Source organism: Halomonas sp. KAO, assembly GCF_015595025.1.
Taxonomy (GTDB): domain Bacteria; phylum Pseudomonadota; class Gammaproteobacteria; order Pseudomonadales; family Halomonadaceae; genus Halomonas.
The window spans coordinates 1-55718 of record NZ_JADNRL010000005.1; the positions used below are offsets into that span (position 1 = coordinate 1).

58 protein-coding genes (1 of these 58 running past the window's edge) are annotated in these 55718 nt (G+C 64.3%); 21 read left to right on the forward strand and 37 right to left on the reverse strand.

Annotated elements, in window-relative coordinates:
- The 3 genes from IOC61_RS01165 to IOC61_RS01175 all read right to left on the reverse strand — a co-directional run.
- Positions 1-553, reverse strand: a 553-nt coding sequence (locus IOC61_RS01165) for a YebC/PmpR family DNA-binding transcriptional regulator (RefSeq protein ID WP_195687062.1), incomplete at its 3' end; no start/stop codon positions are given.
- Between the two features lie 75 nt (positions 554-628).
- On the reverse strand, positions 629-2410 hold the full coding sequence (aspS, locus tag IOC61_RS01170) for an aspartate--tRNA ligase (protein ID WP_195687063.1): 1782 nt from the start codon (positions 2408-2410) through the stop codon (positions 629-631).
- A 101-nt stretch (positions 2411-2511) separates the two neighbouring features.
- Positions 2512-2751 (reverse strand): FmdB family zinc ribbon protein, encoded by a 240-nt coding sequence (locus tag IOC61_RS01175; RefSeq protein WP_195687064.1) that lies wholly within the window; start codon positions 2749-2751, stop codon positions 2512-2514.
- Positions 2752-2924: 173 nt separating this feature from the next.
- On the opposite strand from IOC61_RS01175, the gene IOC61_RS01180 reads away from it, so the two are divergent.
- From IOC61_RS01180 to IOC61_RS01190, 3 genes are read left to right on the forward strand one after another with little or no spacing between them, the layout of a single operon-like run.
- Positions 2925-3863 (forward strand): D-2-hydroxyacid dehydrogenase, encoded by a 939-nt coding sequence (locus IOC61_RS01180; protein WP_195687065.1) that lies wholly within the window; start codon positions 2925-2927, stop codon positions 3861-3863.
- A 2-nt stretch (positions 3864-3865) separates the two neighbouring features.
- The gene (locus IOC61_RS01185) at positions 3866-4858 is read left to right on the forward strand and encodes a ribokinase (protein ID WP_195687066.1); all 993 of its coding nucleotides are present in this window, start codon (positions 3866-3868) and stop codon (positions 4856-4858) included.
- A gap of 14 nt (positions 4859-4872) precedes the next feature.
- Positions 4873-5814, forward strand: a complete 942-nt coding sequence (locus IOC61_RS01190) for a nucleoside hydrolase (RefSeq protein WP_195687067.1) — start codon at positions 4873-4875, stop codon at positions 5812-5814.
- Positions 5815-5830: 16 nt separating this feature from the next.
- On the opposite strand, the gene IOC61_RS01195 is transcribed toward IOC61_RS01190, so the two are convergent.
- Together IOC61_RS01195 and IOC61_RS01200 are read right to left on the reverse strand one after the other, a co-directional pair.
- Positions 5831-6103: an acylphosphatase gene (locus IOC61_RS01195; RefSeq protein WP_195687068.1), complete on the reverse strand. Its 273-nt coding sequence runs from the start codon at positions 6101-6103 to the stop codon at positions 5831-5833.
- Between the two features lie 120 nt (positions 6104-6223).
- On the reverse strand, positions 6224-7234 hold the full coding sequence (locus IOC61_RS01200; RefSeq protein WP_195687069.1) for a YihY/virulence factor BrkB family protein: 1011 nt from the start codon (positions 7232-7234) through the stop codon (positions 6224-6226).
- A 135-nt stretch (positions 7235-7369) separates the two neighbouring features.
- Here IOC61_RS01200 and IOC61_RS01205 point away from each other — a divergent pair, with 135 nt between their 5' ends.
- Positions 7370-8464 carry a bifunctional nicotinamide-nucleotide adenylyltransferase/Nudix hydroxylase gene (locus IOC61_RS01205; protein WP_195687070.1) on the forward strand — a complete coding sequence of 365 codons (1095 nt, stop codon included), beginning with the start codon at positions 7370-7372 and terminating at the stop codon, positions 8462-8464.
- 45 nt (positions 8465-8509) lie between these two features.
- Here the strand turns inward: IOC61_RS01205 and IOC61_RS01210 are convergent, their stop codons facing one another.
- The 6 genes from IOC61_RS01210 to IOC61_RS01235 form a co-directional block, all read right to left on the reverse strand.
- Complete coding sequence (locus tag IOC61_RS01210) at positions 8510-9427, reverse strand: LysR substrate-binding domain-containing protein (protein WP_195687071.1); 918 nt, start codon at positions 9425-9427, stop codon at positions 8510-8512.
- Between the two features lie 65 nt (positions 9428-9492).
- Positions 9493-10911, reverse strand: coding sequence for a cardiolipin synthase (gene cls / locus IOC61_RS01215; RefSeq protein WP_195687072.1), 1419 nt, complete (start codon positions 10909-10911; stop codon positions 9493-9495).
- A gap of 163 nt (positions 10912-11074) precedes the next feature.
- Positions 11075-12580, reverse strand: a complete 1506-nt coding sequence (locus tag IOC61_RS01220) for a fumarate hydratase (protein WP_195687073.1) — start codon at positions 12578-12580, stop codon at positions 11075-11077.
- Positions 12581-12794: 214 nt separating this feature from the next.
- Complete coding sequence (gene uvrB / locus IOC61_RS01225; protein ID WP_195687074.1) at positions 12795-14816, reverse strand: excinuclease ABC subunit UvrB; 2022 nt, start codon at positions 14814-14816, stop codon at positions 12795-12797.
- Positions 14817-14873: 57 nt separating this feature from the next.
- Complete coding sequence (locus tag IOC61_RS01230) at positions 14874-15290, reverse strand: OsmC family protein (protein ID WP_195687075.1); 417 nt, start codon at positions 15288-15290, stop codon at positions 14874-14876.
- A 16-nt stretch (positions 15291-15306) separates the two neighbouring features.
- Complete coding sequence (locus IOC61_RS01235) at positions 15307-15504, reverse strand: hypothetical protein (protein ID WP_195687076.1); 198 nt, start codon at positions 15502-15504, stop codon at positions 15307-15309.
- A gap of 140 nt (positions 15505-15644) precedes the next feature.
- Between IOC61_RS01235 and IOC61_RS01240 the strand changes: the two genes are divergently transcribed.
- Complete coding sequence (locus IOC61_RS01240) at positions 15645-16679, forward strand: YgfZ/GcvT domain-containing protein (RefSeq protein WP_195687077.1); 1035 nt, start codon at positions 15645-15647, stop codon at positions 16677-16679.
- On the opposite strand, the gene IOC61_RS01245 is transcribed toward IOC61_RS01240, so the two are convergent.
- On the reverse strand, positions 16674-17432 hold the full coding sequence (locus IOC61_RS01245) for a TatD family hydrolase (protein ID WP_195687078.1): 759 nt from the start codon (positions 17430-17432) through the stop codon (positions 16674-16676). The genes IOC61_RS01240 and IOC61_RS01245 overlap by 6 nt on opposite strands.
- A gap of 369 nt (positions 17433-17801) precedes the next feature.
- Here IOC61_RS01245 and IOC61_RS01250 point away from each other — a divergent pair, with 369 nt between their 5' ends.
- Complete coding sequence (locus IOC61_RS01250; RefSeq protein WP_195687079.1) at positions 17802-18122, forward strand: hypothetical protein; 321 nt, start codon at positions 17802-17804, stop codon at positions 18120-18122.
- A 139-nt stretch (positions 18123-18261) separates the two neighbouring features.
- Here the strand turns inward: IOC61_RS01250 and IOC61_RS01255 are convergent, their stop codons facing one another.
- Positions 18262-19851 carry a peptide chain release factor 3 gene (locus IOC61_RS01255; protein ID WP_195687080.1) on the reverse strand — a complete coding sequence of 530 codons (1590 nt, stop codon included), beginning with the start codon at positions 19849-19851 and terminating at the stop codon, positions 18262-18264.
- 168 nt (positions 19852-20019) lie between these two features.
- On the opposite strand from IOC61_RS01255, the gene IOC61_RS01260 reads away from it, so the two are divergent.
- Together IOC61_RS01260 and IOC61_RS01265 are read left to right on the forward strand one after the other, a co-directional pair.
- Entirely contained in the window at positions 20020-21300 is a 1281-nt protein-coding gene (locus tag IOC61_RS01260; protein WP_195687081.1) for an ATP-binding protein, read from the forward strand.
- A gap of 28 nt (positions 21301-21328) precedes the next feature.
- Entirely contained in the window at positions 21329-21868 is a 540-nt protein-coding gene (locus IOC61_RS01265; RefSeq protein WP_195687082.1) for a response regulator transcription factor, read from the forward strand.
- A gap of 25 nt (positions 21869-21893) precedes the next feature.
- Here the strand turns inward: IOC61_RS01265 and IOC61_RS01270 are convergent, their stop codons facing one another.
- Together IOC61_RS01270 and hybE are read right to left on the reverse strand one after the other, a co-directional pair.
- Complete coding sequence (locus tag IOC61_RS01270; RefSeq protein ID WP_195687083.1) at positions 21894-22661, reverse strand: 3-hydroxybutyrate dehydrogenase; 768 nt, start codon at positions 22659-22661, stop codon at positions 21894-21896.
- A gap of 131 nt (positions 22662-22792) precedes the next feature.
- A complete protein-coding gene (gene hybE / locus IOC61_RS01275) occupies positions 22793-23251 on the reverse strand; it encodes a [NiFe]-hydrogenase assembly chaperone HybE (protein ID WP_195687084.1) in 459 nt (152 codons plus the stop codon).
- Between the two features lie 152 nt (positions 23252-23403).
- Here hybE and IOC61_RS01280 point away from each other — a divergent pair, with 152 nt between their 5' ends.
- The 3 genes from IOC61_RS01280 to IOC61_RS01290 all read left to right on the forward strand — a co-directional run bounded on the left by IOC61_RS01280 (position 23404) and on the right by IOC61_RS01290 (position 25537).
- Positions 23404-24225 (forward strand): inositol monophosphatase family protein, encoded by an 822-nt coding sequence (locus IOC61_RS01280; protein ID WP_195687085.1) that lies wholly within the window; start codon positions 23404-23406, stop codon positions 24223-24225.
- Positions 24226-24394: 169 nt separating this feature from the next.
- Complete coding sequence (locus IOC61_RS01285; protein WP_195687086.1) at positions 24395-24670, forward strand: GrxA family glutaredoxin; 276 nt, start codon at positions 24395-24397, stop codon at positions 24668-24670.
- A 99-nt stretch (positions 24671-24769) separates the two neighbouring features.
- Positions 24770-25537: a DUF1338 family protein gene (locus IOC61_RS01290; protein ID WP_195687087.1), complete on the forward strand. Its 768-nt coding sequence runs from the start codon at positions 24770-24772 to the stop codon at positions 25535-25537.
- Between the two features lie 159 nt (positions 25538-25696).
- Here IOC61_RS01290 and IOC61_RS01295 read toward each other — a convergent pair whose 3' ends face one another.
- The gene (locus IOC61_RS01295) at positions 25697-26356 is read right to left on the reverse strand and encodes a CoA transferase subunit B (protein WP_195687088.1); all 660 of its coding nucleotides are present in this window, start codon (positions 26354-26356) and stop codon (positions 25697-25699) included.
- 58 nt (positions 26357-26414) lie between these two features.
- On the reverse strand, positions 26415-27116 hold the full coding sequence (locus IOC61_RS01300) for a CoA transferase subunit A (protein ID WP_195687089.1): 702 nt from the start codon (positions 27114-27116) through the stop codon (positions 26415-26417).
- A gap of 177 nt (positions 27117-27293) precedes the next feature.
- Between IOC61_RS01300 and IOC61_RS01305 the strand changes: the two genes are divergently transcribed.
- The 4 genes from IOC61_RS01305 (at position 27294) to IOC61_RS01320 (ending at position 30625) form a co-directional block, all read left to right on the forward strand.
- Positions 27294-28196 carry a LysR family transcriptional regulator gene (locus IOC61_RS01305; RefSeq protein WP_195687090.1) on the forward strand — a complete coding sequence of 301 codons (903 nt, stop codon included), beginning with the start codon at positions 27294-27296 and terminating at the stop codon, positions 28194-28196.
- An 88-nt stretch (positions 28197-28284) separates the two neighbouring features.
- The gene (locus tag IOC61_RS01310; protein WP_195687091.1) at positions 28285-29154 is read left to right on the forward strand and encodes an acyltransferase; all 870 of its coding nucleotides are present in this window, start codon (positions 28285-28287) and stop codon (positions 29152-29154) included.
- Positions 29103-30032 (forward strand): M23 family metallopeptidase, encoded by a 930-nt coding sequence (locus IOC61_RS01315; protein ID WP_195687092.1) that lies wholly within the window; start codon positions 29103-29105, stop codon positions 30030-30032. Before IOC61_RS01310 ends, IOC61_RS01315 begins: the two co-directional genes overlap by 52 nt.
- A gap of 41 nt (positions 30033-30073) precedes the next feature.
- Complete coding sequence (locus IOC61_RS01320) at positions 30074-30625, forward strand: alpha-ketoglutarate-dependent dioxygenase AlkB (RefSeq protein ID WP_324254668.1); 552 nt, start codon at positions 30074-30076, stop codon at positions 30623-30625.
- 129 nt (positions 30626-30754) lie between these two features.
- Here the strand turns inward: IOC61_RS01320 and IOC61_RS01325 are convergent, their stop codons facing one another.
- Together IOC61_RS01325 and IOC61_RS01330 are read right to left on the reverse strand one after the other, a co-directional pair.
- Complete coding sequence (locus tag IOC61_RS01325) at positions 30755-31195, reverse strand: hemerythrin domain-containing protein (RefSeq protein WP_195687094.1); 441 nt, start codon at positions 31193-31195, stop codon at positions 30755-30757.
- Between the two features lie 184 nt (positions 31196-31379).
- On the reverse strand, positions 31380-32786 hold the full coding sequence (locus IOC61_RS01330) for an alanine/glycine:cation symporter family protein (protein ID WP_195687095.1): 1407 nt from the start codon (positions 32784-32786) through the stop codon (positions 31380-31382).
- A 445-nt stretch (positions 32787-33231) separates the two neighbouring features.
- Between IOC61_RS01330 and gcvH the strand changes: the two genes are divergently transcribed.
- Together gcvH and gcvP are read left to right on the forward strand one after the other, a co-directional pair.
- Positions 33232-33624, forward strand: coding sequence for a glycine cleavage system protein GcvH (gene gcvH / locus IOC61_RS01335; RefSeq protein WP_195687096.1), 393 nt, complete (start codon positions 33232-33234; stop codon positions 33622-33624).
- A 106-nt stretch (positions 33625-33730) separates the two neighbouring features.
- On the forward strand, positions 33731-36625 hold the full coding sequence (gene gcvP, locus IOC61_RS01340) for an aminomethyl-transferring glycine dehydrogenase (protein WP_195687097.1): 2895 nt from the start codon (positions 33731-33733) through the stop codon (positions 36623-36625).
- A gap of 113 nt (positions 36626-36738) precedes the next feature.
- Here the strand turns inward: gcvP and IOC61_RS01345 are convergent, their stop codons facing one another.
- On the reverse strand, positions 36739-37662 hold the full coding sequence (locus IOC61_RS01345; protein ID WP_195687098.1) for a LysR family transcriptional regulator: 924 nt from the start codon (positions 37660-37662) through the stop codon (positions 36739-36741).
- 100 nt (positions 37663-37762) lie between these two features.
- On the opposite strand from IOC61_RS01345, the gene ppnN reads away from it, so the two are divergent.
- The gene (gene ppnN / locus IOC61_RS01350) at positions 37763-39124 is read left to right on the forward strand and encodes a nucleotide 5'-monophosphate nucleosidase PpnN (RefSeq protein WP_229332850.1); all 1362 of its coding nucleotides are present in this window, start codon (positions 37763-37765) and stop codon (positions 39122-39124) included.
- Between the two features lie 45 nt (positions 39125-39169).
- On the opposite strand, the gene IOC61_RS01355 is transcribed toward ppnN, so the two are convergent.
- Both IOC61_RS01355 and IOC61_RS01360 read right to left on the reverse strand, forming a co-directional pair.
- Positions 39170-39541, reverse strand: coding sequence for a hypothetical protein (locus IOC61_RS01355; protein ID WP_195687099.1), 372 nt, complete (start codon positions 39539-39541; stop codon positions 39170-39172).
- A gap of 1 nt (position 39542) precedes the next feature.
- Positions 39543-40007: a flavodoxin gene (locus IOC61_RS01360; RefSeq protein WP_195687100.1), complete on the reverse strand. Its 465-nt coding sequence runs from the start codon at positions 40005-40007 to the stop codon at positions 39543-39545.
- A gap of 192 nt (positions 40008-40199) precedes the next feature.
- Here IOC61_RS01360 and IOC61_RS01365 point away from each other — a divergent pair, with 192 nt between their 5' ends.
- The gene (locus IOC61_RS01365) at positions 40200-40409 is read left to right on the forward strand and encodes a DUF2788 domain-containing protein (RefSeq protein ID WP_195687101.1); all 210 of its coding nucleotides are present in this window, start codon (positions 40200-40202) and stop codon (positions 40407-40409) included.
- A gap of 121 nt (positions 40410-40530) precedes the next feature.
- Here IOC61_RS01365 and ihfA read toward each other — a convergent pair whose 3' ends face one another.
- The 9 genes from ihfA to IOC61_RS01410 all read right to left on the reverse strand — a co-directional run bounded on the left by ihfA (position 40531) and on the right by IOC61_RS01410 (position 49306).
- Positions 40531-40833 carry an integration host factor subunit alpha gene (ihfA, locus tag IOC61_RS01370; RefSeq protein WP_132041108.1) on the reverse strand — a complete coding sequence of 101 codons (303 nt, stop codon included), beginning with the start codon at positions 40831-40833 and terminating at the stop codon, positions 40531-40533.
- Positions 40834-40911: 78 nt separating this feature from the next.
- Positions 40912-43308, reverse strand: a complete 2397-nt coding sequence (gene pheT / locus IOC61_RS01375) for a phenylalanine--tRNA ligase subunit beta (protein ID WP_195687102.1) — start codon at positions 43306-43308, stop codon at positions 40912-40914.
- A 40-nt stretch (positions 43309-43348) separates the two neighbouring features.
- Entirely contained in the window at positions 43349-44368 is a 1020-nt protein-coding gene (pheS, locus tag IOC61_RS01380; protein ID WP_195687103.1) for a phenylalanine--tRNA ligase subunit alpha, read from the reverse strand.
- A gap of 126 nt (positions 44369-44494) precedes the next feature.
- Positions 44495-44848, reverse strand: coding sequence for a 50S ribosomal protein L20 (gene rplT / locus IOC61_RS01385; RefSeq protein ID WP_013332273.1), 354 nt, complete (start codon positions 44846-44848; stop codon positions 44495-44497).
- Positions 44849-44885: 37 nt separating this feature from the next.
- Positions 44886-45080: a 50S ribosomal protein L35 gene (rpmI, locus tag IOC61_RS01390; protein WP_132041111.1), complete on the reverse strand. Its 195-nt coding sequence runs from the start codon at positions 45078-45080 to the stop codon at positions 44886-44888.
- Between the two features lie 113 nt (positions 45081-45193).
- Positions 45194-45736, reverse strand: a complete 543-nt coding sequence (infC, locus tag IOC61_RS01395) for a translation initiation factor IF-3 (RefSeq protein ID WP_299233204.1) — start codon at positions 45734-45736, stop codon at positions 45194-45196.
- Between the two features lie 11 nt (positions 45737-45747).
- A complete protein-coding gene (gene thrS / locus IOC61_RS01400; RefSeq protein ID WP_195687105.1) occupies positions 45748-47667 on the reverse strand; it encodes a threonine--tRNA ligase in 1920 nt (639 codons plus the stop codon).
- A gap of 259 nt (positions 47668-47926) precedes the next feature.
- A complete protein-coding gene (locus IOC61_RS01405; RefSeq protein WP_195687106.1) occupies positions 47927-48580 on the reverse strand; it encodes an OmpA family protein in 654 nt (217 codons plus the stop codon).
- A gap of 258 nt (positions 48581-48838) precedes the next feature.
- Positions 48839-49306 (reverse strand): DUF2489 domain-containing protein, encoded by a 468-nt coding sequence (locus tag IOC61_RS01410; protein ID WP_195687107.1) that lies wholly within the window; start codon positions 49304-49306, stop codon positions 48839-48841.
- Positions 49307-49500: 194 nt separating this feature from the next.
- Here IOC61_RS01410 and IOC61_RS01415 point away from each other — a divergent pair, with 194 nt between their 5' ends.
- Positions 49501-50958, forward strand: a complete 1458-nt coding sequence (locus IOC61_RS01415) for an SLC13 family permease (protein WP_195687108.1) — start codon at positions 49501-49503, stop codon at positions 50956-50958.
- Positions 50959-51105: 147 nt separating this feature from the next.
- On the opposite strand, the gene cyoE is transcribed toward IOC61_RS01415, so the two are convergent.
- The 4 genes from cyoE to IOC61_RS01435 are packed head-to-tail and all read right to left on the reverse strand — an operon-like array spanning position 51106 to position 54422.
- A complete protein-coding gene (gene cyoE, locus IOC61_RS01420; protein WP_195687109.1) occupies positions 51106-52062 on the reverse strand; it encodes a heme o synthase in 957 nt (318 codons plus the stop codon).
- The gene (locus IOC61_RS01425) at positions 52055-53122 is read right to left on the reverse strand and encodes a COX15/CtaA family protein (RefSeq protein WP_195687110.1); all 1068 of its coding nucleotides are present in this window, start codon (positions 53120-53122) and stop codon (positions 52055-52057) included. Before IOC61_RS01425 ends, cyoE begins: the two co-directional genes overlap by 8 nt.
- Before the next feature lie 26 nt (positions 53123-53148).
- Positions 53149-53697 (reverse strand): hypothetical protein, encoded by a 549-nt coding sequence (locus IOC61_RS01430; RefSeq protein WP_229332851.1) that lies wholly within the window; start codon positions 53695-53697, stop codon positions 53149-53151.
- The gene (locus IOC61_RS01435; protein ID WP_195687111.1) at positions 53694-54422 is read right to left on the reverse strand and encodes an SURF1 family protein; all 729 of its coding nucleotides are present in this window, start codon (positions 54420-54422) and stop codon (positions 53694-53696) included. The genes IOC61_RS01430 and IOC61_RS01435 overlap by 4 nt, the downstream gene beginning before the upstream one ends.
- On the opposite strand from IOC61_RS01435, the gene IOC61_RS01440 reads away from it, so the two are divergent.
- Positions 54421-54612, forward strand: coding sequence for a DUF2909 family protein (locus IOC61_RS01440; RefSeq protein ID WP_195687112.1), 192 nt, complete (start codon positions 54421-54423; stop codon positions 54610-54612). The genes IOC61_RS01435 and IOC61_RS01440 overlap by 2 nt on opposite strands.
- 44 nt (positions 54613-54656) lie before the next feature.
- On the opposite strand, the gene IOC61_RS01445 is transcribed toward IOC61_RS01440, so the two are convergent.
- The gene (locus tag IOC61_RS01445; protein ID WP_195687113.1) at positions 54657-55514 is read right to left on the reverse strand and encodes a cytochrome c oxidase subunit 3; all 858 of its coding nucleotides are present in this window, start codon (positions 55512-55514) and stop codon (positions 54657-54659) included.
- A protein-coding gene (locus IOC61_RS01450) for a cytochrome c oxidase assembly protein (RefSeq protein WP_195687114.1) crosses the window boundary here: on the reverse strand, positions 55511-55718 show its 3' end. The gene runs 392 nt beyond the window's last position; 208 of the gene's 600 nt are visible here — the last part of the coding sequence; the start codon falls outside the window, past its right edge — the gene reads right to left on this strand; its stop codon occupies positions 55511-55513. The genes IOC61_RS01445 and IOC61_RS01450 overlap by 4 nt, the downstream gene beginning before the upstream one ends.

Below are 55718 nucleotides of genomic sequence, written 5' to 3' on the forward strand. Positions count from 1 at the left end.
CCTTGACCTCATGGTACGCATCGGGGCTGGTGACCACCTCCAGGCTGTCGTCCTCCAGGGTCACGATATCCTCGGGCTCGGCCTCCAGGGTGGCCTCGATCACCGCCTCTTCCGAGAGGCCCGCGGGGAGCGCCAGGCGCCCCTGCTTGTGAAACATGAAGGCCACCGAGCCGCTGGTGCCGAGGTTGCCACCACTCTTGTTGAAGGCGTGTCGCACCTCGGAGACGGTACGGTTGCGGTTATCGGTGAGGCACTCGACCATCACCGCCACCCCCTCCGGTCCATAGCCTTCGTAGATGCACTCCTCCATGGCGTCGCCGTCGATATTGCCCGCGCCACGATCGATGGCGCGCTGCACGGTGTCCTTGGCCATATTGCTGGAGAGCGCCTTGTCGACGGCGGCGCGCAGGCGCGGGTTATCCGCCGGGTCAGGGCCACCCTGGCGCGCGGCCACGGTCAGTTCACGAATCAGCTTATTGAAGATCTTGCCGCGCTTGGCGTCCTGAGCCGCCTTGCGGTGCTTGATGTTGGACCACTTGCTGTGCCCAGCCATGCTCTTCTCCTTAGCTTCAACATGACACCGGCGCCCCTCGGGCGCCGGTGTGATCACTTCGGGTCGCAGCCGCCGTTACTCGCCGGCGGTCTCCGCCCTCGCCTTCTGCCGCAGGCGGATATTGAGCTCCTTGAGCTGGTCGCCACTGACCTCACCCGGGGCGTCGGTCATCAGGCAGGCCGCGCTCTGGGTCTTGGGGAAGGCGATCACCTCGCGGATGGTACGTCCGCCGGTCATCAGCATCACCAGCCGGTCGAGACCGAAGGCCAGGCCGCCGTGGGGCGGAGCACCGTACTGGAGGGCGTCGAGCAGGAAGCCGAACTTCTCGCGAGCCTCCTCTTCGCCGATGCCGAGGATCTCGAAGACCTGGCGCTGCATCGCCTGATCATGGATACGAATGGAGCCGCCGCCCAGCTCGGTGCCGTTGAGCACCATGTCATAGGCCCGCGAGAGCGCCCCGGCGGGGTTCTCCTTGAGCTCCTCGGGGCTGCAGGCCGGTGAGGTGAAGGGGTGGTGCAGCGGGCTCAGGCGGCCATTGTCGTCGGCCTCGAACATGGGGAAATCCACCACCCACAGCGGCGACCACTCCTGGGTATAGAGGTCGAGGTCCTCACCCAGCTTGACCCGCAGCGCGCCGATCGCCTCGTTGACGATGCGTGTCTTGTCGGCACCGAAGAAGATGATGTCGCCATCCTCGGCACTCACCCGCTCGAGCAGCTCCTCGACCACGTTCTCCATGAACTTGACGATGGGCGACTGCAGTCCCTCGAGGCCCTTGGCACGCTCGTTGACCTTGATCCAGGCCAGCCCCTTGGCGCCGTAGATGCCGACGAACTTGGTGTACTCGTCGATCTCCTTGCGGGAAAGCTTGGCTCCGCCCGGCACCCGCAGGGCGGCCACGCGACCGTCGTCGGCACTGGCCGGGCCGGAGAAGACCTTGAAGTCGACCTGCTTCATCAGGTCGTCGACGTCGGTAAGCTCGAGCGGAATACGCAGATCGGGCTTGTCGGAGCCGTAGCGGTTCATCGCCTCCTGCCAGGTCATCCGCGGGAAGTCGGGAAGCTCCACGCCGAGCACGTCCTGGAAGAGTTGGCGAATCATCGCCTCGGTGATGCCCATGATGTCCTCTTCCTCCACGAAGGAGGCCTCGAGGTCGATCTGGGTGAACTCCGGCTGACGGTCGGCGCGCAGGTCCTCGTCGCGGAAGCACTTGGCGATCTGGTAGTAGCGATCGAAACCCGCCACCATCAGCAGCTGCTTGAAGAGCTGCGGCGACTGGGGCAGCGCGAAGAAGCTGCCCGCATGGGTACGGCTCGGCACCAGATAGTCACGGGCACCCTCGGGGGTGGCGCGGGTCAGGATCGGGGTCTCGATATCGAGGAAGCCCTGCCCCTCGAGGTAGGCCCGCACGCTGTGAGAGATGCGTGAGCGCAGACGCAGCTTGTCGATCATCTCGGGGCGACGCAGGTCGATATAGCGGTGCTTGAGACGCACCTCCTCGCCCACCTTGCCGTGCTCGTCGAGCTGGAACGGCGGCGTGGCGGCGGTATTGAGCACCTCCACCTGCTTGGCCAGCACCTCGATCATGCCGGTGGGCATGTTGGGGTTCTGCGTGCCCTCGGGGCGCAGCCTCACGCGGCCCTGGATGCGCAGCACGAACTCGCTGCGGGCGCGGTCGGCATTGGCGAAGGCCTCGGCGGTGTCGGGGTCGACCACGACCTGGGCGATACCATCACGATCGCGCATGTCGAGGAAGATCACGCCCCCGTGGTCACGGCGGCGGTGAACCCAGCCGCACAGGGTGACCGTCTGGTCCACCAGGGTCTCGTTGAGCTGGCCGCAATAATGGCTGCGCATGTCGTGTCCTGTTCTGTTGCGTGGTGTAAGTCAAATAGTGTTCGAGTTAGGGGGTCGAACCGCTAGGGGGTGGCGGGCCCGAGGGCCGCCACCCCATCCTGCTAGTCTGGCGTGGCGCCCGAGGAGGCGCCGCCATCATCGGCAAGGTTCTTCTTGTTGCCGGACTTGAAGTCGGTCTCGTACCAACCGTCACCGGCCAGGCGGAAGCCGGCAGCGGAGACCAGGCGGATCAGCGCCGAGGTCGTGCAGGCGGGACAGTCGGTCAACGGCTCGGCGCTCAACTTCTGAAGCTTTTCGAGGCGATGGCCGCAAGCCTTGCACTCGTATTCGTAGATGGGCATGGTTTGATCACTCCAAATCGTCACTACCCAGTTCAGGACGCGGTCGGGCCCGGCCCGACCCCAATGGATATGGGGCCGAGTGTGGCGACTTCCAAGCCTGCCAAAGCGCGCTATTATAGCGCGCCTCATACCTGTGCGGGCAAGGCGCCCCTCATCCAACGAGGAAACCTGTAATGAAAGCCGTCCTTCTCGATGCCGCAAGCCTCGGTCCCGATATCGACCTCGCTCCCCTTCACGAACAGGTAGACGAGCTGGTGGTGCACCAGCGCAGCACCACTCACGAGGCCCAGACCAGGCTGGCAGATGCCGAGGTCGCCATCGTCAACAAGGTGGTCCTGGATGCCACGACAATTGAGGCGCTGCCCTCCCTGAAACTGATCTGCGTGCTGGCCACGGGCACCAACAATATCGACATGGCCACGGCTCGGCGCCTGGGGATAGAGGTCAGGAACGTGACGGGTTACGGCACCGCCAGCGTCGCCCAGCACACCCTGATGCTGCTGCTGACCCTGGCCAATCGCCTGCCGCTCTACGGGCGCGATGTGACGGCAGGTCGCTGGAACGAGAGCCCCTTCTTCTGCCTGATGGATCATCGCACCCTGCAGCTCGAAGGGAAGCATCTGGCCATTGTCGGGCAGGGGGAGCTGGGGGGGCGCGTGGCCCAGCTCGCCGAGGCCCTGGGCATGCGGGTGACCTTCACCGCCAGGCCTGGCAACGAGGCTCAGGATCAGCGTCCCGGCCTCGCCGAACTGGCCCCGGAGGTCGACGCCATCAGCCTGCACTGCCCACTCAATGAAGCGACCCACCACCTGGTGGGTGGCGATCTGCTGGCCAGGGTCAAGCCCGGCGCCCTGCTGATCAACTGTGCCCGAGGCGGCATCATCGACGAGGTCGCGGCCCTGACGGCCCTTCGCGAAGGGCGCCTCGGCGGGCTGGCGGTCGATGTGCTCCCCGAGGAGCCACCTCGTGATGGCCACCCGCTGCTTGATGCCTTGAATGAACCGCTCAACCTGATCGTCACGCCCCACAATGCCTGGATCACCCCCGAGGCACGCCAGAATGTGGTGACACTGACGGCCAACAACCTGAGTGACTGGAAGCGGGGGCAGTGATCATGCAGCAGCTCGACGACTCACCAGGCGAGGCCTGGGGCGACAGCGCCCCTCGGTTCCACTGCTATAACTTCGGCTCCATCAACCTCGATCATGTCTATCGCGTGCCCCACCTGGTGGCACCGGGGGAGACACTGGCGAGCCATGACTACAGCGTAGGGCTGGGTGGCAAGGGCGCCAACCAGTCACTGGCCATGGCCCGGGCCGCCGGGACAGTCAGCCACTGGGGTCGCCTGGGGCGGCAGGATGTCTGGGCTCGTGACGCCCTGTCCCGGGCCGGCGTCGACGTCGAGCATGTGACGCTGCTCGATGGGCCCAGCGGCCACGCCATCATCCAGGTCGATGACCGAGGCGAGAACGCCATCATCCTGTTCTCGGGGGCCAACCATGGCACCACCCAGCAGGAGCTGGCCACACTCGTCGCCACCACCCAGCCGGGCGACTGGTTGCTGCTGCAGAACGAATGCAGCGGCCTCGAGACGCTGATCCCCCTGGCCGTCGAGCATGGGCTGAAGGTAGCCTTCAACCCGGCGCCCATGGATGACAATGTGGCTAGGCTCCCGCTTCATCTGTGCTCACTGCTCTTCGTCAACCGCACGGAGGCCGCCCTGCTCGTCGGGCTCCCCGTGGAGAGCCGTGCCCAGGCGCTGCTCGACGCCCTGGCACAGCGACTGCCCGAGGCCGAGATAGTACTGACCCTGGGGGGAGAAGGCGCCTGGCACCAGCGACACGGCATGTGCCGACATCAGCCGGCGCTACCGGTCGTGGCCGTCGACACCACCGCGGCCGGCGACACCTTCATCGGCTACTACCTGGCGGCGCTTCAGGCTGGCAGGTCGATCGACGACTGCCTGCGTCATGCCGCTACCGCCGCGGCCCTCGGGGTGCAGCGGTCCGGCGCTGCGGAGAGCATCCCCACCCTCGATGAAGTCCAGCGCGCCCTGCAACAGGCCCCTGTCTCCCCCGATGCCCCCGTCGACCCTCAAACCCCGTAAACCCGGAGAGTAATGTGACCCACTCCATCATCTTTGATACGGACCCGGGCGTGGACGATGCCCAGGCCATCGCCATTGCGCTGCGCCACCCGGAGATCGACCTGCTTGGCATGACGACCACCTACGGCAACGTGGATGTCGAGACCGCCACCCACAATGCCCTGCTGCTCGCCGAGCTGGCCGGGCGCGAGATTCCCGTGGCCCAGGGCGCCGCGGCACCACTGATCAAGCCGCGCCATGCCCCTCCCGCCCATATTCATGGCGCCAACGGCCTGGGCAATATCACGCTGCCGACGGTAAGCGGTCGAGCGGAAAGTCGATGTGCCGCGCAGTTCATCGTCGATACGGTGAATGAGCGCCCTGGAGAGGTGACCCTGGTCGCCGTTGGCCCCCTGGGCAATCTGGCCGCGGCGCTACAGCTCGACCCGACTCTTGTCGACAAGGTGAAGGGCGTGGTCGTTATGGGGGGCTCCATCCGTGAAGGGGGAAATGTGACCCCCGTGGCCGAAGCCAACATGTTCAATGACCCGGATGCCGCGGCTCGGGTGCTTACCGCTGGCTGGCCGTTGACCCTGGTGGGCCTGGATGTCACCCATCGCTGCGTGCTGACTCCGGCCCATATGGCGCGGATCGAGGCCGGCCAGGGCGAACTCGGCCGGGTGCTGGCAGGCAGTTACGCCTTCTATCGCGACTTCTATCAGTCGGCTCTGGGCATCGACGGCTGCTGCCCCCACGATAGTTGCGCCCTGGCCTGGCTGCTGCGCCCGGAGCTGTTCACCACCTCACGGGGCCACCTCTCGGTGGTGACCGAAGGGGCCGCCGAGGGCCAGACACTCTTCGCACCCGAGGGACGTGGCTTTATCGAGGAGCGCTGGTCGCGCACTCCGCTGGTGGATGTGTGCGCCGGGGTCGAAGGCCAGGCCGTCAGCGACTGGATCGCCGAGGTACTTGCCTGAGCCGTCAATCTCCCGCCTAGCCGGTACGAAAGTCATCCGGGGCATGCGTCTCGACAACATTGAACTCCACATGGGTAACCCGGGCATGCTCCGGGCCCCTCCAGAGCCACTCACCGACCTCCCGGACCGCTTCGGGTCGGCCGCAAAGCAGCACCTCCACCCGGCCGTCGGGCAGATTGACCGCATGGCCGGTCAGGCCCTGCTGCAACGCCTGCTCCTGGGTGGCACGGCGATACCAGACGCCCTGAACCTTGCCGGTCACCAGGGCCTTTACGCAGGTCGTCTCCATGACGCGCTCCTTGTCGATACATCTATGATGCCCTTTTCTACCAGCCGGGCCTCATCGCGGCCAGCCGCTGAGGTCATGACCCAGATGAATGGCTCAGGTCGCGATCTGGGGGCTGGCTGACTAGGCCGACGGGCTCTTTCCCGCCGGGCTTTCGCTTTCCATGCTCTTGCTTGCTGGACCTTCGGCGTCGCCTCGAACACTCTCCAGCAGTTCGCGCTTGACCTCCACGGCGGTGACCCGAGGTACCAGGGGCCTGCCTCTCGCGATTAGGTGACAGCGAGTAAAGGCCGCCCCGAACAAAAGTATTAGAGAAGAATAATACACCCAGAGCAGGATCATCACCACCGACCCTGCCGCTCCGTAGGTGGAGGCGGTGGCCGTGTGAGAGAGATAGAGGGCGATCATCGACCGGCCTACCGCAAACAGCAGTGCCGTGACCACGGCTCCTACCATGACGTCTCGCCAGCTCAGCACTACATCGGGAAGCACCTTGAAGATGGTCGCGAACAGCAGCGAAATGATCACCAGCGAGACCAGGAATTCGGCCCCGGTGGTCAGCGCTCCCACATAGGGCAGCAGCGTGTCGGCGGCCTGCAGGGTAGCGCGCAGCATGACGCCAAGTACCAGCGACACCAGCAGGATGAAGCCGATGGAGAGCACCACGGTCAGCGACAGCAGACGATTCTTGATAAACACCAGGGCGCTGTTGGCGCTGGGGCGTGCGGTCACTCCCCAGATGGTATTCAGCGAGAACTGCATCTGGGCGAACACGGTGGTGGCACCCACCAGCAGGGCCCCTACCCCCAGCAGGCTGGGCAGCAGCCCCGACTCCTCGATGCGCGACTGGGCGACGGCAGCCTCGATGGCCGCGGCGGTATCATGCCCCATGGTGCCCTGTAGCTGAGCCACCACCTGGCCATGGGCCGCCTCCTCGCCAAGCACCAGGCCGATCACGGTGACCGCGATGATGATGGTGGGCGCCAGGGAAAATAGCGTGTAGAAGGCCAGCGAACCCGCGTAGCTGAACGCGTTGCGTTCAAGCCATAGCTGGACCGCCCCTCGCGTCACTCGCCACCAGAAGATCACCTCGGTCTTGAGCCGGGCGAGCGACAGCTCTTTCGCTTCAAACATCGAACTTCCTTGCTTCGCTGTGATGTAGTCACAGGATAGCCGAACCCCGCCCCGGGCGTCTCGTCCGCTCCCGGTACATTGCAAGCCATCGGGGTGGCTAACATAATGGCTGGGTCACTCCATCACAGGCCTGCCATGACCCCTTGCACGGACGCCATTTCCGATAGCCCCGATTTCGACTGCCTGGTCTTTATCGGCCGCTTCCAGCCGCCCCATCTGGGGCATCTCGCGGTCATTCATGAGGCCCTGAAGCGTGCCAGGCAGGTGATCGTGATGGTGGGGTCGGCCTGGCAGGCGCGCTCGCTTCGCAATCCGTGGCGCTTCGACGAGCGCAGCGCCATGCTGCGCAGTGCCTTCGATGTCGAGGAGAATGAGCGGCTGGCCGTGGTGCCACTGCTCGACGCCCTCTACAACAATGATGTCTGGGTGCGTGATGTACAACGCAAGGTGCGTGATATTGCCAGCCCCCAGGGAGCGCGCCTGCCGCGTATCGGGCTGATCGGGGCCAGCCGCGGCCAGTCCAGTTATTACCTGGCGCTGTTTCCTCAATGGGAGTCGGTGAGCGTGCCGCTGGTGGAGGGGATCTCCGCCAGCCAGATCCGCGAACGGCTATTCCACTCCAGCCCGTCGGCCGGCGACTACCTCAGTACCGGGGCCTTCCACGACCTGCCACCCGGCGTCATCGACACCCTCCACGCCTTCTGCGCCGGCAATGACTACCGTCAGCTGATCGAGGAGCAGGTACTGCTCGATCAATATCGCAGCGCCTGGGCCCAGGCGCCCTACCCGCCCATCTTCGTTACCGTCAACGCGGTGGTCGTGCAGTCGGGGCATGTGCTGCTGGTCAGGCGCACATCGGCGCCCGGCAAGGGGCTTTACGCCCTGCCGGGGGGCTTCATCAACCCTCACGAGCGGCTGCTGGATGCGTGCCTGCGGGAGCTACGCGAGCGGGTGCGCCTCAAGGTGCCGGAACCGGTGCTCAAGGGCTCGTTGCGGGGCCAGCGCCTGTTCGACGAGCCGCATCGCAGCTGGCGGGGGCGAACACTGGCCGAGGCCTTCTACTTCGCCCTGCGCCCCGAACAGCAGCTGCCTCGTCTCAAGCCGGTGCAGGGTGGCGATCATGCACGCTGGGTGGCGCTGGCCGATCTCGATCCGGAGAGCCTGTTCGAGGATCACTTCTTTATCATTCAGGACTTCCTGGGCCTGCCCGCCGATTTCGGCATGCCGTGAGTCGTGAAAGAGTCGAACCCTGTTGTAGATCGATCCCTGTTTTAGTCAGCCCTGAAGAAAGTCGCGCGGCAGTTTCTGCATCTGCTTCCAGAGCTTCTCGACGCCGGGCTTGTGTACCAGGGAGCAGCGATAGAGACGTATCTCCAGCGGGATGTCCCACTTCTCGTCGCCGGCCCGGACCAGCCGGCCATCTCTTAGCTCTTCGCGGATGCAGAAGTCGGGAATCCAGGCCAGCCCCATGCCCTGCATCACCATGCCCTTGAGCCCTTCCGCCATGGCGGTCTCATAGACGGTGCGCAGCCGCAGTCGCAGGGGGTCGTTCTTGAGCAGCATGCGTACGCTGCGCCCCAGGAAGGCGGCTCGGGTATAGGAGAGGTAGGGAATCGGCTCCTCGGCTTGCAGGGGGAAACGCGGCTCACCCTCCTCGTCCGGTAGACACACCGGTGCCATCTTGACCTGCCCGATGGAAAACGAGGGAAACACCTCGGAGTCCAGCTGCATGGTGGCGTGGGAGTCGTGATAGGCCAGCATCAGATCACAGTTGCCTTCGCGCAGCACATGGATGGCCTCCCCCACGTTCATGGCCACCAGTCGCGTGGGAAGCTCGCCGATGCCCTGCTGCAGACGCGAGATCCAGGGCGGAAAGAAGCTCAATGCGAGGGAGTGGGCGGCAACGATGTCCAGTGCTTCGTTGGCCATGGCCAGGCCCCGCAGATGCCCCAGGCTCTCGTTGAGCTGCTCGACCAGGTTGCGCGCCGTGATCAGGAATAGCTGCCCTTCAGGGGTCAGCCCGACCGGCGTGGTGGAACGGTCGACCAGCGTGGCCCCGACAGCCTGCTCCAGGGAGCGAATACGGCGACTGAAGGCGGGCTGAGTCACATGACGCTGGCGGGCCGAGGCGGAAAAGCTGCGTGTGTTAGCCAGGGCAACGAAGTCCTCTAGCCATTTGGTCTCGAGGTTCACCGTGACTCCCGATTCATGATGAGGGTAACGACCGGACTCGCCGATCACCGCAAGTAATTAATATATCACTGAATTGGCGCCATCAGGTAGGCGGCCCTGGACATCAGCTTGCGCCATAACGGCCGCGATGTGACCTCCTCGACGCTGATCTCGCGGCAGTGACTGAAATCCACCTCGAGCATCTGCTCAACCTGCGCGGCAAACTGGCGATCCGGAAGGAAGGCCGTGATCTCGAAGTTGAGACGGAAGGAGCGGTTGTCGAGGTTAACCGTGCCGACGCTGGCCGCCGCCTGGTCGATCAGCATCACCTTCTGGTGCAGGAAGCCGGGCTGGTAGCGATAGACCCTGACGCCGGCGCGCAACATATCGGGCAGAAAGGAGAAGGCGGAAAGGAACACCAGCAGATGGTCGGGGCGCTCGGGGATCATGATTCGCACGTCCACACCGCGCATGGCCGCCAGGCGCAGTGCATCCTGCACGCTCTGGTCGGGCACGAAGTAGGGACTGGTGACCCAGAAGCGTTCTCGGGCGCTGTGGATGGCATGCTGGACCAGCAGGCTGGCGGTATCTTGCGTATCCGCCGGCCCCGAGGGCACGATCACCACATCATGGCACTCCTCGCAGATGGTGGTCGGTATCCAGGAGAGGTTGATCAGCTCACCGGTCGCCCAGTGCCAATCCTCCCAGAACGCCTCCTGCAGTCCCAGCACGCTGGGGCCGGTAAGCTTGAGATGGGTGTCACGCCATGGGCCGTGACGTGGATGCTGCCCCAGGTATTCGATGCCGACATTGAAGCCGCCGACCCAGCCCTCCTTCCCATCCACCACCACGACCTTGCGATGGTTGCGGAAATTGATCTGGAAGCGATGACGCAGGCCACGCGATGAGCGAAAGGCGTAGACCTCGATCCCCGCCTCGGCGAGATCACGCAGATAGCCCTCGTTCAGCTTGTGGCTGCCTATCTTGTCGTACAGGAAGTAGGCCCGTACGCCACGCTCCACGGCGCGCTGCAGGCACTCCTTGAGTTGCAGGCCCAGGGCATCGTTGCGCACGATGAAGAACTGCACCAGCACATACTCCTCGGCCCTGTCGATACCGGCGAACAGGCTGTCGAACGTCGCCTGACCATCGACCAGAAGCTCGGCCCGATTGCCACTGGTCATGGGCATCTGGGCCAGCTGTTCCACGGCACGCACATCGGGGTCTGAGTTATCGGTCAGGTAGGGGGCGACATGCGAACGGTAGCGTGCCAGCACACGGCGCAACACGCTGTCGCGCTGTCCCCGGGCGGTGACATAACCGTAGAAGCGCGGCTGTCCGAAGATCCAGTAGGCGGGTACCGCCAGGTAGGGAAGCGTGATCAACGAGAGGATCCAGGCGATGGCGCCCTGGGAGGTGCGACTGGAGAGCAGCGCGAGTATCGCCGAGACGATACCTGCCATGTAAAAGGTGAAGATTACCAGCCCTAACAGCCAGGACGTCATGAACTCTCCCTGCAGAAACTCTCGTCACCGGCTGCGCCGGCCGTGATGGCGCGAGCCCACGCCTTCGCGAGGGAGATTCCCGCAACACCTTGTTGGGGAGTCAGCATACCCAAACGACGGCGGCCCCGCCAAGAGGCAGGGCCGCCAGGATCACCGGCAGGCCTCAGGCGCGCTCGGCGATGATCTCCTTCCACTTGGCGGGACCCGTCTGGTGGACCGAGGTGCCCTGGCTGTCGACCGCGACGGTCACCGGCATGTCCTCCACCTCGAACTCATAGATGGCCTCCATGCCAAGGTCCTCGAAGCCCACCACGCGAGCCTTCTTGATCGCCTGGGCCACCAGGTAGGCGGAGCCCCCCACTGCCATCAGGTAGACCGCCTTGTTGTCGCGGATGGCCTCGATGGCGGCTTCACCGCGTTCGGCCTTGCCGACCATGCCCATCAGGCCGGTCTCCTCGAGCATGGTGCGGGTGAACTTGTCCATGCGGGTGGCGGTGGTGGGGCCGGCCGGCCCCACCACCTCGTCGCCAACCGGGTCCACCGGTCCCACGTAGTAGATGAAGCGCCCCTTCATGTCGACGGGCAGTGGCTCACCCTTGGCGATCATGTCGACCATGCGCTTGTGTGCGGCGTCGCGACCGGTGAGCAGCTTGCCGTTGAGCAGCAGGGTGTCACCCGGCTGCCAGGTCTGCACCTCTTCCGGCGTGATGTTGTCGAGGTCGACGCGCTTGACGTTATCCCCTGCCTCCCGCGTGACCTCGGGCCAGTCCTCGAGCTTCGGCGCCGGCAGTGAGGCCGGACCGCTGCCATCCAGGGTGAAGTGGGCGTGGCGAGTGGCGGCACAGTTGGGAATGATGGCCACCGGCTTGTTGGCCGCGTGGGTGGGGTAATCCTTGACCTTGATGTCCAGCACCGTGGTCAGGCCGCCGAGCCCCTGGGCGCCGATGCCACTCCGGTTGACGCGATCGAACAGTTCAAGGCGCAGCTCCTCGGCACGGTTGGTGGCACCGCGAGACTGCAACTCCTGGATATCGATGGGGTCGAGAAGCGCCTCCTTGGCAATCTCCATCGCCTTCTCCGCGGTGCCGCCGATGCCGATGCCGAGCATTCCCGGGGGGCACCACCCTGCCCCCATCTTGGGCAGCTGCTCCATGACCCAGTCGACCACGCTGTCGGACGGGTTGAGCATGGCGAACTTGGACTTCGCTTCGCTACCCCCGCCCTTGGCGGCCACATGCACCTCGACGCTGTCGCCGGGGACAATCTTGTGGTGGATGATCGCCGGCGTGTTGTCGCCGGTATTGCGGCGGGCGCCGTCGGGATCGGCCAGCACCGAGGCACGCAGCACGTTATCGGGGAGCTGGTAGGCGCGACGGACGCCCTCATTGACCATGTCATCGAGGCTCATCTCGGCTTCCCAGCGAATGTTCATGCCCACATGCAGGAAGACGGTGACGATGCCGGTGTCCTGACAGATAGGACGGTGCCCCATGGCGCACATGCGCGAGTTGATCAGGATCTGGGCGATGGCATCCTTGGCCGCAGGGTTCTCCTCGCGCTCATAGGCCTGTGCCATGGCATCGATGAAATCCTTGGGGTGGTAGTAGGAGATATACTGCAGCGCATCGGCAACGCTCTGGATCAGGTCATCCTGACGAATCACGGTCATGGGCAAGGAGCTCCTCGGCTTGTCGGCATGCCCGCATCCTGGCGATATTCCACTGCCGGTAAGCGGGCTGAAACGCGGGCATTATACCCTACCCTGCGGCCTGTCGACATTGTTGCCACCGAAGAGCTGAATAGGCTGTGATGCCATGCAAGATAACGGTATAAGCTACTCCCGGTATCATCACTGACGGTCACCTGGTCCATCGCCTGGCTCCCTAGCCAAGCGCCAGCTGACGCTCCTTGAGATCATTCAGCCGGTCGCGCAGGCGCGCGGCCTCCTCGAACTCGAGGTTCTGGGCGGCCTCGAACATCGCGTCCTCCACTCGGGTCAGTTCCCGCAGCAACTCCTGGGGCGAGAGCTCGGCGGGATCATAGACGGCGGCCGGCTCGGCAACCTTGCGCTCACCGCGACGCCCCTTGCCCTTCTTGCCGGGGGTCTGGGCCGCCTCGAGAATATCCGCCACCGAGCGGGTCACCGTCTGGGGCGTGATGCCGTGCTCCTCGTTGAAGGCGATCTGCTTGGCACGCCGCCGCTCCGTCTCCTCCATGGCACGACGCATGGAGTCGGTCACCCGGTCGGCGTAGAGAATGGCGCGACCATTGGCGTTGCGGGCCGCCCGCCCGATGGTCTGGATCAGCGACCGCTCGTTACGCAGGAAGCCCTCCTTGTCGGCATCCAGGATGGCCACCAGGGAAACCTCCGGAATATCCAGGCCCTCCCGCAACAGGTTGATACCGACCAGCACGTCGAACTTGCCCAGGCGCAGGTCGCGTATGATCTCCACCCGCTCCACGGTATCGATGTCCGAGTGCAGGTAACGCACTCGCACTCCATGCTCATCCAGATACTCGGTGAGATCCTCGGCCATGCGCTTGGTCAGGGTCGTGACCAGCACTCTCTCGCCGGCGGCGGCACGCAGCTGGATCTCGGACAGCAGGTCATCCACCTGGGTGGTGGCCGGCCGCACCTCCAGTTCGGGGTCAAGCAGGCCGGTGGGGCGCACCACCTGCTCCACGACGCTGCCGGCATGCTCGGCCTCGTAGGGGCCCGGCGTCGCCGACACGAAGATGGTCTGGGGGCAGATCGCCTCCCACTCCTCGAACTTCATGGGGCGGTTATCGAGGGCGGAGGGCAGGCGAAAGCCGTACTCCACCAGGGTCTCCTTGCGCGAGCGGTCGCCCTTGTACATGCCCCCGACCTGGGGAACGCTGACGTGACTCTCGTCGATAAGCAGCAAGGAGTCATCGGGCAGATAGTCGAAGAAGGTGGGCGGCGGCTCCCCGGGGTTGCGGCCCGAGAGGTAACGGGAGTAGTTCTCGATGCCATTGCAGTAGCCGAGCTCCAGCATCATCTCGATATCGTACAGGGTACGCTGCTCCAGGCGCTGGGCCTCCACCAGCCGCTCATGCTGTCTCAGCCACTCGAGACGCTCGGCGAGCTCGGCCTTGATCCGGTCGATGGCCCCCAGAATGGTTTCTCTGGGCGTCACATAGTGGGACTTGGGATAGATGGTCATGCGCGGCAGCTGGGCGCGCACCTCGCCGGTCAAGGGATCGAAGAGCCGGATCGAATCGATCTCGTCGTCGAACAGCTCGACGCGCACCGCCTCATCCTCGGCGTCCGCCGGGAAAATATCGATGACATCGCCGCGCACCCGATAGGTGCCGCGCTTGAAGTCGAGGTCGTTGCGGGTGTACTGCAGTTCGGCCAGACGACGCAGGAACTTGCGCTGATCGATCAGCTCGCCTCGCGTGAAGTGCAGGCGCATCTTGAGATACTGATCGGGGTCGCCAAGGCCGTAGATGGCCGATACCGAGACCACGATCAGCGCATCGCGACGCTCGAGCAGGGCCTTGGTGGCGGAGAGCCGCATCTGCTCGATATGGTCGTTGATCGAGGCATCCTTCTCGATGAAGGTATCCGAGGAGGGCACATAGGCCTCGGGCTGATAGTAGTCGTAATAGGAGACGAAGTACTCCACGGCGTTGTCCGGAAAGAACGCCTTGAATTCGCCATAGAGCTGGGCCGCCAGGGTCTTGTTGGGCGCCATGACGATGGTCGGGCGCTGCAGGCGCTCGACGACATTGGCCATGGTGAAGGTCTTGCCGGAGCCCGTGACCCCAAGCAGGGTCTGATGGGCCAGCCCTGCCTCCAGGCCACCCACCAGAGCATCGATGGCCGACGGCTGGTCGCCGGCGGGCTGAAACTTCGAGGCGAGGCGAAAGGGCTTGCTCATGGTCTCTCCGGGTTGGTTCGGCGCATTACGCAGCCGGCGCTCGGGGGTGACCCGGGATCAGGCCTGGGTCACGGCGCGGGTGCTCACTTCCACCGTGGAGCTGGTCATCAGCCGATGGATGGGGCACTTGTGGCTGATCTCCTCGAGTCGAGCGACCTGCTCGGGATCGCTGATGCCATGAAACTGCATCTCGACATCGAGCCGGTAGGTGCCGTGGCGCTCCTCGCTGTCATCACGATGCACCTTGACGCTGATCCCCTCCAGGGACCACCCCTTGCGGCGGGCGTACATCAGTGAGGTGATCGCCTTGCAGGCTCCCAGTGACAGGTCGAAGTAGTCATGGGGGTCGGGGGCGCTCCCCTCGCCACCGAAGGCTCGCGGCACATCGACGAACAGCTCCTCGAAGCCATCGAGTTCTACCCGCTGTCGAAAGATATGGTTGCGTACGCTCTGAATCTCAATGGTCTTCTTCATGCACGCTGCTCCCTGCTTACTTGACCTGGATGGGAAGCCCGAGTGCTTCTACCGCCTTGATCAGCGCCTCGCGCCGGGCACGACCCTCCACCTCGGCGCCGTGACGTCCAACTTCCGCGCTTTCGACGCCGTCGAGCATCATCAGTGCGGTAGTGATGCGGTTGACCTGATCGGCGTCGGTGACGCCCTCGAAGCTCAGCGATTGATGGGCCATGACATGACTCCCGGATTGCCTGGCGTGAATAATGCGGAGATTCTAGCATGAGCCACCCCGGCCAGCAGCGGTTGCAATGTCGCCCCCCCGCCCACATGTATTGGTGTATACCGATATTCCCCTGACACGATGAGGCCCGCATGCACGACTGGATTTCCGAGTTGGGCGCAGAGTCGCTCACCGACGACCGAATCAGCTTCGACACACAGGACCCCGCACGCCAGGCCCTGGATGGCACGGTGGTGACACCGCTCGTGCAGTTCGGTGTGCTCGACGTGAAGGGCGCCGACGCCGAGAAGTTCCTGCAGGGCCAGGCGAGCACTCAGCTCACCCTGGTCGACGGCCACTTCGCGCCACTGACCATGTTCTGTACCCCCAAGGGGCGCATGCTGGCCAACGCCCAGTTGCTGCGCGTGGCAGAAGAGCACTACCGGCTGATAATGCATCGTGACCTGGTCGACTCCCTGGCGGAGCATCTGCGCAAGTTCGCCGTCTTCTACAAGGTTGAGCTGGCCACGCGGCAGGACCTCGCCCTGATCGGACTTATCGGCCAGGAGGCCGGCGCGCTGGCCGAGGTACGCCTGGGGGTTGCCCCACCGTCCCACTGGCACCAGGCCGGCGATGCCGAGACTCAGCTGCTGGCGCATCCAGGCCCCCGCCAAAGGCTACTGGCTCTCCTGCCCGCGGATCGCGCCGCCGATATCTGGCGCCGGCTGGTCGACCAGGCCACGCCGGTGGGCAATGCGGTCTGGTGCCTGCACGACATCCAGGCGGGCCTGGCCTGGTTGACCGCCCAGCATCGCGACGCCCTGCTGCCCCAGATGATCAACTGGGAGGCGCTGGGCGGCATCAGCTTCAAGAAGGGCTGCTACACCGGGCAGGAAGTGGTGGCGCGTGCCCACTTCCGCGGGCAGGTCAAGCGCCGGACGATGCGCGGCCAGCTCGAGGGAGCGGTTTTGCCCGAGATCGGCAGCCCGGTAGTGGATAGCCGCGAGAAGTCGGTGGGCGAGGTGCTCGCGGCGGAGCGTGACGCCTACGACCAGGCCGAGGTGCTGGTGGTGATGAGCACCAAGGAGGACATGGGACCGCTGAGTGTGGCGGGACAGAAGCTGAAGCTGCTGAAGCTCCCTTACCCCGTCGAACGCCTGGATCCGGAAACCCTGGCCACCCTATAACCCAAACAGGCGGCGGGCATTGGCGGTGCTGTTCGACGCCACGCACTCCGGCGACTGGCTGCGCAGCGCCGCCACCGCACGACAGACCTGATCGACGGCGGCCGGCTCGTTACGCTGCCCCTGATGGCCGGCCAGGGGCATATCGGGGCTGTCGGTCTCCAGCACATAGCCGTCATCGGGAAGCGACCTGACCGCCCGGTGCAGACGCCTGGCCCGTTCGAAGGTGACCGCTCCCCCCAGCCCGACAACGAACCCCAGCTCGAGGAATCGGCTCGCCTGTTCGGGGGAGCCGGCGAAGGCATGGATCAGCCCACCGACTGGAGGCGCCAGCTGGCGAAGCCGCTTGGCTACCTTGTCGTTTGCCTGCACGCAGTGGATCACCACCGGCAGCTTCCTCGCCTTGGCCAGCCTGAGCTGAGCATCGAACAGCTTCCACTGGGCCTCGAGAGTCTCGGTGAAACGGGCGTCGATGCCGCACTCCCCTATCGCCACCACCTGAGGGTTGTCATCCAACGCCTGGGCCAGGGCATCGAGGTCCGCGTCACGGTGAGATTCCATAAAGTAGGGATGCAACCCCAGGCAGACGCTGACATCGTCACGCCCGCCCAGCGCCAGCACCGCGTCCCAGCGTGCCCGGGTGGTGCCGGGGACCACGAAATGCCCCACCCCCGCGGACCTCGCCCGCTCGAACACGGCGTCGCGGTCGGCGTCGAAGGCGGGGAAATCGAGATGGCAGTGAGCGTCGATCAGCATAGCAGGTGCCTGTTCCAGTATCTCTGGTGACTCCGTTTGGGCGATTCATCCTGTGTCGAATGGCCAGGCGCCGCTGCCTCGCCTCGACACAGGTCCAACCCGGGGCAATGAAAACTGAATGGATACATTTCATCACCTTTTACTCACATAGATGGGTGGGAAAAGCCCTTTAAACGTACTACGTTGGACATGAGGCGATAAATAGAAGGAGGTCTGCGGAACTGCTTGAGGTCAAGCTTCAGTCTCATAGAAAGCTCGAGATGACTGCTGTCGACAAGGCCGCACAACATGCATCTTCTCGTATTAAGGGGTGTACACCATCTCGATATGAGATGCATGGAACGCAACATACCTAGATGGAGAAACGGCATGAAGCATATCGTACATACCACTGCACTCATGATGTTCCTTGCTCTATGTTCAGGTACCGCACTTGCTGCCGATCATCAAAAGGGGGACATGGACGAGATGGCTCCTCACAGCGGGGTGGATTCGGCTAACGACGCCGGCGATGGCACCGCCAGCGGCACAGACTCCATGAAGCTATCGGAGGATGAAGTTACCCCGGATAGTGGCGTGGATTCCGCCAACGACCCCGAAGACGGCACCGGCAACGACTCCAAGGTGTTGCCGGAAGGTACAACCGCTCCTAACAGCGGTGTGGACTCCGCCAACGATCCGGAAGACTGACCTGCACTGACCCTGATTGACCTTTCATACGACTGGTCTTCCAGCCAACAACGCCGACCCGTCTTGGGTCGGCGTTGTCGTTCATGGCCGCGGACTCAGCTTTCCTGGCGGACTCACCTTACCTGTTAGTGCTCCCCTGTCAGTGCTCCCGGGTCGCCTGGAAGCGGATCTCGGGCCAGCGCTCCTGGGTCATCTGCAGATTGACCCGCGTGGGGGCGATATAGGTCAGGTAACCGCCGCCGTCGATGGCCAGATTGGCACCGGCCTTGCGCTTGAACTCCTCGAGCTTCTTCGCATCGTTACAGTAGACCCAGCGCGCGGTATTGACATTCACCCCTTCGTAGACGCAGTCGACCTTGTACTCCTCCTTGAGGCGATGGGCGACCACATCGAACTGCAGGGTACCCACGGCGCCGAGGATCAGATCGTTGTTGGCCATCGGCATGAATACCTGGGTCGCCCCCTCTTCGGAGAGCTGCTGCAGGCCCTTCTGCAGCGCCTTCATCTTCAGCGGGTCCTTCAGCTGGACACGCTTGAACAGCTCCGGGGCGAAATGAGGAATGCCGGTGAAACGCATATCCTCACCCTGGGTGAAGGTATCACCGATCTGGATGGTGCCGTGGTTGTGCAGGCCAATGATGTCACCCGGCCAGGCCTCCTCCACCTGGGCGCGATCCGAGGCCATGAAGGTCAGCGCATCGGCAATCTTGACGTCCTTGCCGATGCGAACATGGCGCATCTTCATGTTCTTCTCGTACTTCCCCGAACAGACGCGCAGGAAGGCGATACGGTCGCGGTGCTTGGGATCCATGTTGGCCTGAATCTTGAACACGAAACCGGTAAAGCGGTCGTCCTCGGCCTCCACGATGCGCGCGTCGGTTTCACGGGGCTGGGGAGGCGGCGCATATTCGACGAAGCCATCGAGCATCTCGCGTACGCCGAAGTTCCCCATGGCGGTACCGAAGTACACCGGCGACAGTTCGCCGCGGCGATAGGCCTCCAGATCGAACTCATGGGAGGCGCCGCGCACCAGCTCCACCTCCATGCGCAACTCCTCGGCCTGCTCCTCGCCGAGCAGCTCATCCACCTCGGGGTTGTCGAGCCCCTCGATGCGCTTGTCGTCGGGAATGCGGTTGCCCTGGCCCTGGGTGTAGAGATGGATCGTATCGTTGTAGAGGTGGTAGACCCCCTTGAAGTGGCGGCCCATGCCGATGGGCCAGGTCATCGGCGCACACTGGATGTTGAGCACCGTCTCGACCTCGTCCATCACCTCGATGGGGTCGCGAATATCGCGGTCCATCTTGTTGATGAAGGTGAGAATCGGCGTGGTACGCAGGCGACACACCTCCATCAGCTTGATGGTGCGAGCCTCGACACCCTTGGCGCCATCGATCACCATCAGCGCCGAATCCACCGCGGTCAGGGTGCGGTAGGTGTCCTCGGAAAAGTCCTCGTGGCCTGGCGTGTCGAGCAGGTTGACGATGCGCCCCCCATAGGGGAACTGCATCACCGAGGTGGTCACCGAGATGCCACGCTCCTGCTCCATCTTCATCCAGTCGGAGGTCGCGTGACGGTCGTTGCGCTTGCTCTTCACCGAGCCAGCCATCTGGATGGCATTTCCAAACAGCAGCATCTTCTCGGTGATGGTGGTCTTGCCCGCATCCGGGTGCGAGATGATGGCAAAGGTGCGTCGAAGCCCGGTCTCATGGGCCTGTTTCTGGTCTGACATGCGTTGAGGTCGCCAATTTGTACTCGCCCCAGGCCTGACGAGTGGTCATGCCGGGTCGAGAGAGGAGTTTGGCGCCTATTCTACGCCCTCGCCAGGGTGAAATGTAGGCCGAGCGCACCCCTCATCGACTCGGCCGCGCTATCATGGCCGGGTTCTCAAGGAGCCAACATGCCAGCCACCCAGCCACTTCCACTCTCCACGCCCAACCGCAACCTGGTACGCCTGACCATCGTGCGCGGCATCACCTGGACGGGGTTTCTGGCGGCCATCATCTTCGGTGTCGAGGTGCTCGGCTTCGAGCTCGAGGTCACCGCGGTGATCAGCGTGATACTGGTGATGGCATTGATCAACCTGGCGACCTGGTGGCGCCTGGGGCGTCATCGCGATGTTACCGACGGTGAATACCTGCTCCACCTGCTGGCCGATGTTGGCGGGCTGACGCTGCTGTTCTACTTCACCGGCGGCGCCAGCAATCCCTTCATCACCTACTACCTGGTGCCGGTCACCATCGCCGCCGCCACCCTGCCCTGGCGCTGTGCCTGGATCATCGCCGCCACCTCGATGCTGGGCTACAGCGCCCTGCTGGCCTTCTATCATCCCGTCCCGCAGCTTGGAGGGGGACACGGCTCCAGTGGGGAGTTGAATCTGCATGTGCTGGGCATGTGGCTCAACTTCGCCCTGTCGGCGGGACTGGTGACTTTCTTCATCTACCGGATGGCCCATGCGTTGCGCCGCAGGGAGCAGGCGCTGTCTCGCACTCGTGAGGCCGCGCTGCGCAATGAACAGGTGATCGCCGTGGCCACTCAGGCCGCCGGCACCGCCCATGAGCTGGGCACGCCTCTCTCTACCATGGCGGTCCTGCTTTCCGAAATGCGAGAGGAGGCGGAGGCCGACGACCACCCCAGACTGCAGCAGGATATCGAGCTGCTGCGCCAGCAGGTGGATACCTGCAAGTCACGACTCCAGCAGCTCGTGGAGAGTGCCGACCGACGTCGCATGGGCAAGCCGCAGATTACCGACGCCGAAGTGTGGCTGGGTGGCGTGGTCCAGCGCTGGCTGGTGCTGCGCCCCGACGTCAGCCACCAGATGAGCGTGGCGGAGCACCGCAGCCGCCCCATGCTGGCCGTCGATACGACCCTCGAGCAGGCACTGATCAACCTGCTCAACAACGCCGCCGATGCCAACCCCGACGATATTGCGGTCAGCCTCGACTGGGATGACGATGAGGTGATCGTCGACATTCGCGATCACGGCCCCGGGGTCGCCCTCTCCATCGCCGACCAGCTGGGTGAGACCTTTGTCTCCACCAAGAGCAAGGGAATGGGCATCGGCCTGTTCCTGACCCACGCCACCATCAACCGTTTCGGCGGCGGTGTCAGCCTCTATAATCACCCGGAGGGTGGCACCCTGACCGAGGTCGTGCTGCCACGCGCGGCAGGCACCGAATGAATTCACCTACCATCCGAGCGAGAACCCCATGCAAGAGACGCCCCAACGCCTGCTGATCATCGACGATGACGAGATGTTCTGCCATGTGCTTGACCGCGCCATGACCCGCCGCGGTTACGAGGTGGTGGTTGCCCGAGACGCCCAGGAGGCCCTCTCCCTGGCGCGACAGCACCGCCCCGCCCTGACCACGCTGGATCTCAAGCTGGAGCACGAGTCCGGACTCAAGCTGCTTCCGGAACTGCTGGAAGTGGTGCCGGAGTGCCGCATCGTGATCCTCACGGGCTACTCCAGCATTGCCACGGCCGTGGAGGCGATCAAGCTGGGGGCGGTCAACTACCTGTGCAAGCCGGCCGATGCCGACGAGGTGCTGGCCGCCTTCGAGAAGGATGATGGCGACCCGCAGATCGAGGTGGCCGACCAGCCCCCTTCCATCAACCGCATCGCCTGGGAGCATATCCAGAAGGTACTCCAGGAGCACGACGGCAATATCTCCGCCACCGCCCGGGCCCTGGGCATGCATCGACGCACCCTGCAGCGAAAGCTGCAGAAGCGGCCGGTGCGCCGATAAGCTTCCAGCTCCGGGCGAAGCCCGGTTATTGAGCCGTCCATCCCAGATCGATATTCCAGCTGGCACCGGTCACGGCACCGGCCGAGTCGGACGCCAGGTAGGCCACCAGCTCGGCCACCTCGGCGGGCTCGATCAGTCGTTTGACGGCGGCATTCTTGAGCATGATCTGTTCGATCACCTCCTGCTCCTGCATCCCGTGCAGCTTCGCCTGGTCGGCGATCTGATTGTCGACCAGCGGGGTCTTCACATAGGCGGGACAGATGGCGTTGGCAGTAATCCCCTGGTTCCCCCCCTCCAGGGCGGCGGTCTTGGTCAGGCCGATCATGCCGTGCTTGGCGCTGATATAGGCCGACTTGCCCGGCGATGCCACCTGGGCGTGTACCGAGGCGATATTGACGATGCGCCCCCAGCCATTCTCGCGCATGGAGGGCCAGACGGCCTGGCTCAACAGGAAGGGGGCCGTCAGCATCAGGTCGATGATCTGACGCCACTTCGCTTCGGGGAACTCCTCGATCGGCGAGACGTGCTGAACGCCGGCATTGTTGACCAGGACATCGACGCGGCCGAAGCGCTTGATCGCCTCGGCAACGGCGGCCCGACAGGCATCCCCATCGGTCAGGTCTGCCTGGAAGAAGCTGGCGCCCGCCTCTTCGGCCACCTCTCGACCCGCGGGGTTGAAGTCCACCGCCAGTACCTGGTGGCCCAGGCGGCAGAAATGACGAACCACCGCCTCACCGATACCGCTACTGGTACCGGTGACGAGAGCGACGCGGGGGGTGACGGACGCAGACATGGGCAACTCCTTGCTCGAACGATGTAGGGGGTTGGGGTTGAGGTTAGCGGCTCTTCAGGAGCCATCAGCACAAGAACCATCAGCATAAGGGGATCTAGGCAGGCCGCGCCAGCTCCAGTCGTCCTGTGCCGTCACTCCTGCGGCTCGGGCGGTGAAGATGCCGCTGCCTCGCGGGTCATGACACGCTCCATCAACCGCTGGGCGAGGCGGCTGGCGTCCTGACGCGAGGCCACATCGGTCAGGTCATCGAGCAGCACCAGGCGCCAACAGACGACCTCATCGCCCAACGCGACCGCCTCCATGGGATAGCGACCCGAGGGCAATGTCAGCATGCAGCGCTCACCCACCTCGGGTCGAGGGGCATCCGCTCGGTCAGGCAGCATCACCAGCCATAGCGAGACCGGCGTGACCAGGGCCCCGACCAGCTGCTCGCCATGCTCGGGGAGACGATAGCACTGGAAGCAGAGGGCATCCGCGGCCAGCAGGGGGTTGAACTGGGGCAGTGACTTCGACTCGCGCAGATGAGTGGCGGTCCAGGCCTCGGCGAGTCGCCGCAGGCGCTGATACTGTTCGGGCGTCAGGGCATGCATGAGGCTCTCCATGTCGATAATCGGCGCCAGTATAGGCGCAGGGGTCCATCGGGCCCAACCAGGCGTCGGCGCAGGGTCGATGGAATTGCTAGGCTAACGTCATCCCGATAGCCACCCACGATAGCGACCCACTCAAGCCGAGGTAATCCACCATGACCGACAACGAGCGCCTGCAGCACGCCCTGGAGATCGCCAGGGAGGCGGGCGAGATGATCCAGAAGGCACGTCATGACCGGGATTTCAGCCAGTCATACAAGGCTGGCGAGGAGCTGGTGACCGATATCGATGTGGCGGTGGATCGCCATATCCGGGATCGCCTGGAATCCACCTTCCCCGGGGAGGCCCGCCTCAGCGAGGAGCTCTCTCCCAAGCGCAGCGAACTGGCGGCCGAGGGGGCGCTATGGGTCGTCGACCCCATCGATGGCACCGTCAACTTCGCCCACGGACTTGCCCATGTGGCCGTTTCCATCGCCTGGCTGGAGGATGGTGTGCTTCGTGTCGGTGTTGTGCATGCTCCCTTCCTGGGCGAGACCTTCACCGCCATTCACGGCGAGGGAGCCTGGTGCAACGCTCGACCGATCCACGCCAGCCGCCGCAGGGAGTTGAGCCGCAGCCTGGTTGCCACCGGCTTTCCCTATCGGCGTGATAGCCGGCCACCGCTGATGCGCCGGCTGGCCGCCGTACTGGAGCAGTGCCAGGATGTGCGTCGCAATGGCTCGGCGGCACTCGATCTATGCGATGTGGCCTGCGGTCGGCTGGATGCCTACTACGAGAGCGTCTCGCCCTGGGACTTCGCGGCGGGCTGGTTGATCGCCAGGGAAGCGGGTGCCCGGGTCGGTCATCTCTACCCCTGCCCCGAGGGCATCCCGGAAGCCCTGTATGGCGAGAACCTGCTCGCCTCGAGCCCCGGCATCCACGCCGAGCTGGGCGATCTGCTACGGCGTGCCGATGCCGGTGAACTTAACGGGCCATGAATAGGGGTCATAAACAAGGTACGGCTCTTTTGCCATGACCAACTTCAATACCCCTATAGCCGCTCTCAATGGCTCGACTTGCCGGTGCCTATTGGCCAGGGGCGCACCGATCGTCGACAATGGTGACCCGTTCCATTCATGTTCGCGCTGATAGCGCCGAGGAGTTTCGATGTTCGTGACCATCTATGGCCGCCCAGGCTGCCCCTTCTGCGTCTTCGCCAAGGATCTGGCCCAGCGTCTCGAGGCGCGCGATGCCATAGACGGCTATCGCTATGTCGATATGCCCTCCGAAGGACTGACCAAGGCGGATCTCAGCGTCAAGGTGGGCCAGACCGTACATACCGTGCCTCAGGTGTTCCTCGATGACACACCCATCGGCGGCTTCTCCGAATTCGATCAATACGTGCGTGAGGGCGGACTGCTGACTGCCACCGCCACCCACTGAACCAGGGCAACGGCGGCTGCGTGGTCCAGGCGTTGAAAGGCGCTTCTCTGCCGGCGCCTATACTTCCCGCCAGTCATGCCGACAAGGGAAGCGGGTTCGATGCAGAGGGCAGAGTTCATTCAGCAGCTATGGCTGGATTTCATTCATCAACATCCGGAGATCGGCGGGCTGCGTCTATGGCCCCCCGGTGCCTCGGCAGAATATCTCGCCCTGCTGACCCTCAATCACCGCCATCACGGCATGGAAGCCCTGCTGCCATCCCTCGAACACTTCGGCTTTCGCATCCGCCATCGTCACGCCATGGCGGATCGAGGGTTGCTGGTCAATCTACTGGCGCCGCCTCAGGAGGGGCCATGGCTGGCGGTCGCCGAGCTGCAGATCGGCACCCTGTCGAGACAGCCGAGGGCGCTACTCGAGGAGCTCGTCGAGCGAGCCCCCGAGACCGCACACCGCGGCCCCAACCGCCTGTGCCGTGGGCGCCCCTGGCCGATGCCGGAGTGGCAACGTTACCAGGCGCTTCATCAGGCTCACCCGCTGGCGGCGGTACTGGCCATTAACGGCCCTCGCGTGCATCACGTCGGATATGACTGCCAACGTCTCGGCACCTCGATTGACGACCTGCACCGAGGAATGGAAGAGGCCGGCCTTGCCGGCACCGGTGACCGTCATCATGGCCTCTTCCCCATCTCGCCGATGGTCGACTATCGCTTCTACCCCTCCGGTTCGCGCAACCTGCCCTTCGCCGAGGGGGACGAACATCGGGTCGAAACCGGCGGCATCGCGCTGGTCGAGAAGTCGGTAACCACTCATCAGGAGCGCCTGGTCGAGCTGCTGCTTCCCCATCACACCCGCTGTGAACTCTCCTGAGCTCATCCACATTTTCTGTGGATAACGTTGTGAAGCACTCTCCTCAGGCCCCGAGACCATCGGACCTGCGGCGCAACGGTCATAAAATCGCCACCCATCAACGGCCACGGCCCGGACGCTGAACGTCCGGGCCGTGGCGGGATCGGGCAGTGATCGGCTTCAGTCGAAAGTCATTTCCGGAACATGGTCGGGCACCACCAGCTTGCCCGCCGTCAGCTCCTTGATCTCCTCCACGCTGACACCCGGTGCACGCTCCTTGAGATGGAAGGCGCCATCCTTGATCTCCAGGTAGGCGAGATCGGTCAGCACGCGGTTGATACAGCCAGCACCGGTCAGCGGCAGGTTGCAGCTCTCGAGCAGCTTGGACTCGCCATGCTTGGAGGCGTGGGTCATGGTGCAGATGATATTCTCGGCGCCCGCGACCAGGTCCATGGCGCCGCCCATGCCCTTGATCAGCTTGCCGGGGATCATCCAGGAGGCGATGTTGCCGTTCTGATCGACCTCGAAGGCGCCCAGCACGGTCAGGTCGACATGACCGCCGCGGATCATGCCGAAGGACTCCGCCGAGTCGAAGATCGCCGCCCCGGGGCGCGCCGTCACCGTCTGCTTGCCGGCATTGATCATGTCTGCATCGACCTCCTCCTCGGTGGGGAAGCGCCCCATGCCGAGCAGGCCATTTTCTGACTGCAGCATCACGTCGATCCCGTCGGGGATATAGTTGGCCACCAGGGTGGGAATGCCGATGCCGAGGTTGACGTAGAAGCCATCTTCCAGCTCACGCGCCACGCGCATTGCCATCTGTTCGCGAGTCAGTGCCATCTTGTTGCCTCTTTGTTCGATAAGAAACGGTCGGTGATATACGCTCGTTGCGCGGGGGTCACGCTTCGCGCACGGTGCGCTTCTCGATGCGTTTCTCGAAGGAGCCCTGGATGATACGGTCGACATAGATCCCCGGGGTGTGGATCTGGTCCGGCTTCAGCTCGCCCGGCTCGACGATCTCCTCGACCTCGACCACCGTGATGCGACCGCAGGTGGCCGCCAGCGGGTTGAAGTTCTGAGCGGTGTCACGGTAGACCACGTTACCGTAACGGTCGGCCTTCCAGCCCTTGATGATGGCGAAGTCGGCGTGAAACGCTTCCTCGAGGATATGCGGACGACCATTGAACTCGCGCACCTCCTTGCCCTCACCGATCGGCGTGCCATAGCCCGTGGCGGTATAGAAGGCCGGGATGCCCGCGCCGCCGGCGCGCATCTTTTCGGCCAGGGTACCCTGAGGCGTCAGGATGACCTCGATCTCATCGTTGAGCATCTGCTGTTCGAACAGCGCATTCTCACCGACATAGGAGGCATAGATCCGCGAGATCTGCTTGTCCTCGAGCAGCAGCCCCAGGCCGAAGCCATCGACGCCACAGTTGTTGGAGATCACGGTCAAATCCTTCACACCTTGACGCTTGATCTCAGCAATCAGGTTCTCGGGAATACCGCAGAGGCCAAAGCCACCGGCGGCGACGGTCATGCCACTCTCGATGCCTGCCATCGCCTCTTCATAGGAGTTAACGCGCTTGTCGAATCCGGCCATAGGACGCCTCATTTGTTGTGGCTGAAAAGTACCCGGGAAGAATAGCGGGTCTGTGGAGAGTCGTAACCCCAGTGTTGGCTCAGGGAATATATTTGTTAAGTTTGTTTTTTTTATCATTTGATCGCAAAGACTTATTAATTTAACTTTCGTCGCATAGACTTCGCGGATACCCGACCCATGACCGCCAAACAGCTGCGCGCCTTCCTGGCCGTCGCCCAGACCCTCAGCTTTACACAGGCCTGCGAGCATCTTCACCTCTCCCAGCCAGCACTGAGCCTGGCGATCAAGGGCCTCGAGGAGAGCCTCGGCGGACGCCTGCTGACGCGCACCACGCGCAGTGTGCGCCTGACGCCAGAGGGCGAGTCGCTGGTCCCGCTGGCCAAGCGGTTACTGGCCGAGTGGGACAACACCGAAGAGCTGATGCGCCAGCGCTTCACCCTGCAGATGGGACGCCTCGGGGTCGCCGCCATGCCCTCCTTCGCCAGCAATCTGTTGCCCCCCGCCTTGATGGCATTTCGCCAACGTTATCCGCGCATCAACATCACCGTGCATGACGTGATCAATGAGCAGGTCATCGACATGGTACGCAACGGCCAGGTGGAGCTGGGGATCGCCTTCGAGCCAGAGGCCACGGGCAGCCTCGCCTTCACCCCCCTGTTCAATGACCGCTTCGTGGCCGTGGTGCCGCCCCGCTCGCTGCTCGCCCGGCACGCCCGGCTTCACTGGGAGATGCTGCTTACCCACGACTTCATCGCCCTGCAGCGCCCCTCCATGGTGCGCCGACTGCTGGAGCAGCAGCTGGAGGCCGAGGGGCTGGCACTGGCCACCGCCTTCGAGAGCCACCAGCTCGCCACCGTCGGCAGGATGGTGGCCAGCGGACTGGGCGTCAGCGCCGTCCCCTCGTTGTGCCGTGCCCAGATGGAGGAGCTTGGTGCCTGTTGCCTGCCCCTGGAGGCCCCCGCCATCGAGCGCGCCGTTGGCATCCTGACCCATGGCGAACTCTCCACCGCCGCCCTGGCCCTGAAGGAGGTCATCGTCGAAACCCAGCATGCCGCTGACCAGCCCCCTGTCACTCCCTAGATGGCTGGGGGATTGCTGGCGGTGCTGGGCAGGCACCGGAGGATCCTTTAGCATTGCCCCATTATCGTGATCACTCATGGAGACCGGCATGTCGACCCTCAGGGGCATTGTCAGCCTGCTGTTGCTTATCCTGACCACCCTGCTATGGGGTCTTCCCCTGCTTCTGATGACACTGGTCAAGCTGGTGACACCGGGCCATCGCTTGCGCCTGGCGGTGCTCAAGCTGCTTAACGCGATAGCCCTCAACTGGATCGGCCTCAACCTGTGGTGGATGCGGCACTGGCTGAAACCGAATCTGGAGATCGAGATTCCGGAAGGCCTCTCCCGCCGGCAGGGCTGGCTGGTGCTCTCCAACCATCGCAGCTGGACCGATATCTTCGTGCTGTTCTTCGCCCTGCATCGTCGCATTCCCATGCCGCGCTTCTTTCTCAAGCGGGCATTGATCTGGGTGCCCATCGTGGGGCTGGCCTGGTGGGCCCTCGAGTACCCCTTCATGCGCCGCATGACCGCCGAGCAGAGGGCCCGCCACCCTCACCTCGCCCGTCGTGACCAGGAAGCCACGGAGCGCATGTGTCGGCGCGCCCATGAAATGCCCATCGCCATCTTCAACTTCGTGGAGGGCACCCGCTTTACAGCGGCCAAGCAGGCCGCCCAGGCGTCACCCTATCGGCACCTGCTGAGGCCTCGCGCCGGCGGCGTCGCTCAGGTACTCAACCTGCTGGGCGATCAGCTCGCCGGCATCACCGATGTTACCCTTCACTACGACAACCCGAACCCGAGCTTCTGGGGCTACCTGTGTGGTCGCGAGGGTCGTATCGTGATGCAGACCCGTGTCCTGCCGGTCGAAGACTGGATGCATGGCGGCAACTACCAGGACAACGCCAGCGACAAGGAACGCTTCCACTCATGGATCAATACGCTTTGGCAGCAAAAGGACGAACGGCTCTCGCGCTTCTGATCGCTCTGCTGCTGCTTACCGGGTGCGCCTCACAATCGACCGACAGGGTCACACGCGACGCGGCAAAGGCCTCTCGTAACGGTGGCTGGGTTATCGTGCAGCGGGGTGACACCCTGGGCACCCTGGCACAGCGCGCAGGTATCCCCCTCGAGCGACTGCAGCGCTTCAATCCGAATGTGAACGCCAGACGCCTGGCCGTTGGCCAGCGACTGCTGATGCCCACCCAGCGCGAACGCGCCCCCTACCGTGGCCCCTACCGTTATCAGGTGCGCCCCGGTGATACCTACACCCGTATCGCCCGGCGCTTCGCGACCCAGGCCTCGCGTATCCAGTCAGCCAACCCCGGTGTACGGCCCACCCAGCTCAAGGTCGGCCAGCTGATCCAGGTTCCGCTTTCCGCGCGCAGCACGGCTTCCCGTTCCAGTGGCGGCTCGAGCTCGAACTCGAGCAAGCCGAGCGCCCCGCGTCGCGCCAGCCTGCCGGATCCTGGGGCGCTCCCAGGCTCGGCGCGTCGCTGGCCCTGGCCGCTGGATGACTATCGCATCGCCAGAGCCTACGGCACCGACAGCCACGGCACCCTGCAGCCCATGCTGCTGGCCACCAAGCGTGGCGCCAGGGCCAAGGCCGTCGCCTCTGGCGAGGTGCGTTATGCCGGCAGCATGCGTCAGCTCGGCAAGGTGGTAATCGTCCATCACCCCGACAATCTGCAGAGCGTCTACGCCCTCTGCGATCGCCTGCTGGTGGAAAGTGGTCAGGACGTCACTCGTGGGGAGGCACTCTGTAGCGTGGGTCACAGCAACGCCACCGAACGCCATGATCTGCTGTTCGACCTTCGCCACGGCGGCAAGCCGGTCAATCCGCGCCGCGTGCTGCGTTGAAGCGGGTACTGGAGGCACCACCCCTATGGCTTAGCCATGGTGTGCTGACACCCGCAGAGTCCGACCGCCTGCTGAGCCAGCTGGATCAAGCGCTCTGCTGGCAGCGTCCCACACTGCGCCTGTATGGTCGCGAACACCCCATCCCACGTCGCCAGGTCTGGATGGGGGATACCAGAGCCTGCTACCGCTATTCCGGGCGTGACTTCACCCCCAAGCCCTGGCATCCGATCGTGGCCGACCTGCGCGATCGGGTCGTCGCCACCCTCGCTTCGGAGGGAATCGATGCCCGCTTCAATAGCGTGCTGCTTAACCGTTATAACGACGGTGATGAACGCATGGGGTGGCACAGCGATGATGAGCCCGAGCTCGGCGATAGCCCACTGATTGCCGCGCTCAGCCTGGGCGCCGAGCGTCCGCTGCGCTTTCGCTGGAAGAACCGCCAGGCCCCCGCCTTCAACCTCTGGCTACCCCACGGCAGCCTGCTGGTGATGGGGCCCGGGGTCCAGGCGCAGTTACAGCATGCCCTACTGCCCCGACGCATCCCGGGCCTGCGCATCAGCCTGACCTTTCGCCGAGTCCTCGGGCCAGGTTGATGCTGAACAAGCGATGTTTCATGGGTCGGCGCATAGCTCGATAACGGTATAAAACACTCCCCTACGCAGCACCTGCGTCACCTCACACGGGCCCTGGAGTTGGCCCGCCCCCCCCCTGGGACTGGACACCTAGGGCGTCTCACGCTCCTGCATCTCCTCCCGATAGGTCCTGGCCAGTTTCGACTTGGTGGTGTCATCGAATACCCGCCCGGCCAGCTGAAAGACCTCCTGCTCCTCCTCCTCCAGGTGATGAAGCACCAGCTCCTGCAGCTTCCTGGCCGCGGCCAGCCAGCCCGGCGAGCTGTAGTCCGTGGTATCGAGCGCCTCGAGCGCCTCATCAATCTCGTGATGCTCGGCGACACTGTGCCTCGCCTTCTCCTGGGTCAGGTCGTACTCCATCATCGGTACGTAGAGAGAACGCTCCTCGGCCCCGGCATGATTGATCAGTTCGGCGCGCAGGCGCCGATAGAGCTCGTCGCGCCCATCGCTGTCACCGCTGGTTTCGACCAGCAGCGATAACAGTCGACGCTGCTTGTCGTGGCTCTCACGCAGGGCCTCGAAAATTGTCATGGCACTCTCCCCCGGTAGTCATCGATGTCATGGATAGGCGCACTGCCTGGCCGGCAGGGCCTCGGTACCAGTCTGGTAGGCAAGGGCGACAACGACAATCTCGCGACGCTAGCCACAACGGAGCTCCCAACGACAGGAGGCGCCCCGCGGGGCGCCTCCTGTGATGCTGCACAAGCCTGCGGGATCACGACTTGTCGTGGTCCAGCTCCTCGCCCGGCAGCACGTCTTCGCCATTGAAGTAGGCGCGTGCCAGCTTGAACACCACCGGCGACAGCAGTGCCAGGGCGATCAGGTTGGGAATCGCCATCATGGCATTGAAGGTGTCGGCCATCAGCCAGATGAAGCCCAGGCTCGCCAGCGCCCCCACCGGAATCGCCAGCACGAACAATACCCGGTAGAGCATGATCGAGCGGGTGCCGAACAGGAACTGGAAGCACTTCTCACCGTAGAAGGACCACCCCAGGATGGTGGTAAAGGCAAACACCGCCAGTGCCAGTGATACCACCTCGTTGCCCAGGCCCGGCAGTGCCGCGTCGAAGGAGAGCGCGGTCAGCGAAGCGCCGGCCTCGCCCGTCTTCCATACGCCGGCCGTCAGGATCACCAGGGCGGTGATGGAGCAGACGATGATGGTATCGATAAAGGTACCCAGCATCGCGATCAGACCCTGGCGAACCGGGTTCTTGGTCTGCGCCGCGGCATGCGCGATGGGCGCACTGCCCAGGCCCGCCTCGTTGGAGAAGATCCCGCGCGCCACGCCGAAGCGAATGGCCGCCATCACGGCCGCACCGGCGAAACCACCGACGGCGGCGTGGGGATTGAAGGCGTAGGTGAAGATCATGCCGAAGGCGCTGCCGATCTGGTCGGCGTTGATCGCCAGCACGAACAGACCCGCGATCACATAGGCGATACCCATGATCGGAACCAGCTTGCCCGCCACCTTGGCGATCCGCTTGATGCCGCCGAGGATCACCGCGCCGGCCAGCACCATGATCACCACACCGGTGACCCAGTGGGGCAGCCCGAAGGTGCTGTCGAGGGCGTCGGCCACCGAGTTGGACTGCACGGTATTACCGATGCCGAAGGCGGCGACGGCGCCGAAGAAGGCGAAGGCACCACCCAGCCACAGCCACTTACGACCCAGGCCATTCTTGATGTAGTACATCGGACCACCGATATGGTAGCCGGTGCTGTCCGTTTCCCGGAAGCGAACCGCCAGCACCGCCTCGGCGAACTTGGTGGCCATGCCCACCAGGGCGGTGATCCACATCCAGAACACCGCACCGGGGCCACCCAGGGCGATAGCGGTGGCCACGCCGGCGATATTACCGGTGCCGATGGTCGCCGACAGCGCGGTCATCAGGGCGTTGAAGGGCGAGATCTCGCCATCCTCCTCGCCCTTCGACTTGCCATCGGGGGTGTGCTTGCCATCACGCCCCTGCCACATCAGCTTGAAGCCTTCCCCCAGCTTGCGGATCGGCATCAGCTTGAGGCCAGCCTGCAGGTAGATCCCCACCCCGAGCAACAGGATGAGCATCAATGGCCCCCAGACCACGCCGTTGATGGCGCTGAAGATACTGTTCAAGGTTTCCACGTGAATCTCCCTAAGCGGTTTATTGTTATGCGCTGCGGCTCACCGCCCACTGTTCGCACCTCGATCAACGAACGACGGGCAACCGATCCGTGAACCTGTACCGCGAGAATCGATCACCATGGCTCTGGCGCATGATTCGCCGCAGCATGGCTAACCGGCCATGCGAACCCCAACACAATCCCGCGTAACATAGCGGATTTTATGGTCATCGCACCACCCAGACGAACGACGCACGTTCAACCGTCGCCCCTCCGCCTCCCTCATGTTTCCGATCAGAAACATGAAGGGGGTGACGGCGCCAAAACTGGACGAATACCTCGCGACCCGCCACCCTGAGTGACGAGCCATCAGAGTGAGCCCCTGGCGATGATGATGGACTCGCCAAACGCCGCCGATGGCGGTAGCATTCCCCTGTCTGGAAAAACTTTTCTTATAGGAAATATCGATGAGCTCTATTCCTGCCAATCTGCGCTACGCCGACAGCCACGAGTGGGTCCTCGACAATGGCGACGGCACCGTGACCATCGGCATCAGTGATCATGCCCAGGAAGCCCTGGGTGACGTCGTCTTCGTCGAACTGCCCGAGTTGGGCCGTACCCTCGAGCTCAAGGAGGAGTTCGGTGTGGTCGAGTCGGTCAAGGCCGCCTCCGACCTCTACGCCCCGGTGGCCGGCGAGGTCATCGAGGTCAACGAGGCGCTGGAAGACGCCCCCGAGACGCTGAACGAGTCCCCTTATGAGGATGGCTGGATCATGAAGGTGCGTCTCGAGGACGCCACCCAGATCGACGACCTGCTGGACGCCGACGGCTACCAGGCCGTGGCCAGCGCCGACGACTGATCCTGCGCTGATTGCCTCACTCCCCGGCCCGCTGGGTCGGGGCTTCCACGTTCTACCGTGCCGCCTGTGACGGCGACCGGTCCTTACTTTATCGACAGGGTGTGACATGGCTCTCGACAACCGCCGCCTGGCCGATCTGGCCGCTCATGATGCCTTTATCCAACGCCATAACGGACCCCGCGAGCAGGACGTGAAGGCCATGCTCGCCGAGCTGGACATGCAAAGCCTGGACACCCTGATCGAACGCACCGTGCCCAGCGATATTCGCCTGGGCCGGGAGCTCGACCTCGAACCGCCGCGTAGCGAGGCCGAGGCACTCGACTACCTCAAGCGCCTGGCCGCCCAGAACCGGACCTACAAGAGCTATCTGGGACAGGGCTACCACGGTACCCACCTGCCGACGGTGATCCAGCGCAACGTCCTCGAGAACCCCGGCTGGTATACCGCCTACACGCCCTACCAGCCCGAGATCTCCCAGGGCCGCCTTGAAGGGCTGCTCAACTTCCAGCAGATGGTCATGGACCTGACCGGCATGGAGCTGGCCAACGCCTCGCTGCTCGACGAGGCCACCGCCGCCGCCGAAGCGATGGCCCTGTGCAAGCGCGCCAACCGGAAGGCCAAGAGCGATGTCTTCTTCGTCGCCGATGATGTCCTGGCCCAGACCCTGGACGTGGTGCGCACCCGTGCCGCCTACTTCGGCTTCGAACTGGTCGTCGCCCCGGCGGAACAGCTCGCCGAGGTCGATGCCTTCGGCGCCCTGCTCCAGTACCCTGGCGAGAGCGGCCGGGTGACCGATCTGGCGCCGCTGCTGGAGGCGGCCGGCAAGCGCGGCATCATGACCTGCGTGGCCGCCGATATCATGAGCCTGGTGCTGCTCAAGGAGCCCGGCGCACTGGGTGCCGATATCGTCGTCGGTACCACCCAGCGGTTCGGCGTCCCCATGGGCTTCGGGGGACCCCATGCCGCCTTCTTCGCCACCACCGACAAACTCAAGCGCTCGATCCCGGGGCGCATCATCGGCGTCTCCAAGGACAGCCGTGACGGCCAGGCGCTGCGCATGGCGATGCAGACTCGCGAGCAGCATATCCGCCGCGAGAAGGCCACCTCCAACATCTGCACCGCTCAGGCACTGCTGGCCAATATCGCCGGCTTCTACGCTGTCTACCACGGTGCCGAGGGGCTGCGCACCATCGCCGGGCGCATCCATCGCCTGACCACCCTCCTGGCCCTGGGCCTTCAGGAGAAAGGGGTGGCACTGGCCCACGACAGCTGGTTCGACACCCTGCGCCTGACCGGCGTCGATGCGGGCAAGATCCACGGGCGCTGCCTCACCCATGAGATCAACGTCCGTTACTTCGACAATGGCGACGTCGGCATCAGCCTGGATGAGACCACCACGGCCCACGATCTCGACGTTCTCTTCGACGTGCTGCTCGGCGAGGAGCATGGCCTCTCGGTTCGCGAGCTCGACGAGCGGGCGCTGTCCGATGGGACGAGCGGCATCCCCGCGGCCTGCCGCCGTGAGAGTGACTTCCTGACCCACCCCACCTTCACGCGCTACCGCAGCGAGACCGAGATGCTGCGCTACCTCAAGCGCCTGGAGAACAAGGACCTGTCGCTGGCCCACGCCATGATTCCGCTGGGGTCGTGCACCATGAAGCTCAACGCCACCAGCGAGATGATCCCCATCACCTGGCCGGAGTTCGCCACGGTGCACCCCTTCGTGCCCCGCGACCAGGTCGCCGGCTACAAGCAAATGATCGACGAGCTTTCCGCCTTCCTGGTGGAGATCACCGGCTACGACCATATCTCCATGCAGCCCAACTCCGGGGCCCAGGGCGAGTATGCCGGTCTGGTGGCCATTCGCCGTTACCAGGCGTCCATCGGCGAGGGGCATCGCGATATCTGCCTGATCCCCAGCTCGGCCCACGGCACCAACCCCGCCTCTGCCGCCATGGTCGGCATGAAGGTCGTGGTGGTCGAGTGCGACGCCGAGGGCAATATCGACATCGCGGACCTGCGGGCCAAGGCGGAAAAGCACAGTGATGCCCTGTCGGCGATCATGATCACCTACCCCTCCACCCACGGCGTCTTCGAGGCCGGGGTACGCGAGGTGTGCGCGGTCGTTCACGAACATGGCGGCCAGGTCTACGTCGACGGCGCCAACATGAACGCTCAGGTGGGCCTCTCGCGCCCCGGCGACTTCGGCGGTGATGTCAGTCACCTCAACCTGCACAAGACCTTCTGTATCCCCCACGGTGGCGGCGGACCGGGCATGGGCCCGATCGGTGTCAAGGCACACCTGGCCCCCTTCGTCTCCAACCATGTGGTAACACCCATCGACGGTGTCAACGCCGAGTGCGGCGCGGTATCCGCGGCGGCCTTCGGCAGCGCCTCGATCCTGCCGATCTCCTGGGCCTACATCAAGATGATGGGCGCCCGGGGACTGCGTGAGGCCACCGAGCTGGCGATCCTCAACGCCAACTATATCGCCAAGCGCCTGGGCGACCACTACCCGGTCCTCTACAAGGGGGAGAACGGTACCGTGGCCCATGAGTGCATCATCGATATTCGCCCGCTCAAGGCCAGCTCCGGCATCAGCGAGGAAGACATCGCCAAGCGTCTGATGGACTATGGCTTCCACGCCCCGACCATGTCCTTCCCGGTGCCGGGAACGCTGATGATCGAACCCACCGAGTCGGAATCACTCTACGAGATCGACCGCTTCTGCGACGCCATGATCGGCATTCGCGAAGAGATCACCCGGGTCGAGGCCGGCGAGTGGCCCGTCGACGACAACCCGCTGGTACGGGCGCCCCACACCATGGCCGACCTGATGGATGACGGCTGGGAGCGCCCCTACTCGCGCGAACTCGGTGCCTTCCCCAGCGAGGCCGTCAAGGCAGCCAAGTACTGGCCGGCGGTCAACCGGGTCGACAACGTCTTCGGTGATCGCCAGTTGATCTGCTCGTGCCCGAGCATCGACGAGTATCGCGACTGACGCCCGCGAGGCAGCTGCGCGTCATGTCAAAGGGCCCCGCTGGTGCGGGGCCCTTTTTTGTGCTGTGGCAATTCTTTGTACCGTGGCAATTATTGTACCGTGGCATTTTTTTACTACGGCAATGGCTCGACCTCAGGCGAGTCCCCATAGCCATGCAGGGCGAGACGACGCTGCTCGCGAAAGTCCTCCAGCAGCCGGACATAGCGGCGCGGCATTTCGCTACCCGCCCGGGTGACGCGATAGAGGGTTTCATATACCGCCACGGGCAGCTCCAGCGCCTTGACCTGACGCTGCCAGGGCGATGTCTCGAGCACGGGCCGTGATACCACCGTAAAGCCCAACCCCCGCGCCACGGCATCCATCACCATGCCCACTTCATTGGTGAAGCCCTGGCGGCGGAAGTGGCTCATGGAACGAAACTCGCGGGGGAAGTTGCCGCGCAGCAGGGCGCTGGCATGATTCAGCCCATCGAAGTAGCTGATAAAACCGATCCCCATCAGCTCGGCCAGGCCGGTCCCGGCGAAATCCGCCGGAACCACCAGGCAGAGTGGCTCGTGATGCCAGAGTGTCACCTCGAGATCGGGATGGCGCATGGGCTCGGTGACGATACCCAGGTCATAGCGGCCGGCCAGCACATCCTGGGAGATCTCCTGATTGAACGCGAAGCTGTAGCTGACCGTCAGTTCGGGATGCATCTGCTGCTGCCCGAGCAGAAAGGGGTAGAGCATCGCGCCCACGCTGCCTGGCGAAGCAAGCCGACAGTCTCCCGAATAGGTCGAGTCGGCGTCCAGGGAGTGGCGAAACTGCTCGTGTTCGGCGAACAGCTTGAGGGCATAATCATAGACCCGCCGCCCCGCCTCGGTCAGCGTGAAGCGCCGTCCGTGACGCTCAAGTAGTGACTTGTCCAGATAGCGCTCGAGCTTGCGCACATGCTGACTGACCCCGGGTTGGGTCATCTCCAGTCGATGCGCGGTCTGGGTGAAGCTGCCGGTCTCGACAAGGGTGATGAAAGTTCTGAAGTAGAGCGCGTTAAACATGTGGGATCACACGACGAGTGGAGAAATGATTCTATCACTGCAATCAGGCGCGGCGTGATAGCATCAGAAGTGCACGTTTCCGCACGACAAGGACGCCCACATGCCCGATACCATCTCTACCACCATTTCGCCGGAAGGCAGCCTCGAGATTCTCTCTCAGCATGAGGTGGCGCGGCTGCATGACACCTCCCGCGCCGGTCTGCACGACCTGCTGCGCCGCTGTGCGCTGGCCGTTCTCAACTGCGGCTCGCCCACCGACGACGGCCTGGCCCTGATGGAGGCCTACGCCGACTTCGATATCGAGGTAGTGCCTCAGGACCGGGGCATCCGCCTCAAGCTGACCAATGCCCCGGCCGAGGCCTTCGTCGACGGCAAGATGATTCGTGGCATACGCGAGCATCTCTCCTCGATACTGCGCGATATCGTCTACGTCTACAACGAGATCCAGGGCCACCAGCGCTTCGACCTGACCACCGGCGAAGGGACCACCAACGCGGTGTTTCATATCCTGCGCAAGGCCGGCACCCTCAAGCCCGGCATCGACCCGAGCCTGGTGGTGTGCTGGGGCGGCCACTCGATCTCACGGGAGGAGTACGACTACAGCAAGGATGTCGGCTATCAGCTGGGGCTGCGCGACCTGGATATCTGCACCGGCTGCGGTCCCGGCGCCATGAAGGGCCCGATGAAAGGGGCCAACGTCGCTCATGCCAAGCAGCGGCGCCATCAAGGGCGCTACCTGGGGGTCTCCGAGCCCGGCATCATCGCCGCGGAGGCACCCAATCCCATCGTCAATGAACTGGTGGTGATGCCCGATATCGAGAAGCGCCTTGAGGCTTTCGTTCGCCTCGGCCATGGCATCATTGTCTTTCCCGGTGGGGTAGGCACCGCCGAGGAGATCCTCTACCTGCTGGGGATCCTGCTGCATCCCGACAACGCCGACATGACGATGCCGGTGATCTTTACCGGCCCGGCCAGCAGCGCCGACTACTTCCAGCGCATCGACGAGTTCCTCGTCTACACGCTGGGCGAGGAGGCACGCCGCCGCTATCGCATCATCATCGACGACTCCATCGAGGTGGCACGCGCCATGCGCAAGGGCGTCGACGAGGTCACCGAGTACCGCTGTGCACGCCAGGATGCCTTCTACTACAACTGGCGGCTGACCATCGACCGCCACTTCCAGGCTCCCTTCGAGCCTACCCACGAGGCCATGGCCAACCTGGCGCTGGACAGCCAGCAGCCGGTACACGAACTGGCCGCCAACCTGCGTCGGGCCTTTTCGGGCATCGTCGCCGGCAACGTCAAGGAGCAGGGTATCCGCGCCATCAAGGCCCACGGCCCCTTCCGGCTCAAGGCCGAGCCCGAGCTGATGTCACGCCTGGATGCGCTGCTCGACTCCTTCGTCGCCCAGGGGCGGATGAAGCTTACCGGTGACTACGAGCCCTGCTATACGCTTGGGTAAGCCCTCGCCGGGACAGCCCCCCGAGGGTATGGGAGACTGTCCCGGCTATCCACTAGACAGCGGCTTCACCCAGAGACCAAGGGCATGCAGCAGCAGCCCCAGGGTGGTGCCATGGGAGAGCCATAGCTCCCAGCCGATAAAGTCGCTGAACAGGGCATGCCAGCCGCCCATTCCGGCGACACCGGCCAGTAGGCATAGTCCCAGGCGACCCAGCAACCGAGGCAGACGCGCCCTGTCGGCCACATCCAGCAGTCGCCACTGCAGCACGCCCACCAGGCAGACCACGGCCAGCGCCATCAGCATCAGGTTGAAACGGTTGCCATGACCGCCCACCAGATAGCGCGGCAGGCTGGCGAGCATCAGCAGGGCGAGACCCAGCAGCAGGCTGAGCCGTTCGGCGGTCGGCTGGCCACCCATCTCAGGCGACCTTCAGCTGCTGTGACTCGATCCACTCCTCGACCCACGGAATGGCCGCATCGTCGGCCATGAAGGTCTCCATGGCATCGACCTCGAGACGCTCCCCCAGCCGCTGGGCGCCCTGCCCCTCCAGCAGTTCATCGAGCTGGCGGCCGGCACCACAGAAGGTATCGCCGTAGGAGCTGTCCCCCAGGGCAATCAGCCCGTAGCGCAGCGAGCCGAGCCCCGGACTCTTCTCGGCGATGGCCTGGGCAAAGGAGGCGAAGCTGCCGGGGTAGTCACCGCTACCGGTGGTCGAGACACAGAACAGCGCCAGGTCGGCGTCGGCGGCGGTCAGGTCCTCCAGAGTGGGATTCTCGAAGATCTCCACCTCATGCCCCGCCTCCTCGAACAGTGGCTTGACCTGCTCGGCAACATCCAGAGCGCCGCCATACATGGTTCCCACGAAGATATTGAGTTTTGGCATGTCACGGATTTTCCTAATAAATTTGCGTAAATGGTAACATATCTCGCGATTGCCCCGCATCCGGCGTGAGGCAAGCCGCTGCCGACCCGGTCTCGACCCGGATCCATCGCGGGGCACTATGTCGCATGGCAACAATCTCATCTCCGCCTCGACCCGCGTATAATAGGGGGTTTCACCCCTGACGGAGATATCATGCAGCAGACGTTCGAGGCATGGATCACGCCGCTGATGATCGGCGGCCTGATCCTCTTCATGTGCTTCATCATCTGGGACCTTGCCAAGAAGTCCAATGCCGGCCGATTCGGCACCATCATGCTGTTTGTGGTGCTGGGCGCAGGCATGCTCGGCTATGTGCTCAAGGTGATCATCACCTGGGTCCTGGAGAACGGTGGCGCCGTATAGCCATGCCCAGCATGAAAAGAGCAGCATGAAAAACAGGAAGGGCCACCCCATCGGGGTGGCCCTTCGTTCTTGACGAGTCGTTACCGGCTGTTATCGCTGGAGGGTGATGCCGTCGGCAGCGTCAGTGGTGCTCTCCACGATACCCTTCGACCTGACTCTTCAGCTTCTGCCCCGGCCGGAAGGTCACCACTCGACGCGCGGAGATGGGGATCTCCTCGCCCGTCTTGGGATTGCGCCCGGGCCGTTCGCGCTTGTCGCGCAGATCGAAGTTGCCGAAGCCGGACAGTTTGACCTGCTCGTTCTCCCTCAGGCACCCACGGATCTCCTCGAAGAAGGCCTCTACCATGGACTTGGCCTCCCGCTTGGAGAGGCCGAGTTCGGCATGCAGGTGTTCGGCGAGCTCCGCCTTGGTCAGTGCACCCATCGCTGCTCTCCTCTCCAGGCCCTTGCGGGCCCGCTAGACGATCGACACCCACCTGCCTCGCCCCGTGGAGATACCCCACTACGTACGTAGCTCGGCCCCCAGGTGTTGCCGGGACTCGTTGACGATGGCATCGACCAACTGATTGATTTCCTCGTCATTAAGCGTGCGCGAAGGATGCTGCCAGGTCAAGCCCAGGGCAACGCTCTTGCGCCCTTCCGGCACGCCCTTGCCCTGGTAGACGTCGAACAAGCGGCATTCGCTCAGCCACTCTCCCGCCTCGGCACGCAGGGTGTCCAGCAGCGCCTGCACGGGCAGATTCTCATCCACCAGGAACGCCAGATCGCGGCGCACCTCGGGGTAGCGCGATAGCGGCATAAAGGCCGGCACACGGCCGTGGGTCAGGGCATCGAGGCGAACCTCGAAGAGCAACGCATCGACCTTGAGTCCCAGCTGGGCACGCACCGCCGGATGCAGGGTGCCGATCCAGCCGGCCTCCTCACCGCGATACAGCAGACGGGCACACTGCCCCGGATGCAGTGAGGGGTGCTCGGCGGGCTCGAAGCGCCACGCCTCGGCATCACCGCCCATGGCCATTAGGCTCTCGAGATCGCCCTTCAGGTCGAAGAAGTCGACCGCCATACGCTCGGCGGCCCAGCCCTCCGGTTCGCGGCTGCCACATACCAGCGCGCCCAGCATCGGCACCTGTGCCAGATCATCGAGCTCGCCACGAAAGATGAGACCGGTCTCGAACAGCCGGACCCGGCTCTGCTGGCGATTTAGGTTGTACTGCAGGGTCCGGATCAACCCCGGAAAGAGGCTGGCCCGCATCACCGAGAGGTCCGCGGAGATGGGGTTGGCCAGCACCGGCGACACCGCCTCGGGAAGCAGTGTCTTCTGCAGCTCGGGCGCGACGAAGCTGTAGGTCACCGCCTCCTGGTAGCCACGCGCCACCATCTGACGCCGCAGGCGGGCCAGCGGCGTGCGCGCCTCATGATCGCTGCGCAGACCCAGACGGGCCTGGGGGCGGCGGACCGGTAGGCGGTTGTAGCCATGGATACGCGCCACCTCCTCGATGAGATCCTCCTCGATGGCGATATCGAACCGCCAGCTCGGCACCTCGGCACGCCATTCGGCATCGGTCGCCTCGACATCCATGCCGAGCCGCTCGAGTATCTCGCTCACCTCCTCGACGGCAAACGTCTTGCCGAGGGCCTGCTCGAGCCGTGTACGCCGCAGAGCGACGCGACGCGATGCAGGCAGGTGGTCGTCGCTGGCTACCTCGACCAGGGGCCCGGCCTCACCGCCTACGATATCGAGCAGCAGGGCCGTGGCCCGCTCGACCGCCTCACGGGTCAACTGGGGGTCGACACCGCGCTCGAAGCGATGAGAGGCATCCGTGTGCAGGCCATAGTCACGCGCCTGACCGGCCACCGCCAGGGGCGTGAAGAATGCCGACTCGAGGAAGATGTCGCGGGTCTTCTCGTTGACGCCCGACTGCTCCCCGCCCATCACCCCGGCGATGGCCAGCGGGCCGCGTTCGTCGGCGATCACCAGGGTCGAGGCATCGAGGCTGACCTCCTGGCCGTCGAGCAGCACCAGACGCTCTCCCTCCCGGGCCAGGCGCACGATCACCGCACCGCGAAGGTTGTCGCGATCGAAGGCATGCAGCGGCTGCCCCAGCTCGAGCATCACATAGTTGGTGATATCGACGACCGGGTCGATGCTGCGCACACCACCACGGCGCAGGCGCTCAACCATCCACAGCGGGGTCTCGACGGTGACGTCGACCCCCTTGATCAACCGCCCGATATAGCGGGGGCAGCGCTCGGCGTCCTCGACGCGAACCGCAAAGGTCTCATCATGGCTCGCCGGTACCGCCTCGCATGCGGGGCCCTGAACAGGAAGACGGTTGAGCACGCCGACCTCACGGGCCAGGCCCTTGAGGCTCAGGCAGTCGCCGCGGTTGGGGGTCAGGTCGACCTCGATGGTGCAGTCGTCCAGCCCCAGCCAGGCGCGCAGGTCCTCGCCCTTCGGTGCATCGGCGGGCAGCACCAGGATGCCCGGGGAGGTCTCCTCCTCGAGCCCCAGCTCGGACGCCGAGCAGATCATGCCACGGGACTCCTGCCCCCGCAGCTTGGCCTTCTTGATCTTGAAACCCGACGCCTTGGCGTCATCGGGCAGCACCGCGCCCACTCGAGCGAAGGCCACCTTCTGCCCCGCCGCCACATTGGGTGCACCACAGACCACCTGAACCGGTTCACCGCTGCCATCGTCGACCCGGCAGACGCTGAGCTTGTCGGCATCCGGGTGCTGCTGCTTCTCTACCACCTCGGCTACCATCACGCCCTCGAAGGCCGCCGCTACCGGCTCCACGGCATCGACCTCGAGCCCTGCCATGGTGATCTGGTCGGCCAGTGCCTGGGTTGCCAGCTGAGGGGAAACCCACTCGCGCAGCCAGTGTTCGGAAAATTTCATGACAAATCCTATCGCTGTGTTCTGCGTTTCCGGTGGACGATCAGGCGAACTGGCGCAGGAAGCGCAGGTCGTTGTCGAAGAACAGCCGCAGGTCGTTGACCCCATAGCGCAGCATCGCCAGGCGCTCGGCTCCCATGCCGAAGGCGAAGCCGGTATAGCGCTCGCTGTCGATGCCGGCGTGCCGGAACACTTCGGGGTGCACCATGCCGCAGCCCATCACTTCCAGCCAGCCGCTGTGGCCACACACCCGACACCCCTCGCCTGCGCACATCACGCACTGGATATCGACCTCGGCGGAGGGCTCGGTGAAGGGGAAATAGGAGGGCCGGAAGCGCACCGAGAGATCGTCACGCTCGAAGAAGGCATGCAGGAAGTCCTCGATCGTGCCCTTGAGATCGGCGAAGTTCACCCCCTCGTCAACCAGCAGTCCCTCCACCTGGTGGAACATCGGGGTATGGGTGAGATCCGAGTCACTGCGGTAGACCCGCCCGGGGCAGACGATACGAATCGGCAGACTACCCTCCTTCATGGTGCGCACCTGAACCGGCGAGGTGTGGGTGCGCAGCAGCCGGGTAGCGTCGAAGTAGAAGGTGTCGGCCATGCCCCGCGCCGGGTGATGGGCGGGAATATTGAGCGCCTCGAAGTTGTGGTAGTCATCCTCGATCTCGGGGCCCACCGCGACGTCATAGCCAACGCGGGTGAACAGGCTCTCGATGCGCTCCAGGGTGCGAGTCACCGGGTGCAGCCCACCGCTGGGCTGACCACGCCCGGGGAGGGTCACATCGAGTCGCTCGGCGGCGAGACGCGCCTCAAGGGCGGCCTTCTCGAGAGTGGCCTTGCGCGACTCAAGCTCGGCCCCCAGGGCCTGCTTGGCCTCGTTGATTCGCTCGCCGGCAGCCGGGCGCTCGGCGGCGGGCAGCTTGCCCAGCCCCTTGAGCAGCGCGGTGATCTCGCCCTTCTTGCCGAGGTAGCGCACGCGCAGCTCGTCCAGTGCCGGGATGCTGTCGGCGGCCTGGATCGCCTGGCGGGCCTCGGTGACCAGGTTGGGAAGGTGGTCCATCCGTTGCGCTCCGAATTCGATACGTAAAACACAGGGCTAAAAAAACAGGGGAAGAGCGGCTGCTCTTCCCCTGCGACGCCTACAGACACCCGGCAGAAGCCGGGTGGCCGAAAATGACGCTGTCTCTTACTGGGCAGCCTTGGCCTTCTCGACGATGGCAGCGAAGGCTGCCTTCTCGTTGACGGCCAGGTCAGCCAGGACCTTGCGGTCGATCTCGATTCCGGCCTTCTTCAGGCCACCGACGAAGCGGCTGTAGGACAGGCCATGCTGACGGGCACCGGCGTTGATACGCTGGATCCACAGGGCACGGAACTGACGCTTGCGCTGACGACGGTCGCGGTAGGCGTACTGGCCTGCCTTGATGACCGCCTGCTTGGCGACGCGAAAGACGCGGCTCCGGGCACCGTAGTAACCCTTGGCCTGCTTGAGAATCTTCTTGTGACGGCGACGGGCGACGACGCCCCGCTTGACACGAGTCATAGCTTACTCCTGACGAAAAATGGTTCTACCAAGGGTCTTACAGGTTGGGCAGCATCCGCTGAATGAGCGGCTTGTCCGCGTCGTGAATCTGCTTCATGCCACGCAGTTGACGCTTACGCTTGGTGGACTTCTTGGTCAGGATGTGGCTACGGAACGACTGCTTGTGCTTGAAGCCGTTGGCCGTCTTCTTGAAGCGCTTGGCAGCGCCGCTGTTGCTCTTGATCTTCGGCATGAGAATAACTCCGCTCGAGGTTCTTCAGAAAACCCGAGGCCGACGCAAGGCATGACACCTTGCGCCCGTTGAACCGGCCACCGGATCACTTCTTTTGGTACTGCTGGTACCGCTTACTGCTTCTTCTTGGGCGCAATGATCATGATCATCTGACGACCTTCCATCTTCGGGAAGGATTCGACACTCCCGAGATCTTCGAGGTCGGCAGCGATCCGCTCCATCAGCTTGCGGCCGATGTCCTGGTGCGCCATTTCACGACCGCGGAAACGCAGCGTGACCTTGCCCTTGTCGCCCGCTTCGAGGAAACGCGTCAGGTTCTTCATCTTGACCTGATAGTCACCCTCGTCGGTGCCAGGCCGGAACTTCACTTCCTTGACCTGAATCTGCTTTGTCTTCTTCTTCTGAGCCGCCTTCTGCTTCTTCTGCTCGAAGACAAACTTGCCGTAATCCATGATCTTGCAGACGATCGGATCGGCATTGGAAATCTGCACGAGATCCATACCGGCGGTCTCGGCGCGCTCCAGCGCCTCGCTGGTGGGCACGATGCCCAGCTGCTCGCCGTCGCTGTCAATCAGGCGAACCTGATCATCGGTAATACGCTCGTTCATGGGCGGACGCTTGTCCTGGGGACGTCCACGTTGGTTGCTACGCTTGATGTTCCGTCTCCTTAGGCAATTGACGAATGTCTCTCACCGAGCTCTTCTCCGAGGCGCGCCATGAGGTCATCGACCGTCATGGTACCCAGATCTTCACCACTGCGCGTACGCAGGGCGACCGAATCGGCTTCGACTTCCTTATCTCCTACCACCAGGAGATAGGGAACTTTCTGCAAGGTATGCTCCCGGATTTTAAAGCCGATCTTCTCATTCCTCAAGTCCGCCTTGACGCGCAAGCCGAATTTCTGCAGCCGACGCTCGAGATCCAGCACGAACTCACGTTGGGAATCGGTGATATTGAGGATCGCCACCTGCTGGGGAGCCAGCCATAGCGGCATGGCGCCGGCATGATGCTCGATCAGGATTCCCAGGAAGCGCTCGAACGAGCCGAGGATCGCACGGTGCAGCATTACCGGTGTCTTGCGGGCACCATCCTCGTCGACGAACTGGGCACCCAGCCGTCCCGGCAGATTGAAGTCGAGCTGCAGGGTACCACACTGCCAGACCCGATTGAGGCAGTCGCGCAGGGAGAACTCGATCTTGGGACCGTAGAAGGCGCCCTCGCCCGGCTGAAGCTCCCACTCGAGGCCGGTGGAGTCGAGCGCGGCCTCGAGACCCGCCTCGGCGCGATCCCACAGCTCCGCCTCACCCATGAAGTCATCGGGGCGCGTCGACAGCTTGAGCTCTACCTCGTCGAAGCCGAGATCCTTGTAGACCTTGAGGGTCAGGGCAATAAACGCCTCGGCCTCGGACTGAATCTGCTTTTCCGTACAGAAGATATGGGCGTCATCCTGGGTGAAGCCGCGCACCCGCATCAGACCATGCAAGGAACCAGAGGGTTCGTTGCGGTGGCAGCTGCCGAACTCCGCCAGACGCAGCGGCAGATCCCGATAGCTCTTGAGGCCCTGATTGAACACCTGCACGTGGCAGGGGCAGTTCATGGGCTTGATGGCGTAGTCGCGCTTCTCCGACTCGGTGGTGAACATCAGCTCGCTGTAGTGTCCCCAGTGACCGGACTTCTTCCACAGCGACAGATCCACCACCTGGGGCGTCTTGATCTCCTGGTAACCATTCTCGATCTGCACCCGACGCATATACTGCTCGAGCGCCTGATACATGGTCCAGCCGTTGGGGTGCCAGAACACCATCCCCGGCGCCTCTTCCTGGAGGTGGAAGAGATCCATCTTGCGCGCCAGCTTGCGGTGATCGCGCTTCTCCGCCTCCTCGAGGCGCTTCAGGTAGGCCTTGAGCTGCTTCTTGTCGGGCCAGGCGGTGCCATAGATGCGCGTCAACATGGGCTTGGTGGCATCGCCCCGCCAGTAGGCACCGGCCAGCTTGGTCAGCTTGAATGACTTCAGGTGCCGGGTATTGGGCACATGCGGCCCCCGACACATGTCGACATACTCTTCATGATGATAGAGCCGAATCGTCTCCCCTTCGGGGATTTCCCGCACGATCTCCTGCTTGTAGGGTTCGTCGCGGTGCAGGAAGGCGAGCATTGCCTTGTCGCGATCGACATACTCGCGAACCACATCATAGCCCTTGTCGATCAGCGCCTTCATGCGCTGTTCGATGGCTTCGAGGTCCTCGGGGGTCGCCGAGCGGCCAAAGTCGATATCGTAGTAGAAGCCATCATCGATGACCGGGCCAATGGCCATCTTCGCATCGGGATAGAGCTGCTTGACGGCATGACCGATCAGGTGGGCACAGGAGTGACGCACCACCTCCAGCCCCTCGGGGTCCTTGGCGGTGAGGATCGCCACCTCGGCATCACGATCGATGATATCGGCGGCATCCACCGGCACTCCGTCGATCTTGCCGGCCACACAGGCCTTGGCGAGTCCGGGGCCGATATCCTCGGCCAGTTGCATCACGCTCAGCGGGGCATCGAAGCGTCTCTGGCTGCCGTCAGGCAGGGTCACGATTGGCATGAAGGGGTCCTTTCGCGCAGTGGTGGCCCATACGAAAGACCACATGTCGCAGTGAACAAAGAGTGAAAAGGTGCTTGTCAGCCGGAACCCGGCCATCGCCATGATTAGAGAAGAACTGCTCCAGGCGAGACGGTGCCGGGCCGGATGACGCGCCACGATAACAAAGCACCACTTATGGTGCCACTGTGCCGACGCAACAGGGGCGCCCTGAGGCGCCCCTGAAGGCGAGTCGAAACTCGCCGTGAACACGAACCCGGACTTACTGGCTCATGATCTCCACACGACGGTTCTGGGCACGGCCGGCGTCGGTCTCGTTGGTGGCGACCGGACGCTCTTCACCGTAGCCCACGGTACGCATGCGGTTGCCGGCAACGCCCTGGCTCACCAGGTAGCTGCGCACGGAGTCGGCGCGATCCTTGGAGAGACCCAGGTTGTACTCGTTGGTACCGATGGCATCGGTGTGACCGGCGATGGTCACGCGCACCTCGGGGTTGTCGTTGAGGGTACGAGCAACCTGATTCAGCTCGGACTCGGCGCCCGGGCGCAGCTCGGCGGAGTCGAAGGCAAAGGTCACATCGCTCTGCAGGGTCACCGGCTCGAACACGGGCTCGGGCTCGGGCTCCGGCTCGGGCATCGGCGCGGGCTCGGCCACCGGCTCCGGCGTGTCGGCACACAGCATGGCACCAATGGCGGCACCAGCGGTCCCGCCAATGGCGGCACCGTCATCCTCATCGGACTCGCTGCTCGAGGCATAGCCGATACCGCCGCCGATGACACCACCGGCCAGGCCGCACACCATCGGGTGCTGGTACCAGGGCTTGTCGACAGAGGAAGTACTGTTGGAAGTGGCGCAGCCGGAGAGGCCGACCACCAGAGCAGATCCGAGCAGCAAGCCAGTCGTGGACTTCTTCATGTGAAACTCCTTCTCTTTGCTTTTTTTCGCTCCAGGGTAGGCAACCGCTTGCCGCCTCCCAGATGATCCCGACGATCAGGCACTGCGATCTTTGCCGCAACACCCATGCCGAAAGCGTCTGCCACGCGTGTCAGACCGTTCTCGGCACACTGCCAAGCTTGCCGCAGCTAAGCAGCTTATTCAATCGTCTAGGGATAGACTAGCAAATCCTGACGGTATCGCACAGTGTTCGATAAAGCACCCCTGCGCGCCTGAACCTCAATGCAGACTCGCCGGCCAGTCGCGCCGAAACACCAGCGCGGCCCGTGCGGCCTCAAGCACGGCATCGCGATGCTCCTCTTCGACAGCAAGGCGCTCCTTGTCTTCCTTGAAGCGCTCCTTGGGAGAAAGCGCCTTGCGAGCTTCATGGGTATGAAGGTGGCGAGTCAGCGCATGGACCTCACCGAAGGGGCGAAAGCTTTCACGCTCCAGCAACCGCGAGTCGAGGATCTCGAGCAACACCTTGCAACGCCATACGCCCTCGGTGATATTCACCTGCTCCTGCAGCAGTGCCGAGGCCACCAGCTCCAGGTTCTCAAGACAGTTTTCATGGGCCCGACGCAGCTCGTCCTGCTGTCTGGCCCGCCGCCGTCGAACCTCACGCCACAGGGTAAAGGCGTAGGCACCGAGGCCGGCGATGACCACCAGGGCTAGGCCGGCAAGAATCAGGGCGGTGGTGGAGCTCATCGAGTATCACCATGACATGACAGAAAGTGGGCGTACGATTCTACCCCCTTGCAGGTCGCGACCCCAACGTTCCTCGACCCGATGCCCGGCGGCGCATGCCCCTGACGCTACGCAGGATTCTTGAGTACAATGCGGCCGCCTCATTGTCAGGCACTCACCCTTTCGATGCACTCACCCCGGTAATGGAACCCGCCATGCCTGATCACTCCAGCTCGCCCAGGGCACCGGCTCCGCCCGCACTCGCCGCCAGGATCGGCCTGTGGCTTGGCCCCGCCCTGCTGCTCCTCACCCTGCTGTTACCGCCTCCCGCCCAGATGCCGCCGGCGGCTTGGGCCTGTGTCGGCATGGCGCTGTGGATGGCCGCCTGGTGGTCTACCGAGGCGATCCCGATTCCTGCCACCTCGCTGCTCCCCATGGTGCTGGTGCCCGCACTGGGGCTGGGCAGCATGGGCGAGGCGACCGCCAGCTACGCCAACCCGATCATCTACCTGTTCCTGGGCGGCTTCCTGCTCGGCATCGCCATGCAGCGCTGGGATCTGCATCGCCGCCTCGCCCTGCACGTGCTCAAGCTGGTGGGGCACCAGCCACGCCGGCAGATCGCCGGTTTCATGGTCGCTACCGGCTTTCTCAGCATGTGGGTGTCGAATACTGCCACCTCGATCATGATGCTGCCCATCGGCATGTCGGTGATCAGCCTGCTCGGCGACAGCGACCCCGAGGAGCTGCGCCGTTACGCGACCGCCCTGCTGCTGGCCATCGCCTACTCGGCCAGCATCGGCGGTGTCGCCACCCTGATCGGCACGCCACCCAATGCCCTGCTGGCCGGTTACCTGGCCGAGGACCGCGGCATCGACCTGGGCTTCGCCCAGTGGATGCTGGTGGGCCTGCCGATCAGCATCACCATGATGGTGGCGGCCTGGTGGTGGCTGACCCGGCGCGGTTTCAAGCTCGATGCGGCCAGCCAGAGTGCCGAGCTGATCGATACCGAGCTGGCCAACCTCGGCCCGATGTCCTCCGCCGAGCGCCGCGTGGCGGTGCTGTTCTCGCTGGCCGCCATCGCCTGGGTGGCACGCCCGCTGCTCAACGACTTCGGACTGCCCTGGTTGACCGACACCGGCATCGCCATCGCGGCCGGCATTGCGCTGTTTCTGATCCCGAGCGGGGGGCAATCCCGCGAACGCCTCCTGGCCTGGGGCGATGCCCAGCAGGTGCCCTGGGGCATCCTGCTGCTGTTCGGAGGCGGCCTGGCCCTGGCCGGCACCATCACCCGTACCGGCCTGGCGGAGTGGATCGCCGGCCAGCTGGGCATCTTCGGTACCCTGCCGCTGCTGGCCATGATCGGCATCGTGGTGCTGGTGATCATCTTCCTGACCGAAGTGACCTCCAACACCGCCACCGCCGCGGCCTTCCTGCCACTGCTGGGCGCCCTGGCACTATCGCTGGATATCTCGCCGCTGCTGGTCACCGTGCCGGCCGCCATCGCCGCCAGCTGTGCCTTCATGATGCCGGTGGCCACGCCGCCCAATGCCATCGTCTTCGGCACCGGGCATATGAAGATACAATCGATGATCCGAGCCGGCTTCGCCCTGAACCTGGCCGGCAGCGTGGTGGTCACCGTAATGGCCTACCTGCTGGTCGTCCTGCTCTGGTAGCCCTGTTCTGATAGCCCTGTTCTGATAGCCCCGCTCTGACAAACCTGATCTGACAAACAGGCAGCAGACCAGCACGACACGGCCCGGCAATCGCCGGGCCGTGTCGTTTCTCGGGGGCGTGCGCTCTCGCCGGCGTCACTCCCCCACTTACTGGATCGCCGGCGCCAGCCACAGCGTCCAGGCCTGGGCATAGTGGTCCAGCAGCAGCACGCCGAACAGCCCCAGGATATAGCGGATCGAGAACCAGAAGGCGGCCAGGGGCGCCCTGGGGTCCTGTCCCCGCCAGACGCGGTAGTTCCAGAACATGAAGCGCGCATTGAGCGCCATCACCCCGACCAGATAGACCGCACCACTCATGCCGATCACGAACGGCAGCAGCGTCACCGCCACGGTCAGCCAGCCGTAGAGCCATACCTGCAGGCGGGTGAAGGCCACGCCGTGGGTCACGGGCAGCATCGGCACCCCGGCACGGGCGTACTCATCACGCTTGTGCAGCGCCAGCGCCCAGAAATGCGGTGGCGTCCAGGCGAAGATGATCAACACCAGCAGCAGTGGCTCGGGTCCCACCTGGCCGGTGACTGACGTCCAGCCCAGCAGCGGCGGTGCGGCACCGGCCAGCCCACCGATCACGATATTCTGGGGCGTGGCATGCTTGAGGAAGGTCGTGTAGACCAGCGCATAGCCGATCAGTGACCCCAGGGTCAGCCAGGCCGTCAACCCATTGACCTGCCACACCAGCAGCCCGAGGCCGGCCAGCGACAGCAAGGTGGCCCAGGCCAGGGCGATGCTGCCGGGCATGCGTCGGGTGGCGAGCGGCCGCCGCGCGGTGCGCAGCATCATGGCATCCAGTCGCCTGTCGACCACATGGTTGAAGGCCGCGGCCCCGCAGGCGGTCAGACCGATGCCCGCCAGGCCGAAGAAGACGACCCCAAGCGAGGGTAACACCGGCCGCGCCAGCGCCATGCCGACCAGGGCACACACCAGCATCACCAGCACCACGCGTGGCTTGCACAGGGTAACCAGGTCTCGCCAGCCCCAACTGCCCAGCGAAGGGGGTGCGAGCTCGGAGACGCGGATCTCGGTGGTCAGTGAATCATCAGACATGGACCCACTCCTTCTTCTGCTGCGTTCTGGGTTGTGATCTGTGCGGGGAGGGTTCGAGAGAGCGCCACCGCCAGGCAGCCAGCGCCAGGCTCAAGACCAGCCCCACAGCCCCCGCGGTATGCAGCAGCGCCAGCCATAGCGGCAGCCACAGCAGCACATTGGCGACACCCAGGGAGAACTGCACGGCGTAGGCCAGCACCAGCGCCAGCAGGGGTCCACGCATCGCCCTCTCGCGCCGGTAGCCGGCCCACAGTCCCAGAATGGCGAGACCCAGCGCCAGCGCGCCCAGACGGTGTCCCACCTGGATGGCGCTGCGTGCCTCGGCATGCAGCTGACCATGTAGGTAGTTGGGCCCGACGCTCTGGGTCAGATGAAACCCCTCGCTCCAGTCCAGGGCCGGCCACCACTGGGAGTTACAGGTGGGGAAGCCCTGGCAGGCGATGCCGGCATAGTTGCTCGAGACCCAGCCCCCCAGGGCCAGCTGGATCACCAGCAGTGCCGCGGCCAGTCCCCATAGCGGGGTGAGACGACGACGGGGCGGCGCCACGTCTCCCAGGGTCAGATTCCCGCTGGCACAGCGGCGCAGGCGCAGATGCAGCCACAGAAACACCAGCATCACGCCAAGCCCGCCGAGCAGGTGCAGCGTCACCACCTGGGGCCACAGCTTCAGCGTCACGGTGAAGGCACCGAACGCCCCCTGCACCATGATCAGCCCAAGCAGTCCCAGGGAGAGCCGCCAGGGGTAGTCGGCATGGCGCCGCAGTGGCCAGCCCAGCACCACCAGGGCGATCACCAGCAGGCCCAGGGCGGAGGCCACATAGCGATGGATCATCTCCATCCAGGCCTTGGCGCTCTCCAGGGGCGAGTCCGGGCTATGCGCCAGGGCTCGTCCCTCATCGGGCACCACCAGGGCGCCGTAGCAGCCCGGCCAGTCCGGACAGCCCAGCCCGGCATCCACCAGACGTGTCCAGGCGCCGAGCAGAATCACCCCCACCGTGAACACCACTCCCGCCAGACTCAGCGCCTTGAGCAGTGCCAACCGCCGACGTGCTGCATGCATCGCCAACCCTCCCTTGCCGTATGGGCTCAGCGCCCCGCCAGTTCCTGGCCAGCCTGCCAGGGTGCCTCCGGGTTCATGCGCAACAGGCGAGCCAGGTCTGCCTTGACCGCATAGGGGTCGGCCTCGGGTTCATAGCCGAGCACCACCTGACCGCGAGGATCGATCACCCACAGCCGGCCCGGCTCGAGCCAGGCGGGGCGCTCGGCCCACTGCCCGACCACCGCCCCGGGCAGCGCATCATCAACGCCACCCACGCGAAGCCGGCTGACCCTCGGTGCGTCGCTGCCCAGTGCCCGATGCAGGCGCCACCACTGATCGCTGAGCTCTTTACAGCGCTCGCCGCAGTCGAACGCCAGGACCCAGTCACCGGAGACCGCGGGTGCCATCGACGTGTTCAGTGGCCACTCGGCCAGCTCCGGCACGCCTGGTGCCAGTTCACCATGCGCGGTGCGCCCCTCGGGAATACCGATACGCCATAGCGCCATCACCGTGGCCACCAGCACCGGCAGCGAGAGAAACAGCAGCAGCGCCGCCAGCTTGAGCCGTCCATAGGGGGTGGCATGGGACATCGTCATGATCGATCCTCCGTGGGTATCTCATCGGGATGCCGCCCCATGCGCCGGCCACCGAGCACCATCACCACCAGCGCCGCCAGCGCCAGCCCCCACCATTGCACGGCATAGCCGATGTGGCGACTCGGCGGCATGACGCTCGGTGACCACCAGGCGGGCAGCGCGCCGGGCCCCTCCTCCAGGTGCAGCCAGCCGGCGTGGGCGAAGTCGAGCGACCAGGCATCGAGTTCGATCCGCTGGAGCCTGGCGCCCTCTCGATTGGGTCCGAACAGCGGGGCGCCATCCCCTGCCGCCTGCCAGCGGCCGCGCAGGGTGATCCACCCATTGGGTGTCGCCACTTCGGGGTCGGCACGACTGGTCCCGGTCTCCAGAAAGCCACGCTGCACCAGCCAGACGCGACCATCATCGCCACGCAGCGGCGTCAGGGGTGCCACCCCCAAGCGCCCCTCGTGGGTGCGGTTATCCAGAAACAGGGTCTCATCGGCCAGGTACTCGCCGGACAGCGTCAGCCGGCTACCCTCGGGGGGAACCTGTCGGGGATCGACAAGCGCCGGTGCCGCCTCCAGCCGCACCAGGTAGGCACGTTTCTGCTCGCCACGCTCCCACTGCCACGCCCCCAGCGCCACCCCCAGCACGACCAGCAGGGACCAGAGCGTCCACCACAGGCGTTGCCGCCACCATCCTGGGCGGGCATGCTGGGAAATCTTCATATCCAAGGAGTGCGCCATGCTGCTCAAGATCCTGATTGCCCTGGTGTTCCTGGCCATGGTGACCAGCCTCGCCGCCGGTGCCGGCTTCCTGCTGCGCGACGACGCCGCCTCGCGGCGCCTGCTGGTCTCCCTCAAGCTGCGGGTGGCCCTCGCCGCCATCCTGCTGGCCCTGCTCTTCTATGGCTTCTACGCCGGCAACCTGGGCTGAATCCCGACAATCCCATTAGCCTTGAAGGGCCAGGAAGACAAGACTCAGAAGACATAGACGAACAGGAAGAGACCGACCCATACCACATCCACGAAGTGCCAGTACCAGCAGGCCGCCTCGAAGCCGAAGTGATTCTCCGCGGCGAAGTGACCACGCAGGATCCGCAACAGCATCACCGCCAGGATCGTGGCCCCGATGATCACATGGGCCCCATGGAAGCCGGTCAACAGGAAGAAGGTCGAGCCATAGATGCCCGCCTCCAGGGTAATCCCGTAGTGGTAATAGGCCTCGTAGTACTCGACCCCCTGAATGGTGATAAAGCTCAGGCCCAGCAGCACGGTCACCAGCAGCCAGTTGCGCGTGGTCTCACGCATGCCCTCCTTCAACCCCTCGTGGGCCACGGTCAGCGTGATGCTGGACCCCACCAGGATCAGGGTATTGACCAGCGGCAGCTGCCAGGGGCTCAGCACCTCCCGCGGCCCCGCCACATCGCCGGGCGGCTCCATCAACGGCCAGCTGGCGGTGAACTCCGGCCATAGCAGGGCCGCCACCCCCTTGGCGCCCTCCCCGTCCAGCCACGGCAGCGCGAAGGTACGCACATAGAAGAGCGCACCGAAGAAGGCGGCGAAGAACATCACCTCGGAGAAGATGAACCAGGCCATGCCCTGACGGAAGGAACGATCCATCTGGGCATCGTAGAGCCCCCCGCGGGACTCCTTGATCACGTCGAGAAACCACAATCCCATCACGGTCAGGAGCGCCACGAAACCGACCGCCATCATGATGCCGCTCATTCCGTGTACCAGGATCATCCCGAAACCGATCAACATCAGACCCAGCGCCAGCGAGCCGAGGACCGGCCACTTGCTGGTTGGGGGAACGTAGTAGCTGCCACCACTCATGCCTCACCTCCTATGTCGCCGCTCGCGCGTGCCTGAAGCGCTGCCTCATCACGGTCAACCGGATACAGGGTATAGACCAGGGTTACGGTATGGACGTCGGCAGGCAGATCCCGGGTCAGCTGGAAGATCAGGGGAAGTTCGATACGCTCCCCCGCCTGCAGGCGCTGCTCCTCGAAGCAGAAGCACGCCAGCTTGCGCAGATGC

Coding starts and splice junctions, on each gene's coding strand:
- aspS (WP_195687063.1), bottom strand. CDS start 2,410: ATGCGCAGCCATTATTGCGGCCAGCTCAACGAGACCCTGGTGGACCAG.
- IOC61_RS01175 (WP_195687064.1), bottom strand. CDS start 2,751: ATGCCCATCTACGAATACGAGTGCAAGGCTTGCGGCCATCGCCTCGAA.
- IOC61_RS01180 (WP_195687065.1), top strand. CDS start 2,925: ATGAAAGCCGTCCTTCTCGATGCCGCAAGCCTCGGTCCCGATATCGAC.
- IOC61_RS01185 (WP_195687066.1), top strand. CDS start 3,866: ATGCAGCAGCTCGACGACTCACCAGGCGAGGCCTGGGGCGACAGCGCC.
- IOC61_RS01195 (WP_195687068.1), bottom strand. CDS start 6,103: ATGGAGACGACCTGCGTAAAGGCCCTGGTGACCGGCAAGGTTCAGGGC.
- IOC61_RS01200 (WP_195687069.1), bottom strand. CDS start 7,234: ATGTTTGAAGCGAAAGAGCTGTCGCTCGCCCGGCTCAAGACCGAGGTG.
- IOC61_RS01205 (WP_195687070.1), top strand. CDS start 7,370: ATGACCCCTTGCACGGACGCCATTTCCGATAGCCCCGATTTCGACTGC.
- cls (WP_195687072.1), bottom strand. CDS start 10,911: ATGACGTCCTGGCTGTTAGGGCTGGTAATCTTCACCTTTTACATGGCA.
- IOC61_RS01220 (WP_195687073.1), bottom strand. CDS start 12,580: ATGACCGTGATTCGTCAGGATGACCTGATCCAGAGCGTTGCCGATGCG.
- uvrB (WP_195687074.1), bottom strand. CDS start 14,816: ATGAGCAAGCCCTTTCGCCTCGCCTCGAAGTTTCAGCCCGCCGGCGAC.
- IOC61_RS01230 (WP_195687075.1), bottom strand. CDS start 15,290: ATGAAGAAGACCATTGAGATTCAGAGCGTACGCAACCATATCTTTCGA.
- IOC61_RS01235 (WP_195687076.1), bottom strand. CDS start 15,504: ATGGCCCATCAATCGCTGAGCTTCGAGGGCGTCACCGACGCCGATCAG.
- IOC61_RS01240 (WP_195687077.1), top strand. CDS start 15,645: ATGCACGACTGGATTTCCGAGTTGGGCGCAGAGTCGCTCACCGACGAC.
- IOC61_RS01245 (WP_195687078.1), bottom strand. CDS start 17,432: ATGCTGATCGACGCTCACTGCCATCTCGATTTCCCCGCCTTCGACGCC.
- IOC61_RS01250 (WP_195687079.1), top strand. CDS start 17,802: ATGAAGCATATCGTACATACCACTGCACTCATGATGTTCCTTGCTCTA.
- IOC61_RS01255 (WP_195687080.1), bottom strand. CDS start 19,851: ATGTCAGACCAGAAACAGGCCCATGAGACCGGGCTTCGACGCACCTTT.
- IOC61_RS01260 (WP_195687081.1), top strand. CDS start 20,020: ATGCCAGCCACCCAGCCACTTCCACTCTCCACGCCCAACCGCAACCTG.
- IOC61_RS01265 (WP_195687082.1), top strand. CDS start 21,329: ATGCAAGAGACGCCCCAACGCCTGCTGATCATCGACGATGACGAGATG.
- IOC61_RS01270 (WP_195687083.1), bottom strand. CDS start 22,661: ATGTCTGCGTCCGTCACCCCCCGCGTCGCTCTCGTCACCGGTACCAGT.
- hybE (WP_195687084.1), bottom strand. CDS start 23,251: ATGCATGCCCTGACGCCCGAACAGTATCAGCGCCTGCGGCGACTCGCC.
- IOC61_RS01280 (WP_195687085.1), top strand. CDS start 23,404: ATGACCGACAACGAGCGCCTGCAGCACGCCCTGGAGATCGCCAGGGAG.
- IOC61_RS01285 (WP_195687086.1), top strand. CDS start 24,395: ATGTTCGTGACCATCTATGGCCGCCCAGGCTGCCCCTTCTGCGTCTTC.
- IOC61_RS01290 (WP_195687087.1), top strand. CDS start 24,770: ATGCAGAGGGCAGAGTTCATTCAGCAGCTATGGCTGGATTTCATTCAT.
- IOC61_RS01295 (WP_195687088.1), bottom strand. CDS start 26,356: ATGGCACTGACTCGCGAACAGATGGCAATGCGCGTGGCGCGTGAGCTG.
- IOC61_RS01300 (WP_195687089.1), bottom strand. CDS start 27,116: ATGGCCGGATTCGACAAGCGCGTTAACTCCTATGAAGAGGCGATGGCA.
- IOC61_RS01305 (WP_195687090.1), top strand. CDS start 27,294: ATGACCGCCAAACAGCTGCGCGCCTTCCTGGCCGTCGCCCAGACCCTC.
- IOC61_RS01310 (WP_195687091.1), top strand. CDS start 28,285: ATGTCGACCCTCAGGGGCATTGTCAGCCTGCTGTTGCTTATCCTGACC.
- IOC61_RS01315 (WP_195687092.1), top strand. CDS start 29,103: ATGGATCAATACGCTTTGGCAGCAAAAGGACGAACGGCTCTCGCGCTT.
- IOC61_RS01325 (WP_195687094.1), bottom strand. CDS start 31,195: ATGACAATTTTCGAGGCCCTGCGTGAGAGCCACGACAAGCAGCGTCGA.
- gcvH (WP_195687096.1), top strand. CDS start 33,232: ATGAGCTCTATTCCTGCCAATCTGCGCTACGCCGACAGCCACGAGTGG.
- gcvP (WP_195687097.1), top strand. CDS start 33,731: ATGGCTCTCGACAACCGCCGCCTGGCCGATCTGGCCGCTCATGATGCC.
- IOC61_RS01345 (WP_195687098.1), bottom strand. CDS start 37,662: ATGTTTAACGCGCTCTACTTCAGAACTTTCATCACCCTTGTCGAGACC.
- ppnN (WP_229332850.1), top strand. CDS start 37,763: ATGCCCGATACCATCTCTACCACCATTTCGCCGGAAGGCAGCCTCGAG.
- IOC61_RS01355 (WP_195687099.1), bottom strand. CDS start 39,541: ATGGGTGGCCAGCCGACCGCCGAACGGCTCAGCCTGCTGCTGGGTCTC.
- IOC61_RS01360 (WP_195687100.1), bottom strand. CDS start 40,007: ATGCCAAAACTCAATATCTTCGTGGGAACCATGTATGGCGGCGCTCTG.
- IOC61_RS01365 (WP_195687101.1), top strand. CDS start 40,200: ATGCAGCAGACGTTCGAGGCATGGATCACGCCGCTGATGATCGGCGGC.
- ihfA (WP_132041108.1), bottom strand. CDS start 40,833: ATGGGTGCACTGACCAAGGCGGAGCTCGCCGAACACCTGCATGCCGAA.
- pheT (WP_195687102.1), bottom strand. CDS start 43,308: ATGAAATTTTCCGAACACTGGCTGCGCGAGTGGGTTTCCCCTCAGCTG.
- pheS (WP_195687103.1), bottom strand. CDS start 44,368: ATGGACCACCTTCCCAACCTGGTCACCGAGGCCCGCCAGGCGATCCAG.
- rplT (WP_013332273.1), bottom strand. CDS start 44,848: ATGACTCGTGTCAAGCGGGGCGTCGTCGCCCGTCGCCGTCACAAGAAG.
- rpmI (WP_132041111.1), bottom strand. CDS start 45,080: ATGCCGAAGATCAAGAGCAACAGCGGCGCTGCCAAGCGCTTCAAGAAG.
- thrS (WP_195687105.1), bottom strand. CDS start 47,667: ATGCCAATCGTGACCCTGCCTGACGGCAGCCAGAGACGCTTCGATGCC.
- IOC61_RS01405 (WP_195687106.1), bottom strand. CDS start 48,580: ATGAAGAAGTCCACGACTGGCTTGCTGCTCGGATCTGCTCTGGTGGTC.
- IOC61_RS01410 (WP_195687107.1), bottom strand. CDS start 49,306: ATGAGCTCCACCACCGCCCTGATTCTTGCCGGCCTAGCCCTGGTGGTC.
- IOC61_RS01415 (WP_195687108.1), top strand. CDS start 49,501: ATGCCTGATCACTCCAGCTCGCCCAGGGCACCGGCTCCGCCCGCACTC.
- cyoE (WP_195687109.1), bottom strand. CDS start 52,062: ATGTCTGATGATTCACTGACCACCGAGATCCGCGTCTCCGAGCTCGCA.
- IOC61_RS01425 (WP_195687110.1), bottom strand. CDS start 53,122: ATGCATGCAGCACGTCGGCGGTTGGCACTGCTCAAGGCGCTGAGTCTG.
- IOC61_RS01430 (WP_229332851.1), bottom strand. CDS start 53,697: ATGACGATGTCCCATGCCACCCCCTATGGACGGCTCAAGCTGGCGGCG.
- IOC61_RS01440 (WP_195687112.1), top strand. CDS start 54,421: ATGCTGCTCAAGATCCTGATTGCCCTGGTGTTCCTGGCCATGGTGACC.
- IOC61_RS01435 (WP_195687111.1), bottom strand. CDS start 54,422: ATGGCGCACTCCTTGGATATGAAGATTTCCCAGCATGCCCGCCCAGGA.
- IOC61_RS01445 (WP_195687113.1), bottom strand. CDS start 55,514: ATGAGTGGTGGCAGCTACTACGTTCCCCCAACCAGCAAGTGGCCGGTC.